Annotated in this window: 51 protein-coding genes (1 of these 51 cut by a window edge); 24 read left to right on the forward strand and 27 right to left on the reverse strand. The window is 61.0% G+C overall.

Annotated features, from left to right (window positions below):
* Positions 1–205 precede the first annotated feature (205 nt).
* Positions 206–1288, reverse strand: a complete 1083-nt coding sequence (locus tag M2401_RS33190) for a GlxA family transcriptional regulator (protein WP_259111123.1) — start codon at positions 1286–1288, stop codon at positions 206–208.
* A 98-nt stretch (positions 1289–1386) separates the two neighbouring features.
* Between M2401_RS33190 and M2401_RS33195 the strand changes: the two genes are divergently transcribed.
* The 8 genes from M2401_RS33195 to M2401_RS33230 all read left to right on the forward strand — a co-directional run bounded on the left by M2401_RS33195 (position 1387) and on the right by M2401_RS33230 (position 8224).
* Complete coding sequence (locus tag M2401_RS33195) at positions 1387–2256, forward strand: ABC transporter substrate-binding protein (protein ID WP_259111125.1); 870 nt, start codon at positions 1387–1389, stop codon at positions 2254–2256.
* Positions 2257–2412: 156 nt separating this feature from the next.
* Positions 2413–3201, forward strand: coding sequence for an amino acid ABC transporter ATP-binding protein (locus tag M2401_RS33200; RefSeq protein ID WP_259111127.1), 789 nt, complete (start codon positions 2413–2415; stop codon positions 3199–3201).
* The gene (locus M2401_RS33205) at positions 3201–3857 is read left to right on the forward strand and encodes an amino acid ABC transporter permease (protein ID WP_259111129.1); all 657 of its coding nucleotides are present in this window, start codon (positions 3201–3203) and stop codon (positions 3855–3857) included. The genes M2401_RS33200 and M2401_RS33205 overlap by 1 nt, the downstream gene beginning before the upstream one ends.
* Complete coding sequence (locus M2401_RS33210) at positions 3854–4543, forward strand: amino acid ABC transporter permease (protein ID WP_259111131.1); 690 nt, start codon at positions 3854–3856, stop codon at positions 4541–4543. Before M2401_RS33205 ends, M2401_RS33210 begins: the two co-directional genes overlap by 4 nt.
* Positions 4540–5967 carry an amidase gene (locus M2401_RS33215; protein WP_259111133.1) on the forward strand — a complete coding sequence of 476 codons (1428 nt, stop codon included), beginning with the start codon at positions 4540–4542 and terminating at the stop codon, positions 5965–5967. The genes M2401_RS33210 and M2401_RS33215 overlap by 4 nt, the downstream gene beginning before the upstream one ends.
* The gene (locus M2401_RS33220; RefSeq protein WP_259111135.1) at positions 5967–7199 is read left to right on the forward strand and encodes a D-amino acid dehydrogenase; all 1233 of its coding nucleotides are present in this window, start codon (positions 5967–5969) and stop codon (positions 7197–7199) included. The genes M2401_RS33215 and M2401_RS33220 overlap by 1 nt, the downstream gene beginning before the upstream one ends.
* A gap of 5 nt (positions 7200–7204) precedes the next feature.
* Positions 7205–7561, forward strand: coding sequence for a RidA family protein (locus M2401_RS33225; protein ID WP_259111137.1), 357 nt, complete (start codon positions 7205–7207; stop codon positions 7559–7561).
* Positions 7562–7882: 321 nt separating this feature from the next.
* Positions 7883–8224: a carboxymuconolactone decarboxylase family protein gene (locus M2401_RS33230; RefSeq protein ID WP_259111139.1), complete on the forward strand. Its 342-nt coding sequence runs from the start codon at positions 7883–7885 to the stop codon at positions 8222–8224.
* Positions 8225–8242: 18 nt separating this feature from the next.
* Here the strand turns inward: M2401_RS33230 and M2401_RS33235 are convergent, their stop codons facing one another.
* From M2401_RS33235 to M2401_RS33245, 3 genes are all read right to left on the reverse strand, one after another.
* Positions 8243–8908 (reverse strand): NAD-dependent epimerase/dehydratase family protein, encoded by a 666-nt coding sequence (locus M2401_RS33235; RefSeq protein ID WP_259111141.1) that lies wholly within the window; start codon positions 8906–8908, stop codon positions 8243–8245.
* A 222-nt stretch (positions 8909–9130) separates the two neighbouring features.
* Positions 9131–9994: an oxidoreductase gene (locus tag M2401_RS33240; protein ID WP_259111143.1), complete on the reverse strand. Its 864-nt coding sequence runs from the start codon at positions 9992–9994 to the stop codon at positions 9131–9133.
* A 79-nt stretch (positions 9995–10073) separates the two neighbouring features.
* Positions 10074–10646: a TetR/AcrR family transcriptional regulator gene (locus M2401_RS33245; RefSeq protein WP_259111145.1), complete on the reverse strand. Its 573-nt coding sequence runs from the start codon at positions 10644–10646 to the stop codon at positions 10074–10076.
* Positions 10647–10963: 317 nt separating this feature from the next.
* Here M2401_RS33245 and M2401_RS33250 point away from each other — a divergent pair, with 317 nt between their 5' ends.
* Entirely contained in the window at positions 10964–12358 is a 1395-nt protein-coding gene (locus M2401_RS33250) for an MFS transporter (RefSeq protein WP_259111147.1), read from the forward strand.
* On the opposite strand, the gene M2401_RS33255 is transcribed toward M2401_RS33250, so the two are convergent.
* A complete protein-coding gene (locus tag M2401_RS33255) occupies positions 12352–12885 on the reverse strand; it encodes a phospholipase D family protein (protein ID WP_259111149.1) in 534 nt (177 codons plus the stop codon). The genes M2401_RS33250 and M2401_RS33255 overlap by 7 nt on opposite strands.
* A 249-nt stretch (positions 12886–13134) precedes the next feature.
* Between M2401_RS33255 and M2401_RS33260 the strand changes: the two genes are divergently transcribed.
* Positions 13135–17217, forward strand: coding sequence for a deaminase domain-containing protein (locus M2401_RS33260; protein WP_259111151.1), 4083 nt, complete (start codon positions 13135–13137; stop codon positions 17215–17217).
* 39 nt (positions 17218–17256) lie between these two features.
* Here M2401_RS33260 and M2401_RS33265 read toward each other — a convergent pair whose 3' ends face one another.
* The 5 genes from M2401_RS33265 to M2401_RS33285 form a co-directional block, all read right to left on the reverse strand.
* A complete protein-coding gene (locus M2401_RS33265) occupies positions 17257–18336 on the reverse strand; it encodes a nucleoside hydrolase (protein ID WP_259111153.1) in 1080 nt (359 codons plus the stop codon).
* Between the two features lie 85 nt (positions 18337–18421).
* A complete protein-coding gene (locus tag M2401_RS33270) occupies positions 18422–19732 on the reverse strand; it encodes an MFS transporter (RefSeq protein ID WP_259111155.1) in 1311 nt (436 codons plus the stop codon).
* A gap of 311 nt (positions 19733–20043) precedes the next feature.
* Positions 20044–20676: an N-carbamoylsarcosine amidohydrolase gene (locus tag M2401_RS33275; protein WP_259111157.1), complete on the reverse strand. Its 633-nt coding sequence runs from the start codon at positions 20674–20676 to the stop codon at positions 20044–20046.
* 144 nt (positions 20677–20820) lie between these two features.
* On the reverse strand, positions 20821–21639 hold the full coding sequence (locus tag M2401_RS33280) for an alpha/beta fold hydrolase (RefSeq protein ID WP_259111159.1): 819 nt from the start codon (positions 21637–21639) through the stop codon (positions 20821–20823).
* The gene (locus M2401_RS33285; protein WP_259111161.1) at positions 21636–22784 is read right to left on the reverse strand and encodes an FAD-dependent monooxygenase; all 1149 of its coding nucleotides are present in this window, start codon (positions 22782–22784) and stop codon (positions 21636–21638) included. The genes M2401_RS33280 and M2401_RS33285 overlap by 4 nt, the downstream gene beginning before the upstream one ends.
* 349 nt (positions 22785–23133) lie before the next feature.
* On the opposite strand from M2401_RS33285, the gene M2401_RS33290 reads away from it, so the two are divergent.
* The 4 genes from M2401_RS33290 (at position 23134) to M2401_RS33305 (ending at position 29019) form a co-directional block, all read left to right on the forward strand.
* The gene (locus tag M2401_RS33290; protein WP_259111163.1) at positions 23134–24168 is read left to right on the forward strand and encodes a 2,5-dihydroxypyridine 5,6-dioxygenase; all 1035 of its coding nucleotides are present in this window, start codon (positions 23134–23136) and stop codon (positions 24166–24168) included.
* Positions 24169–24295: 127 nt separating this feature from the next.
* On the forward strand, positions 24296–24754 hold the full coding sequence (locus M2401_RS33295) for a MarR family winged helix-turn-helix transcriptional regulator (protein WP_259111165.1): 459 nt from the start codon (positions 24296–24298) through the stop codon (positions 24752–24754).
* 204 nt (positions 24755–24958) lie between these two features.
* Positions 24959–25465 (forward strand): (2Fe-2S)-binding protein, encoded by a 507-nt coding sequence (locus M2401_RS33300; RefSeq protein WP_259111168.1) that lies wholly within the window; start codon positions 24959–24961, stop codon positions 25463–25465.
* Complete coding sequence (locus M2401_RS33305) at positions 25462–29019, forward strand: molybdopterin-dependent oxidoreductase (RefSeq protein ID WP_259111170.1); 3558 nt, start codon at positions 25462–25464, stop codon at positions 29017–29019. Before M2401_RS33300 ends, M2401_RS33305 begins: the two co-directional genes overlap by 4 nt.
* 79 nt (positions 29020–29098) lie before the next feature.
* Here the strand turns inward: M2401_RS33305 and M2401_RS33310 are convergent, their stop codons facing one another.
* From M2401_RS33310 to M2401_RS33320, 3 genes are all read right to left on the reverse strand, one after another.
* On the reverse strand, positions 29099–29740 hold the full coding sequence (locus tag M2401_RS33310) for a TetR/AcrR family transcriptional regulator (protein ID WP_259111172.1): 642 nt from the start codon (positions 29738–29740) through the stop codon (positions 29099–29101).
* On the reverse strand, positions 29740–31083 hold the full coding sequence (gene pssA / locus M2401_RS33315) for a CDP-diacylglycerol--serine O-phosphatidyltransferase (RefSeq protein ID WP_259111173.1): 1344 nt from the start codon (positions 31081–31083) through the stop codon (positions 29740–29742). The genes M2401_RS33310 and pssA overlap by 1 nt, the downstream gene beginning before the upstream one ends.
* 276 nt (positions 31084–31359) lie before the next feature.
* Positions 31360–32517, reverse strand: a complete 1158-nt coding sequence (locus tag M2401_RS33320) for a glycerophosphodiester phosphodiesterase (RefSeq protein ID WP_409034023.1) — start codon at positions 32515–32517, stop codon at positions 31360–31362.
* A gap of 241 nt (positions 32518–32758) precedes the next feature.
* Between M2401_RS33320 and M2401_RS33325 the strand changes: the two genes are divergently transcribed.
* From M2401_RS33325 to M2401_RS33340, 4 genes are all read left to right on the forward strand, one after another.
* Positions 32759–34102 (forward strand): diguanylate cyclase domain-containing protein, encoded by a 1344-nt coding sequence (locus M2401_RS33325; protein ID WP_259111176.1) that lies wholly within the window; start codon positions 32759–32761, stop codon positions 34100–34102.
* A gap of 65 nt (positions 34103–34167) precedes the next feature.
* Positions 34168–35103: a 2-hydroxyacid dehydrogenase gene (locus M2401_RS33330; protein ID WP_259111178.1), complete on the forward strand. Its 936-nt coding sequence runs from the start codon at positions 34168–34170 to the stop codon at positions 35101–35103.
* Positions 35104–35304: 201 nt separating this feature from the next.
* Entirely contained in the window at positions 35305–36000 is a 696-nt protein-coding gene (locus M2401_RS33335) for a fumarylacetoacetate hydrolase family protein (RefSeq protein WP_259111180.1), read from the forward strand.
* A gap of 173 nt (positions 36001–36173) precedes the next feature.
* Complete coding sequence (locus M2401_RS33340; protein ID WP_259111182.1) at positions 36174–37088, forward strand: AraC family transcriptional regulator; 915 nt, start codon at positions 36174–36176, stop codon at positions 37086–37088.
* On the opposite strand, the gene M2401_RS33345 is transcribed toward M2401_RS33340, so the two are convergent.
* Entirely contained in the window at positions 37066–37935 is an 870-nt protein-coding gene (locus tag M2401_RS33345) for a LysR substrate-binding domain-containing protein (protein WP_259111184.1), read from the reverse strand. The genes M2401_RS33340 and M2401_RS33345 overlap by 23 nt on opposite strands.
* Before the next feature lie 98 nt (positions 37936–38033).
* Between M2401_RS33345 and M2401_RS33350 the strand changes: the two genes are divergently transcribed.
* Positions 38034–38753 (forward strand): CTP synthase, encoded by a 720-nt coding sequence (locus M2401_RS33350; RefSeq protein ID WP_259111185.1) that lies wholly within the window; start codon positions 38034–38036, stop codon positions 38751–38753.
* Complete coding sequence (locus tag M2401_RS33355; RefSeq protein WP_259111186.1) at positions 38747–39073, forward strand: antibiotic biosynthesis monooxygenase; 327 nt, start codon at positions 38747–38749, stop codon at positions 39071–39073. Before M2401_RS33350 ends, M2401_RS33355 begins: the two co-directional genes overlap by 7 nt.
* 332 nt (positions 39074–39405) lie before the next feature.
* Here M2401_RS33355 and M2401_RS33360 read toward each other — a convergent pair whose 3' ends face one another.
* The 3 genes from M2401_RS33360 to M2401_RS33370 form a co-directional block, all read right to left on the reverse strand.
* Positions 39406–40824, reverse strand: coding sequence for a short-chain fatty acid transporter (locus M2401_RS33360; protein ID WP_259111188.1), 1419 nt, complete (start codon positions 40822–40824; stop codon positions 39406–39408).
* Between the two features lie 146 nt (positions 40825–40970).
* Complete coding sequence (locus tag M2401_RS33365) at positions 40971–41627, reverse strand: CoA transferase subunit B (RefSeq protein WP_259111190.1); 657 nt, start codon at positions 41625–41627, stop codon at positions 40971–40973.
* Between the two features lie 33 nt (positions 41628–41660).
* On the reverse strand, positions 41661–42362 hold the full coding sequence (locus tag M2401_RS33370) for a CoA transferase subunit A (RefSeq protein ID WP_259111192.1): 702 nt from the start codon (positions 42360–42362) through the stop codon (positions 41661–41663).
* Positions 42363–42489: 127 nt separating this feature from the next.
* On the opposite strand from M2401_RS33370, the gene M2401_RS33375 reads away from it, so the two are divergent.
* The 4 genes from M2401_RS33375 to M2401_RS33390 all read left to right on the forward strand — a co-directional run bounded on the left by M2401_RS33375 (position 42490) and on the right by M2401_RS33390 (position 46177).
* On the forward strand, positions 42490–43389 hold the full coding sequence (locus M2401_RS33375) for a LysR family transcriptional regulator (RefSeq protein WP_259111194.1): 900 nt from the start codon (positions 42490–42492) through the stop codon (positions 43387–43389).
* A 132-nt stretch (positions 43390–43521) separates the two neighbouring features.
* Positions 43522–44892: a GntP family permease gene (locus M2401_RS33380; protein WP_259111195.1), complete on the forward strand. Its 1371-nt coding sequence runs from the start codon at positions 43522–43524 to the stop codon at positions 44890–44892.
* A 274-nt stretch (positions 44893–45166) separates the two neighbouring features.
* Complete coding sequence (locus tag M2401_RS33385) at positions 45167–45442, forward strand: hypothetical protein (RefSeq protein ID WP_259111197.1); 276 nt, start codon at positions 45167–45169, stop codon at positions 45440–45442.
* 126 nt (positions 45443–45568) lie between these two features.
* Positions 45569–46177 carry a LysE family translocator gene (locus M2401_RS33390; RefSeq protein WP_259111198.1) on the forward strand — a complete coding sequence of 203 codons (609 nt, stop codon included), beginning with the start codon at positions 45569–45571 and terminating at the stop codon, positions 46175–46177.
* A 6-nt stretch (positions 46178–46183) separates the two neighbouring features.
* Here M2401_RS33390 and ssuE read toward each other — a convergent pair whose 3' ends face one another.
* The 10 genes from ssuE to rfaH all read right to left on the reverse strand — a co-directional run.
* Positions 46184–46765, reverse strand: coding sequence for an NADPH-dependent FMN reductase (gene ssuE, locus M2401_RS33395; protein WP_259111200.1), 582 nt, complete (start codon positions 46763–46765; stop codon positions 46184–46186).
* Positions 46766–47017: 252 nt separating this feature from the next.
* The gene (locus M2401_RS33400) at positions 47018–48103 is read right to left on the reverse strand and encodes a polysaccharide biosynthesis/export family protein (RefSeq protein ID WP_259111202.1); all 1086 of its coding nucleotides are present in this window, start codon (positions 48101–48103) and stop codon (positions 47018–47020) included.
* A 145-nt stretch (positions 48104–48248) separates the two neighbouring features.
* A complete protein-coding gene (locus M2401_RS33405; protein WP_259111204.1) occupies positions 48249–49661 on the reverse strand; it encodes an undecaprenyl-phosphate glucose phosphotransferase in 1413 nt (470 codons plus the stop codon).
* Between the two features lie 13 nt (positions 49662–49674).
* Positions 49675–50892 carry a glycosyltransferase family 4 protein gene (locus M2401_RS33410; protein WP_259111206.1) on the reverse strand — a complete coding sequence of 406 codons (1218 nt, stop codon included), beginning with the start codon at positions 50890–50892 and terminating at the stop codon, positions 49675–49677.
* A gap of 30 nt (positions 50893–50922) precedes the next feature.
* The gene (locus M2401_RS33415) at positions 50923–51954 is read right to left on the reverse strand and encodes an acyltransferase (protein ID WP_259111209.1); all 1032 of its coding nucleotides are present in this window, start codon (positions 51952–51954) and stop codon (positions 50923–50925) included.
* Positions 51951–53054 carry a glycosyltransferase family 1 protein gene (locus M2401_RS33420; RefSeq protein WP_259111211.1) on the reverse strand — a complete coding sequence of 368 codons (1104 nt, stop codon included), beginning with the start codon at positions 53052–53054 and terminating at the stop codon, positions 51951–51953. Before M2401_RS33420 ends, M2401_RS33415 begins: the two co-directional genes overlap by 4 nt.
* Positions 53055–53261: 207 nt before the next feature.
* Positions 53262–54551 (reverse strand): hypothetical protein, encoded by a 1290-nt coding sequence (locus tag M2401_RS33425; protein WP_259111212.1) that lies wholly within the window; start codon positions 54549–54551, stop codon positions 53262–53264.
* Between the two features lie 8 nt (positions 54552–54559).
* On the reverse strand, positions 54560–55786 hold the full coding sequence (locus M2401_RS33430) for a glycosyltransferase family 4 protein (RefSeq protein WP_259111213.1): 1227 nt from the start codon (positions 55784–55786) through the stop codon (positions 54560–54562).
* On the reverse strand, positions 55783–56784 hold the full coding sequence (locus M2401_RS33435; protein WP_259111214.1) for a glycosyltransferase: 1002 nt from the start codon (positions 56782–56784) through the stop codon (positions 55783–55785). Before M2401_RS33435 ends, M2401_RS33430 begins: the two co-directional genes overlap by 4 nt.
* Positions 56785–56928: 144 nt before the next feature.
* On the reverse strand, positions 56929–57295 hold the 3' portion of the coding sequence (gene rfaH, locus M2401_RS33440) for a transcription/translation regulatory transformer protein RfaH (protein WP_259111216.1). It continues 140 nt past the right edge of the window; the window shows 367 of its 507 coding nt (coding positions 141–507); the start codon falls outside the window, past its right edge — the gene reads right to left on this strand; the stop codon is at positions 56929–56931.

A 57295-nucleotide genomic window follows, 5' to 3' on the forward strand; every position in this document is an offset into this window, starting at 1 on the left:
CGCCGGATAGATTGCAGCAAGCCATTACACGCATCAAAAACAGTATTGCAGAAAAAGGGGGAACCATAGATGTGGGAGCGAATTCATTCGCGAAGGGGCCAGTACATTCGACGCGTTTGTCTGGTCTTCACTATCGTTTTCGCGAATGAATTCGCTCCCACAACAGCCACCCAGCCGATCATTTCCATCCTGCACCAAGTTTGGCTCATAAAAGATCGGCCAACTCATCCTTCTCCAGCGCCCGGCGCAATTTGCCCGGCGACAAGCCAAAGGCACTCTGGAACTGGCGAATGAAATGCGGCGCATCGGCGAAGCCGCATTCGAAGGCAATCTCGCCAATCTGTCGGTCCGAGCTGACCAGCAGCCAACGGCCGAAGCGCAGGCGTACCTGGCGGTAGAACTGCGCCGGGGTGTTGCGGGTTTCGACCACGAAGATCCGTTCCAGTTGGCGCTTGCTGGTGCCGACCAGTTGCGCGATGGCTTCGATTTCCAGAGGCTCGGCCATGTGTTTTTCCATGAGCATCACTGCTTCATGCAGGCGGCGGTTGGACGAGCTGGCGTAGCCCAGGGCCTTGCGTCGGTCGACGAAGCTGCTTGAGGTGTTCTTGGCCACGGTCATCTGGTGCACCACCTTGCCCGCCCGGTCCGGCCCACAGTGCAGACCGATCAGGTGGATGGCCAGTTCCAGCACGGAAATGCCCCCGGCGCAGGTGATGCGGTCCTTGTCGATCAGGAAGTCGCTGTTGGTGACGAAACGCAGATTGGGGAAGCGCTGTTTCCAGTCATCGCCGTGATAGGCATGCACACAGGCCGTGCGTCCCTCCATCAGGCCATTGCGCGCCAGCACGAAACTGCCGGTGCACAGGCCGATCAGCGGCACCTTGGCGGCGGCCGCCTGATGCAGGAAGGCGGTGTAGCTTTTCGGCACCTGGTCCAGGGTATCCATCAGGCCACCAATTACCGCGATGTAGTCGAAGCGCTCGGGGTGGCTCAGGTCGCTGTCCACCGGCACGTCGAGGCCGCTGCTGGACAGCACGCGCTGACCCGGCGTGCCCAACACCTTCCATTGGCAGCGGATCGGCCGACTCTGGTCGCCGATATCGGCGGCGTGGCGCAGGGCGTCGGTCAGGCCGGACAACGACAGCAGGGGAAAGCGCGGCCACAGCAGGATGCCGATGGACAGTTCGCTGCCGCCCTTGCGCTGGCTGCCGCTGCCAGGGCGGTCCTGATCCAGTTGCGCGACGAGCTTTTCCGGTGCGCCTTGCGGATGTCGCAAATGTTCAATCATTCGTGCAAACCGTCCAACCGTTAATGCCTGCGATCCTACTACGATGGGGCCACTGCCAAACATCCTGTTGTCCATAAGAGTTGATCGAGGAGCGGTTCATGAAAAAGTCCCCTGTACTACGTTTCAGTGGTTTATGCGCCGGTTTACTGGTGTCTGTACTGGCTTCGCTCCCTGCACTGGCAGTGGAAACCGTGGAACCGGGCAGCCTGACCATCGCCTTTAGTGGCGATATGCCAGGCACCGGTTATCAAGATAGCAAGATGGTTGGCTATGATGGCGAGATCCTTCAACAAATTTCCGAGAAACTGGGGCTCAAGGTCAAACCGGCATTGATGGAGTGGTCCGGGACCATCGCCTCAGTGCAGGCCAAGCGCGTCGATGTCATGGCCGGGACCATGGGCTGGACCGAGCAGCGCTCGAAAATCATGGCCCTGAGCGACCCGATCCACTACTTCAAGAACGGCATCACACAGACCGACAAGACCGACTGGCACAGCCTCAAGGATCTGGAAGGCAAGAAGGTGGGGACCATCACCGGTTTCTCCTTCATTCCTGAAATGCGCAAGATCCAGGGGCTGACGGTGTCCCTCTATGACACCTCGGACGCCGCTGTACGCGACCTGCTGTCCGGGCGTATCGACGCGGTGATCGGTGATCCTCCGGTCATGCAGTACGCCATTTCCCGCAACGAACAATGGCACCTGCGCTTCAACGCCTTTACTGACAACAACCCGGACTTCCCGCTGCTGACCGGTCTGGGCCAGGTGGTGTTCGGCTTCAACAAGGCCAACCCGGCCCTGGTAGCGGCGGTCAACGAGCAGATCCAGGCCATGTGGAAAGCCTGCGAGATGCGCAAGATCGGCGCCCGCTACGGCCTGACTCAGGACGTCTGGTATGTGCCTGAAGGCAAGGACCTGCGCCTGGGCGTCGACCGTCCTGCGGACTGGACATTGCCAGGTTGCAAGTAAATACCATCGGGATGTCTGACTGACTTTGTGGGAGCCGGCTTGCTGGCGATGGCGGCGGATCAGTCACAGAAGCTATTGCGAGCGCTTCGCACTCGATCGCCACCAAGGCGGCTCCCACAAGTTACCGCAAATTCCAAATAAAAGAGGTGAGCCAAGATGTCGATCCCACCCGAACCTTCCTTGCTGCGCGTGCACGAACTGCACAAAAACTATGGCGACCTGGAGGTCCTCAAGGGTATCAGTCTGGACTTGAAACCCGGTGAAACCCTGTCCCTGATCGGCCCCAGCGGCTCGGGCAAATCCACCTGCCTGCGCTGCATCAACTACCTGGAAAAGCCCACGGCCGGGGAGATCTGGCTCGGTGACGAGCTGATCGGCCAGGTCAGGAACGGTCAGCGCAGCCGCCTGCTGAGTGATCGCGAGATGGCTCCGCAGCGTCGGGAAATCGCCATGGTCTTCCAGCTGTTCTACCTGTGGCCGCACCTGAACGTGCGGGACAACGTCGCCCTCGGCCCGATCAAGGCCCAGGGCATGCCGCGCAAGCAGGCGTACGAGCTGGCCGAAGCAATGCTGGAAAAGGTCCACCTGCGGCACAAGGCCGATGCCTTTCCCGAGCAACTGTCCGGTGGCCAGCAACAGCGTGTGGCGATTGCCCGGGCGTTGGCGCAACAACCGAAAGTCATTCTGTTCGACGAGCCGACCTCGGCCCTCGATCCGGAGCTGGTCGGTGAAGTATTGGCAGTGATTCGCGAGCTGGCCGAGGAGGGCCGCAGCATGATCATGGTCACCCACGAAGTGCGCTTTGCCCGTGATGTGGCCGACCGGGTGATCTTCATGGACGGCGGCCATATCGTCGAGCAGGGCCCGTCGGCGCAGGTGATCGACCATCCCCAGCATGAACGCACCCGCAGTTTTCTCGGGCGCGTGGCCCTGGAGAGTGCTTGATGGCCAACCTGCAAATCTTTCTCGGCCTGCTGCCGCTGCTGCTCAAGGGCGCACTGACGGCACTGGAAATCGCTTTGTGTACGCTGGTGCTGGCCAGTGTCGGCGGTTTGCTGCTGGCCATCAGCATGACCTTCAGCCGCTCGCGCATCGTCCACGGACTGATCGCCTGCTTTATCGAATGGATGCGCAACGTCCCGGCCCTGGCCCATCTGTTCCTGATCTATTTCGGCCTGTCGTACCTGGGCATCAACCTGCCGGCCTGGCTGGCGGCGATTGTCGGCCTGAGTCTGGTGGGCAGTGCGGTACTGGCCGATATCTTTCGCGCCGGGCTGCAATCGCTGCATGTCGGCCAGCATGAGGCCGGGCTGGCTGTTGGGCTTGGTCACGGCCAGATCCTGCGCTACGTGCTGCTGCCCCAGGCCTTGCGCGCAGCACTGCCGGCCTTCGCCAACTACGTCACGCAACTGATCAAGGACACCTCCATCGCCTCGGCCATTGCCGTGCCGGAGATCATGTTCCTGGCCCGTAATCTGGTGACCTCGACCTTCCAGACCTCGCTGATCTACCTGGCAGTGATGTGTATCTACGCCGCGATGATTGTGCCCATCGGCCTGGCTTTTATCCGCCTTGAACGTCACTGGGGGGCGCCGCGATGATCAGTTTTTTCATGCAGTACCCGGAGTACTGGAGCGACTGGAGCATTCGCCTGTGGCAGGGCGCGCAAGTCAGCGCCGAGCTGTCTCTGACCGGTTTTGCCCTGGCGGCGCTGCTCGGTTCGTTGCTGGCCTGGGCCATGAAAAGTACCAGTGCCTTGCTCAAGCGCTGCGCGGTGTTTTTCATCCAGGCCATGCGCGCCGTGCCGTTGCTGGCCTTGCTGCTGGCGCTGTATTTCGCCTTGCCGAGCCTGGGCCTGACCTTGTCTGGCTATTGGGCCGGTGCCCTGGGCCTGGGCCTGCAAGGAGCGGCCTATATCGCCGAGATTCTGCGCGGCGGCCTCGATGCCTTGCACCGTGGCCAGCGCGAAGCGGCCATCGCCACCGGCCTGACGCCCTTGCAGGCGTTCACCGCGGTGATTCTGCCCCAGGCGATTCGCGGCATGTTGCCGCCGCTGCTCAATGCCTATGTATCGATCCTCAAGGACAGCTCCTTGTGCGCCCTGATCGCCACCGATGAGCTGATGCTGGCGGCCAAGGCCATTGCCTCGGAAAGCTTCCTGCCCATGCACATCTTCCTGTTGGTCGGGCTGTTCTATTTCGTTATCGCTTTCCCTCTGTCCTTGCTGTCCCGCGCTTTGGAAAAGCGTTTCTCACGGGGCCGCAAAACCCTTCGAGGTCAATCATGAGCCACCTGGATCACATCACCTCCTACAGCATTGGCCAGTTGCAACAGGCCCTGGCCAGCGGCGCCCTGAGCAGTGAAGCGCTGGTGCGGGCGCAACTGGCACGTATCGAGCGCTTCGACGGCCAGCTCAATGCCTATGTCGAAACCTACGCTGCGCGTGCCCTGGACGCCGCCATCGCCGCTGACCGCCAGCGCGCCGCCGGGATCCGCCTGGGGCCGCTGCATGGGGTACCGGTGGCGATCAAGGACCTGTTCGAAATTGACGGCCAGGCCATTACCGGTGGCTCTTTGGCCGAGGCGCCGCGTATTTCCAGCCTGACCGCCACTGCGGTGCGCCGTCTGGAACAGGCCGGGGCGATTGTGTTGGGCAAGACCCACACCGTGGAATTTGCCTTTGGCGGCTGGGGCACCAATGCGGTGATGGGGACGCCGTGGAACCCTTGGGACCGTAATGTCCATCGCGCGCCGGGCGGCTCCAGCAGCGGTTCAGCGGTGGCGGTGGCCAGCGGTCTGGCAAGTGCCGCGCTGGGCACTGATACCGGTGGCTCGGTGCGGATTCCGGCGGGCATGTGCGGATTGGTCGGGCTGAAAACCACTCGTGGTCTGATCAGCCGCCATGGCCTGATCGAACTCTGCCCGTCACTGGATACCGTAGGCCCGATCACCCATACCGTGGAAGACGCCGCCTGGATGCTCGATGCGTTGTCGGGGCCGGACCCGCTGGACGCGGTATCGGCAAGGGCTCCAGTGGTCAGCGCCAGTGCCGGGCTGAACCGGCCGGTGGCCGGACTGCGGCTCTGGGTGCTGCCCGAAGCCGAGCGCGCCCAGATCGCTCCCGGCGTACTGGCGGCCTACGATAAAGGCCTTAAGCAATTGGCGACGTTGGGCATGCAACTGGTGGAGCAGCCGTTGCCGTCGTCTCTGGATTACTGCATGGGTGTGGCGGGCGGGCTGATGAGCGCCGAGGGCTATGCCAACCTGGGCGGGCTGTTCGAGCGCGAGGGCCTGCGTTTCGACCCTCATGTGCAACGTCGGGTACTGAGCGGCAAGGCCATTGACGCCGCCGCTTATATCAAGCTGCACAACCAGCGCCGCGCCGCCCGTCAGGCGATGGAAGAGGCCATGCTCAACGTTGACGCCTGCGTGTTCCCGACCAACGCCATCGGCAGCGTGCCTTTGGAGCAGGTCGACGAGTACGGCACGCCCCTGGCTCTGCTCGGGCGTTTCGCCAATCTGTTGAACCTGTGCTCGGTGGCGTTGCCCATTGGTTTCGATGAGCAACACATGCCGGTGTCGATGCAGATCGTCGGTCGCGCCTTTGCCGAACCGCTGATCCTGCGTATCGGCCATGCCTATCAGCAGATCAGCGACTGGCATCGGCAACGGCCTGCGGGCTGGGACCTGGTGGATAAGGACGTAGCGTAATGAATATCTGTGTGGTGGGTGCGGGCATCGTCGGGCTGAGCAGCGCCTGGTTCCTGCACAAGGCCGGGCACCGGGTCACGGTGATCGATCAGGCGGCGGGGCCGGGCATGGGCGCCAGCGCGGGTAACGGTGCGCAACTGAGCTATAGCTACGTGCAACCGTTGGCCGACCCGTCGTTGCTGCCGGGCATTCCGGGGCTGTTGCTGGACCGCAGCGGGCCGTTGAAATTCGCCCCGCAGTGGAGCGTCGAGCAATGGCGCTGGTGCATGGAATTTCTTGCCGCCTGTCGTACCTCGACCTCGCGTGAGACGACGGTGGAGCTGCTGCAACTGGCGCAGGAAAGCCGCCGGGCGGTCGATGCCTTTATGGCCGAGGAGCAGGTCGATTGCGACTTTGCCCGCACCGGCAAACTGGTGCTGTACCCCGATGCGGAAGGCTTGCGCAAGGCTGGCGAACAGGTGAAGTTCCAGGCCGCCCACGGTGCCCTGCAACATATCCTCAGCCCGGCCGAGACCCTGGCCGTGGAACCGGCCCTGGCGGGTTATGCCAGTCAGTTTCATGGCGCGATTCATACGCCCGGCGAGTGTTCGGTGGACAGCCGCAAACTGTGTCAGGAACTGGCGCGCTTGCTGGCGGGGCAGGGCGTGCCCCTGTATTTCGACACCAGGGTGCAGGCTATTGTCCGTGACGGCCGACGCGTTCGGGCCTTGGCGGTAGAGCATCTCAGCGAAGGACCGCGACAGATCGAAGCCGATGCCTTCGTGCTGGCGGCCGGCGCTTTGAGCACGGGACTGTTGGCACAGGTCGGCACGCGTATTCCGGTTTACCCGCTCAAGGGCTACAGCATTACCCTGCCGATTGATGCGCAAGTGACGGCACCGATGGTCAGTGTCACCGATATGCGCCGCAAAACCGTGTTCGCCCGCATCGGCTCGCGACTGCGTGTAGCGGGCATGGTCGAGCTGACCGGGCTGGATGCGACGATCCCGAAAGAGCGTATCGAGCAACTGCAGGCTTCCACTCGGGCGCTGTTCGGTGCAGGCTGGCGCGTCGAAGATTGCCAACCCTGGACCGGCTGGCGTCCGGCGACCCCGACGGGTCGCCCGGTGGTGTCGGTCAGTGGTTGCGACAATCTCTACATCAACAGCGGCCAGGGCGCCCTGGGCCTGACCCTGGCCTTTGGCAGCGCACAGCGCCTGGTGCGGCTGATCGATCCTCATTTCAAGGAGTAGTACTCATGTCCAAGATTCAACGTCTGCAGAGCAATGCCCGCATGTCCGGCGCCGTGATCCATGGCGGCGTGGTGTACCTGGCGGGCCAGGTCCCGAATGACCTGAGCCTGCCGATCAAGGAACAGACTCAACAGGTACTGGCCAAGATCGACGGACTGCTGGCCGAAGCAGGGAGTAACAAGGGGCAACTGCTCAGCGCACAGATCTGGCTGAAAGACATCGACCGTGACTTCGCCTCGATGAACGAAATCTGGGACGCCTGGCTCCCTGAAGGCGGCGCGCCGGCCCGCGCCACCGTCCAGGCCGACCTGGCCAAGCCGGAAGTGTTGGTGGAAATCATGGTGGTGGCGGCGCTGGGCTGATTGCCTGGGACTGAGGCGGGTGAGATTCAGTAGGCGCGAGTAGAGGACGTGCAGTTTGTGGGAGCGAATTCATTCGCGAATAGGGCGGTAAAATCGGCATGTCTCTGCCGTCTGAAATACTGCTTTCGCGAATGAATTCGCTCCCACAAAAACAACAGTCAGTTCCTGCTAAAGCCGTGTCGACTAGAGTGAATAAGACGTCGACACCCTGCATTTGCGAGTTTCGGACAAGAAGTTGAGCGTATTGCGAAAGTTCGACAAGCGCCGTCGACGGACACTGTGTGTGTTGTCGATGCCGTCTAATTTTCTGGAGATACCCTCATGTTCAGCAACTGGTCCGATCTCGTTCTTACCGTGAAAAAATCCTTTGGCTCCCTGGCCAAGAGCAATCCGAAAATGGTCGCCGCCTATGGTGCCCTGGGTGATGCCGCCGCCGAAAACAATGTGCTGGATGCCAAGACCCGGGAGCTGATTTCCCTGGCCGTGGCCATCACCACTCGCTGCGACGGTTGTATCGGTGCCCATGCCGAAGCCGCGATCAAGGCCGGTGCCACCCGTGAAGAAGTGGCAGCGGCCCTGGCCACGGCAATCTCCCTGAATGCCGGTGCTGCCTATATCTATTCCCTGCATGCTTTGGAAGCCTACGACGCGCTGAAAAAGTGACTGTCCCCGACAGGGATATCACTGCGCAGCAGCGTTGATATCCCTGGCATACATCACCTGCTGCGGTGCGCCACGTCGCGCCACATTAAGCATGGCCTGGCCGATCACCCCGGTGCTCAGCACAGTGTTCGGCAGCAGCCAGTGCAACAGCGAAAACAACGGTCCAAAGACACTGATGATCAAGCGATACATCGGGGTCTTGGACTTTTGTCCGTGCAGCGGCTTTATGGCGCCGGGACGGAACAGGTACACCGCCTTGAATGGCAGGCGCAGCAGGGCGTTCTCCGCCTTGCCCTTGACCCGTGCCCACATGCTGCGGCCCTGTTCACTGCTGTCGGTGCCCGCGCCCGAAACGAACACGAAGGTCATTCGGGGATTGAGCCGGGACAGGGTTTGCGCCGCTGCCACGGTAATGTCATAGGTCACGCGGCTGTAGTCGCTTTCGTTCATGCCCAGAGAACTGACTCCCAGGCAGAAGAAGCAGGCATCGATACCGCGCAGACGGTCTTCCAGGTTGCTGTAGTCGTATAGATCGGCCTGCACGATGTCTTCCAGTTTGAGATGGGACTGGCCGACCCCAGTGCGACCGACCGTGATGACCCGCTCGACATCCCTGGCCGCCAGGCATTCGTGCAAGACACCCTGGCCCACCATGCCGGTGGCGCCGAATAAGAGGATTTTCATGGGCTTACTCCGATACAGCATGTTTGTGGGAGGAGCTCTAAGAGCGAATATTGTTGGCGCGAATCTGCGGGAGCGAATTCATTCGCGAAGAGGCTGGTACATCCGATAGATATTCGTCGTCTGCAATGCCGCTTTCGCGAATGAATTCGCCCCCACAACGCCCATCTCACAGGACACGCTCCTACAGAATTGTGCTTTCACCTTTTTGGTCACACAGTTTTGTTATTCCACTGGCAACTCAGGCACCGGCGCCGTAGAACTGAGATCGGTGAAGGCAGTGACCGCCTTCCAGCGTTCAGCCGCCGCCGAGCGTGCTTCTTCCACTGGGGTCAGGTACTGCAATGCATCGCTGCCCAGCAGCAGGCGCAGGGGCGGTTGCGCGTGATCGGCGATCTTCAGGACGACCTGGGCCACGCGATCCGGATCGCTGTTTTCCTGGCCGGCGATATTGCGCAACAGCTCCTGCAAGGCGCCGACGCTTGGCTGATAGTCGGCCATTACCGGCTCATCATGACCACGGGCACGCACCGCCCAGTTGGTACGCATGCCGCCCGGTTCCAGGGTGGTGACCTGCACGCCCAGGGGCTTGAGCTCGGCCGCCAGTACATCGGAAAAACCACCCACGGCGAACTTGGCCGACTGATAGGCGCTCAAGCCTGGCATGCCCATGCGGCCACCCACCGAGGAAATCTGAATGATGTGCCCGGCGCGCTGCTGGCGCATGACCGGAACAGCGGCGCGGCTGAGATTGACCACGCCGAAGAAGTTGGTCTCGAACTCGAGGCGGAAGGCTGCTTCGTCGGTTTGTTCGAAGGCCTGCATATGCCCATAACCGGCGTTATTGACCAGCACATCCAGGCGGCCGAAGGCGTCGACGGCCGCTTGCACGGCGGCCTTGGCGGCTTGCGGATCGGTGACGTCCAGCTCAAAAGTGCGGATCTGTTCGCCGTAACGCTGAACCAGATCGTCAAGACGTTGCGGATCACGTGCCGTGGCCAGCAGGCAGTCACCGGCGGCAAGTACCGCTTCGGCAATATTGCGGCCCAGGCCACTGGCACTGCCGCTGATCAACCAGACTTTAGACATGAAGGTATCTCCTGTTGAATTGCAGTATATGAGTAAGTAAGCACTCATTTATTGGGTAAATAAAAACGGGGTGAAACGCTCAGTCCCTGGCAATTGCATTCCAGTACGCGACGAAACCGGCTTCGCGGTAGCGCTCCGCCTGTTCCGGTGCAAGGCTCATGAAGTCCATGGTGGTCTCGGCCAGGCTGCGCATGATGGCCGCAGTGAAATCCACCGGTTGATCGCGCAACACGCCGCAGTCGACGCTCATCTGCAGGGCCTCGCCCAGTTCCCGGAAACCTTCCTGCCCGGCTTCACGGCTCTGCGGCGTGAGACGGTCTGACATCATCAGCAGGGCCATGACCTTGCGCTTCTGCGGCTGGGCCACGCCCCAGTCCACGTAGATGCACCAGGTGTGATGCAGGCGTGCCTTGATGCTCTGGTCCCGGGGGAAGCCCGGCAGCATGATGTCGCGCAGCTCGACCTTGAGCTCCAGATACAACTGGTTGAGCAACTCGTCCTTGGTCTCGAAATAGTTGAACAGCGTACCCTCGGCCACGCCCGCGCCCTTGGCGATCTTCGCTGTCGGCGCACCCAAGCCCAGCTCGGCAAAGATATGCAGGGCGGAGTCGAGGATGGCGTTGCGCTTGTCTTCGCTTTTCGGACGGGCCATGGACGAGCAGGGCTTTTAATAAGTGAGTAAGCGCTCATTTATACGCCCGCCGATCAATAACTGCAAACTTAATTCGTTGGAGCGAGGCTCGCCCGCGAAGAGGCCAGTACACTCAGTACATCTGCTGAGCCTTGCAGATCGCTTTCGCGGGCAAGCCTCGCTCCTACGGGATTGTGCGTACCTTGTGGGAGCCGGGCTTGCCCGCGAATGGATTTTCAGCCGTAAAGAATATGTTGGATGTGCCGACCTCTTCACGGGCAAGCCTCTCTCCAACGGAATAGAATCCCCGGTGTATATCTGCCCCGGAGCCCTCTGCAATGCCCATTTCCCGCTCGACCGCCATCGCCTCTCTGGTGGCCGTGACCTTCTTCATGGAAAACCTCGACGCCACGGTGATCGCCACCGCGTTGCCGGAAATGGCCCGCACCTTTGGTGTTGGGGCGGTAGACCTGAATATCGGCATGAGCGCCTATATGCTCGCTATCGCCATCTTTATCCCGATCAGTGGCTGGCTCGCTGACCGCTTTGGGTCGCGGCTGATCTTCGGGTCAGCCATCGTGCTGTTCACCCTTTCGTCGCTGCTGTGCGGCTTGAGCACGGGGTTGGAGAGCTTTGTGGGCGCACGGATATTGCAGGGCATCAGCGGGGCAATGATGGTGCCGGTGGGGCGGCTGGCGGTGCTGCGTGGCACCGAGAAGAAGGACCTGGTGCGGGCCATTTCGGTGATCACCTGGCCCGGTCTGGTGGCGCCGATCCTCGGCCCGCCCTTGGGGGGCTTTATTGTCACCCACAGCAGCTGGCCGTGGATTTTCTACCTTAATCTGCCATTGGGCCTCGTCGCCCTGATCGCTACAGTGATCCTGATCCCCAAACATAACGAGACGACAAGGCGCAGTTTCGACTTGATGGGTTTCGTCCTGACCAGCAGCGCCGGCGGGGCTTTTCTCTATGGGGTGGAAATGCTCGGCCAGCGTCAGCACAGCCTGTGGACCGGCTTGGCCGTGACCGCCCTGGGCCTGTTGCTGGCGGCCGTTGCCTGGCGCCATATGCGACGCCGCGACGAGCCGTTGCTCAACCTCGATGTGGTGGCGGTGCAGACCTTCCGGGTCAGCCTGTTCGGCGGTTCGCTGTTTCGTATCGCCATCAGCACCTTGCCGTTCCTGCTGCCGCTGATGTTCCAGCTGGGCTTTGGCTTGTCGGCGTTCGATGCGGGTTTGCTGGTGCTGGCGGTATTTGCCGGCAACCTGGCGATGAAGCCGTTCACCACCGCGATCATGCAGCGCTGGGGCTTCCGCCCGGTATTGTTGGTCAATGGCGTGCTTGGCGTCCTGGCGATTGCCGCCTGCGCCTGGTTCGACGAAGCCGTGGGCTGGCCGCTGATCCTGTTCATTCTGTTTGTCGGCGGGCTGTCGCGCTCGATGCAGTTCACCGCCTACAACACCCTCGGTTTTGCCGATATCAGCAAACCACGGATGAGTGATGCCTCGACCCTGTTCAGCATGTTCTTCCAGCTCAGCATGGGCCTCGGGGTGGCTATCGGTGCCTTGCTGCTGCGCGGCGCCATGCTGGTTCATGGCAATGGCGGGGCGGTCGCCACCGCCGATTTCCAACTGGTATTTCTCGGTGTGGCGCTGATTGCCGTGCTGGCGATGCTCGATAACCTGCGCTTGCCCAAAGACGCAGCGCAGGCGGTGCTACAGAAAAATCAGTAAGCCGGCGCCAGGGTCTCGCCTTCGCTCCACAGCTTCTCGAAGTCTTGGGTGTAGCTGGCGGCCAGATCAGGCACGCCGCGCAGCAACAGGGCGTTCTCGGCGTTTTTGGTGGCGGCGGCCTGGGTGTAGTTGAACGAACCGGTCTCGACATCGGTGCCGTCGATGACCATGAACTTGTTGTGCATGATCGCGTACTTGCCGTTCAGGCGTACCGGCACGTTCTTGTTGGCGACAAAGGTCGTGGCGGAGTACTTGCCGCTGTTGCCACGCTTGTCGGCAACCAGGCGTACATCCACACCGCGCCCCTTGGCGTCAACCAGTGCAGTCGCAATGGGCTTGCTGGTGAAGGAATAAGCGGCCATGACAATGCTGTGTTTGGCGTGGGAGATAGCATCGATGACCACGTCCTGGGCCGACTGTGCGCCGATTTTCGGCGAGAAACCGACCACCGCATCCGAGGCGGCGAACGCAGCAGGAATCAGAGAAAACGACAGGGCAGCGGTGAACAGGACAGCAGAAAGGCGCATGGGGCAATCTCATGATCGAGTGACTGAAGGGCGTGGATCAATGCGTATGTAATATTTGCTTACATCCGCATCGACGCCGCGCAGGGTAGCACTTCCCGGCCGGATATCCAGAGCTTCAGAACGTCCTGAGTCGCAGAAAAAACCTACTTACCGCGTCGACTTTGCTGATTGAAAAAGACTCGTTGGTTCGATTCCGTTTTTCCAGTGTCAGCCACTTTTTTGCTCACTCGGACTACTGGAATCTTGAACATGGCCAATGACCCTTCTGCGGATTCACCGCACATTTTCGAACCTCTGCCAGGCATCGCCTGGCTGACTGACGCCGTACCGTATATGGCGAGCTGGAGTAGCGTCGATAACGCTGAATCGCTGTTTCAGGTAGTGGGCCTTGATAACGCGGCACTCGCCGTGAGTCAGAGCGCTCACGACAGGTGGATTGCCCTGATGCAAACGCAGCCATTCCAACGTTTTTGCCAACCCCTGTTAAAACGCATGGACTGGTACAGCGGTGAGCAGGCTTCGCCACGGATCAGCCAGGCCTTGCTTGGCCGGGCGATCATCGAGCGGTTTTGTATCGGCGCGGCGAGCGATGGCTTTCTTGAACAACTGTTCCCGAACAGGGATATCACTCAATACAACCACGTGAGGTTGCTCGAAGAGGTCGCGGACCATCTCGCTAAATGCAACGCCGGGGCGAGTGCGCCGACCCTGGCAATGCTCAAGTATCTGCTGCTGCGGGAGCTGGCACCGGAGTTGCTGGTCCGGGAGGTTGCCGATCACTTCTGCTATGGCCGTTCGTTGCAGAGTGTGGCGCTTGTCCAATGCGCCAGGTTTCTGCAGGGGGTCGCGCCAGAGACGTTGCCGCGCCTTAAGTATGAGGAGCTACTTGATGTGGGGCAGTCTCTGTCGCAGTCGAGCGATCCTGTCGTACAGAGGGCCTGGGCCAGGGCCGCGATTGTTCCTGCCCTGCGTTATGCCCAGGCCCATGGCGCTGTCACGCTGGATCGGGGCATTGCCCAAGCAGACCTGGCCCAGACCCTTCAGGCGCTGGAGTACCTGAAGAAACAACAGGACTTGCATGCCCAGGCGCTACATAGCCTGTTGGCCATCAAGCCACCGGATCGAAAAAAACTCGCCCACACGCTGCTGCACGCCGCTGCCGTGCCTTCATGGCTATGGCCGCAAGGGGTAAAGGTCGATCATTGGCCGGTGCTGCAGGCGCATGGCTTGAGTCTTGCCGGGTCATACGAATGGGATCACTGGATCACCGAACTGGCAGGCAAGCGTTTGGCCACGGTGGAAGAACTGGTGATGATGGGCGAGGTTTGCAAGGCGGGTAAGCCGGCCGTCCCGCAGCGCTATGAGCAGGCGTTCGCGACCTTCAAGGAATCCCTGATCGCTGCGAAGGCCAAGGTCATCGAGCGCCTGCTGGCAGAGATGCCCGATGCCGACCAGACGTTGCTTGCCCACTATACCTGTGAGGTCAGCCGGGTCATTTTCGACAAGGAGCAAGCGCTTCAAGGGCTGTTCATCCGGTGTCAGCCGGGCGATCGGCGCGTCGACTTTCATGACCACTCTCATGCAGTTGAAGTCTTTTTTGAAATTATCCCCGCAGCTGGCGTCGCTCGACGCATCGCCAATCGATTCGAGTATCGTGTGGAGGATAGCGAGTCAACGGGCATTCTCAGTCCCATTCAGGCAATACATCATCATGAAGAGCACGCACTGCATGTGGTCCAGGCTGAGGTGACACCCTTGGTGGCGCTGGACAGCGATGCCTACCTGCATGGCACGGTGTCCCGTTCCTCGAAGTCGCCGCGCCATCCGCTCAAAGGAACGCTACAGCCTGCGGCGCAGCTGGTCTTTGTCGAAGATGGCAATGTGCAGAGCATGCGCCAGCAACTGGCCAAGACTGCTGCCGCACATCTGCTGGCACCGACCCTTGAGCAACTGCAGAGCCAACATCTGCATCAGACCGACTGGGAGCAACTGTGGGCCCATGAGCGGCAGGTCGCCGATCAACTTGCCCGCCTGTTCGTTCCCTTCTATGGCTGCATTGCCGACCTGCGCAAAGGCGATCACTCGGCGGGGGTGATCTTCAACTGCGCGCTGGACGCAGTGGTGACCCTGGTGCCCATGGGCCAGTTTCTGCGCTCCACGGCGATTCTTGTATTGCGGGCGGGGGAGTTGAGCGTGCTGTCCGCTGCCCGCTCGCTCGGCACGGTGCTGGGCCGGCTAGGTATTGATATTGCCCGGCAGACCACGGCCCTGGGCTTCGTCGATCTGCTCAAGCCCGGCGTGCGCCTGTCGCGGTCGCTGTGGGAGGGGCTGTTCGTCACAGTACCGACGCTGCGCCAAGCCATCAGGCACCCTGAATGGCTGCTCGATGGTGTGGCATTGAGCAAAGGTGAACGCGCCACCCTGGATGGGTTGCCCGGCATCGCTGCACGCAATATTGGCAGTGCCGAAACGGCCGATTACCGCGTGCTGGACCCTTACACCGATCAGGTCTACGGCAAACGCCTTGCGCTTATCGCTGACAGGTCTGGCATCGAATTGTCATCGGCCGAAAGCATTACGCCCGGCCATTACCCGCCTGTGATACCCGCACGGCTGACGGAAGAGGGAGGCCATGAAATGTGGATCGACCGGGGCTGCCAGACTCGGGTGATCGAACGGCGCGAGAGGGTGTTCGATATTCTGGTGGGTGACAGGGTTTATCGTCTTGATAGCGGTGCTGAGCATGTGGCCTTGCGCAGGTTGGATGTGGCGCCTTCGTCTATGAGCGAATCCGGGTTTGAGGAGGCCGAAGTCCTCTGTCGTCCGAAGCGGGATCTTGAAGAAACGGCCTGCACAAGCGGGATCAAACTGGTCAGTAAAGTTCCGCAATTGCTCGATACCGTGCGTGATCATCTGGGCAGCAATATCAGTTGGGCGTTCGAGGGGCGCGAGCATCGTCTGTTCAGGCTGGTGGCCTGGGAGAATCCCGCACAGACAATCGATGTAATGATCAATGACGGCAAGGTCTGCAAATGGGTACCGCCCGTTCGCCGCGTGCCGGGGACTCTGGCTGCCCTGACGGAAGAAGAGCGTGAGACGTTTCTGGTGCCTGATACGGTGGTATATCGCGACACCTTCGCAGGGCGGTTATCGATGCAGTTGCGCTTGGGGTTTCGGCCTGACTTTCAGTTTGACGAGGCGGTCCTCAATCATGATGTACCCGTGATTGAACTGTTCAGTATCGCCAATGGCATTGGTGATGCCCGGACATTGAGAGGCATCAGGCTAAGCCTCACCACTCATGAGGTGATAGTCGTCGAGCCGGATACCGGAGTGTTCTATTGGGCGATGGAGCAACAGACCTCAGACGAAGCTGGATTGAGTTTTAATCGGTTGAAGTTGCAGAGCGAGACCGACCGGGAGCTGATTGATGAGTATCTGACCGTGCGCGACCAATACCGCCTGGCCCGCAAGGAGCCTCAAGCTATCCAGTACCGCGAGAATCTTGCACGCTTGCTTTTCGACATGTTGGGGCCTGAAGAAAGAGCTGTGATGCCCTTCCTGCAGTTATACCGGCTGGATACTTATGAGCAGTACGTCCTGTGGTGCAAATTCGAGCACAAAGAGAACGAACTTCTCAGCTACGCCTCTCGGATTCTCACTGGAGACATGGAGCAGAAAAACTTCGTTGCCATGACGAAAGCGTTCATTGGTGATTTCAAACCGCTTATCGAGCGATCAGAAGAAGAGCAGCGAGCGATTGTTGATGTGCTCAATAATCTATTGCCTGTGCAGAATCCGAAGAAGCTCTGGATTGAGTTGGACCTGCACAATATTGCAGCTCAAGAAACAAAGGATTTGATCAGAGGGCAGACCGGAGGCAGTAACGTGGCCTTTGTTTCTATCACCACGCAAAACGGCGACAGGGCAGTGTATTACGCTCTGGCAGCAGGCAAAAAAGCCAAACGTCTAAAACTGCAGGTGGAATCCGACGGCCCTGAAACACTGATTGACGGTGTTGCGTATCGCGATGCCCGAGCGATCACCCGCGATAGAGGTCCTGATCCGGATTTCGTCAGCTTGCCGGTGACGCGAAGTGCCGAGTCGCTGGTGGTTGATGATTTTCCACGTCACTTGGACGCCGAGCGCCTGCTGGCAACGGTTGTTCGAGCCGATATGGAGGGTATAGCGTTGCGCAGTATCAACGTCTTTACCTTCCTGGACACCTGTCCGTCCTGCGGTGGTTTTGTCCTGCCGCGACTGAAGCTGGATTTTCCTGGCGTACCCTTTTCGGTCACCTACCTGTCCGAGTACGTACCGCGCAGGGCCTGACTCATGTGCCCCGGCTGTTTTTGCCGGGGCATTTCATCCTCAAGGCTTCTTCACCGGCGCAGGCAAGGTTACCAGCGACACATACTCATCCCAGAACTGCTTCTGATTGATACCGAACACCACTTTGGCTTTCTGCGTACCGACCGGCGCGCCTTTCTTGTAGCCCATGGAGCGGCCGTAGTCCGGGCCGAAATGGGCGTCGACATCGACCCACAGATCCTTCGATTCGGTAACCAGTTCCGGGTGGACCAGGAACAGCGCGGGCAGGCTGTCCCAGGTGAAGCTGTGATAGGTCTGGTCCTTGGCGAAGGTCGGGCCGAACACGCTTTTGTACAGGTCCGGGATCACGCCTTTGCTGGCGACGATGCGCTGATACACCGAGGCGTCGAAGATCACCTTCTCGCACACGTCGTTGGGGAAGATCACGTGTTCGATGGGCTGACGCAGGACGATATGCGCGGCCTCCGGGTCGAACCACCAATTGAATTCCGCCGCAGGCGTGGTGTTGCCGGGTATCTCGATGGCACCGCCCATGTACACGATGCGCTTGATCAGCGGCACGATTTCCGGCGCGGTGCGGATGGCCAGGGCCAGGTTGGTCAGAGGGCCGACCGCCAGCAGGGTGACTTCGTGGGGGTTGCGCTTGACGCTGTCGATGATGAATTGCGCTGCGGACTCACTGCGCAGCTTGGTGTGGGTCGCCATACAGTCCGGCGGTGCGACCAACTGGCTGGCGGAGGTCGGTCGCGGGTTTTTGAAGGCCCCCGGCCAGCCCGAGCCAAACAGGGCCTTTTCCTGTTCATAGGTGGCGTAGTCATGCAGCAGCGGATAGGCGGCACCGGAGTAGACGCCCACTTCCTTTTCCAGGCCCATGCGCTCCACGGCCTTGAGGGCGTCTACCTGTTCCTGATCGACCCAGGCATTGCCGCTGACCAGGGTCATGCCCAGCAGCTCGATGCGTTTCTGTGCGTGCAACTGGGCCAGCATGATAAAGGCCTGGCCATCGTCGTTGAGCACGTTGAAATCGGTGTCGAAGATGACTTTCTCTGTTGCTTGCGCTGCGCTGGCGGCCAGCCCGACGGCGAGGGCCAGGGCACAGCTCTTCAGAAAACCCTGCATGATTTTTCCTTTTTATAAATGCGATATACGGCTACACGGCAAATCCCACAGAACCGCGGTTATTTAGCTGCCGATGATTTTTTAATCAGCGGTTAACCAACTTGGCAGGCAGTGCGACCACCAACAGACTGCTGAGAATCAGGCACCCGGCAAAGAACCACAATGCCCCGGCGCTGCTGCCGGTGACGTCGATGGCGATGCCCATCATCGAGTTGCTGACCAACCCGGCAATGTTCGCCAGCGAGCAGGCGAGGGCGAAGCCGGTAGCCGCAGCGGTGCCTTTGAGGAAGGTCGCCGGCAGGCTGAAGAACACCGGTACTGCGCCAATGATCGCCGCCGAGGCAATGGCGAACAGGGCCACGGTCGCCGCGACGTTATGGGTGAAGAAGGTGCTGGTCGCCATCGCCACGGAACCGATCAGGAACGGCACGATGATGTGCCAGCGGCGTTCGCGATGACGGTCCGAGCTGGCACCAATGAACAGCATGCCGAGCAGCGCGGCGACGCTGGGCAGGGCGGTCAGCACGCCAATATGAAACGGGTCGATGACCCCGGCGTTGCGGATGAAGGTCGGCATCCAGAAGCCCATGGCGTAGGCACTGAGCAGGATCGAGAAGTCGATGCCGCCAAGCATCCACACCTTGAGGTTGAAAAAGCCGTCCTTGAAGCTGGTTTTGCTGTCCTTGCTATCGGCATCGTCCAGGCGCAGCTCGCCTTCGAGCAGGACTTTCTCTTCACTGCTCAGCCATTTGGCCTGGGCCGGGCCGTTGGGCAGCGCCCAGAACGTACCGATGCCGAGCAGTACGCTGGGCACTGCCTCGACCAGAAACAGCCATTGCCAGCCGCGCAGCCCTGCGGCCTGGTCGAAGTGGCCCATGATCCAGCCCGACAGCGGCCCACCGATCACGCTCGACAGCGGCAGACCGATCATGAACAGGGCGATGATCCGACCCCGGCGATGGGTCGGGAACCAGGTGGTCAGGTAGAACAGCACCCCCGGCAGGAAGCCGGCTTCAGCCGCGCCCAGCAGGAAGCGCAGCACATAGAACTGAGTCGGCGTGGTGACCAGCATGGTGCAGGCCGACAGCAGGCCCCAGGTGATCATGATCCGTGCGATCCAGATCTTCGCCCCGACCTTTTCCAGCACCAGGTTGCTGGGCACTTCGAACAGGATATAACCGACGAAAAACAGTCCGGCGCCCAGGCCGAACGCGGTTTCGCTGAATTGCAGTTGGGAGAGCATTTGCAGCTTGGCGAAACCGATATTGATCCGGTCCAGATAAGCCGCCAGATAACAGAAGCACAGGAACGGAATCAGCTTCCAGGTGATCTTGTGGTACATCGCTTTGATCGGGTCCGTGACCGAGGTCACGGTTGAGCTGTTCGCAGAGGGCATTATTTGTCTCCTGGCGGTGACTTATGGTTTTTGTATAGCCGCATATCAGGTGCTTTGGCAGCACCGAAATGGCGACTTCCAAAGGCAGTGTCAGAAGACTGCCAAGCAGCTGTTCAGCGCGCTTGGGCAGTGGTGACCAGTGCTCTAAATGGCCTGGTTCCGGTGTTTCTTTTGTCACTCGGGATCAATTCATGTGGGAGCGAATTCATTCGCGAATAGGCCATTACATACGACGCATTTGTATCGTCTGAAGTACCGCATTCGCGAATGAATTCGCTCCCACAACTCGCTACCCCAATGTCAGCACGTCATTAAATGTGAAACTGCTCCATCGCCTCGCCCTTGCTGATGACATCGCCATATTTGCTGTCGATATCGAACAGGTTCGCTTCATGGGGCGCCGGGTGGCGGTCGCCGACGCATTCGCGCACGACGATGGTCCGAAAGCCGTGCTGCACCGCATCCACGGCGGTGGCGCGAATGCAGCCGCTGGTGGAGCAACCGGCCAGTACCACGGTGTCGATGCCCTGGGCGTGCAGCATCGACGCCAGGCTGGTGCCGAAAAACGAGCTAGCGTATTGCTTGCTGATCACCACTTCGTTGTCCTGCGGCAGCACTTCTTCACAGAACGCCGCCAGGGGATTGCCTTCAACCATGTCCTTCATGACCGGGGCTTTCTTTACCCAGATACCGCCGTCGGCAAAGTGGCCGGGGTGGTAACGGATATTGGTATGCACCACCACAATGCCTTGTTGTCGGGCACAGGCGAGCAATTCAACACTTTCCTTCACCGCACTGACTACCCCCGGCGCGTATAAAGGTGCACCGCTGGTGGTGTAGCCCTGCATGAAATCGATCATCAGCAGCGCCGGTTTCTTGCCGAAACCGATGCGCTGGCCCCACACGCCCTGGTAGTTGGCGTCCGCGCTTTGCTCTTGACTCATGGCGTGCTCCTTTACGGATAACGGTTTTACGTTGGAATACGATCCTGTGGGAGCCGGCTTGCTGGCGATGGGGCAGCCCTGTCGCCGACATTATTGCGAGTGCTGCGCACTCGATCGCCACCAAGGCGGCTCCCACACCCAGCGTTAATTCAACGGCTGCCCGAGGAAATTCCCAAAGGCGGCAAAGAAGCCCTCCAGGTTATCCCAAGGAATCATGTGCCCGGCATCCGCCACATGGACGATCTCGATAGCCGGTTGTAGATCAACAATCTCTGCTTCGTCTTCGGCCAGAATCACGCCGCCGCGTTCAGCCACCATCAGCAGGGCGGGCACTGGCAGGTGTGGCAGGTCGTGGTGGAAGTCCACCTCATGGAAATCATTGAAGGCCCGCACGATGGCCGGCTCATAGCAGGTGTGCAGCCATTCGGCGCGCAGCTGCAACTGTTCCTCGGTCCAGGTGGCACAGAAGGCGCGCATGGCCTCGGCGTCCATGCCCTGTTGTGCCTGGCGGATCGAGTCGACATACCACGGCAGCTTGCTCGGGTACTCGCGTCGGCCAGGCCCGGATACCGGCGGGTCGATCAGCACCAAACGTTGCAGGCCACGGGACTGGCGAACCGCACTGCGTACGGCAAAGCGCGCCCCCATGGAGTGACCGACCAGGTGGTACTGCTCGATGCCCATGGCTGCGACAAAGACATTGATATCGTCGGCACAGGTATCCACGCTGTAATCCAGCTCCGGCCCGGTGGACGACAGGCCGCGACCACGAGCGTCCAGTACGTAAGTGTCAAAGTGCTGGCCCAGGCGTTCGGCGACAAAGCCCCAGGTGATGGCAGGGCTGGTGATGCCGGGAATCAGAATCAGCGCCGGGCGCCCCGCATGACGCGCGCCGCCGTAGCGCAGGTAGTGCTGACGGATGCCATTGGCCTGGACGTTGCCGCCGTGGATGAATGTGCTCACGCGGCCACCCCGGATTTCAGTTCCTGACCGTACAGGTCATAACCGTAGACCCAGGCCGGATCTTCCTGGGTGCGCAGCCAGGTATTGGCGTTGGATACGGCCTGGACTCGGGATGCGCGCTCCTTGCGGTTGGCTTCGTAGAGCGCGAAGGCGGTGCGGTAGTCACCCAGACCGGTTTCCTGCAGGCAGCGGGTGAGCATGGCGGCGTCTTCGATGGCCATGCCCGCGCCCTGGGCCATGTGCGGCTTCATCGGGTGGCAGGCATCGCCCAGCAGGACCAGGCGACCACGGCTCCACAGGGGCAACGGGTTGCGGTTGAGCAGTGGCCACTTGGTCACGCTGTCGGTGGATTCGATCAGAGCCTGGACGGTGGGATGATAACCGGCGAAGGCCTCATACATTTCCTCCTGGCTGCTGTCCACCCAGTTGCCCTGGAAGTCCCAGGCTGCGTGGGGCACGCCGGTGACGTAGTAGTACTCATCGCGCTTGCCGGTGGTGTGATAGACCATCATGTGGCGGTCTTCGCTCCACCACTTCACGCAGTTCTCGAAGTCCAGGTTGTACTTGCGCAGCACGTCGCTGGAAATCAGTGCGCGGTGGGCGACCCAGCCGCTGTACAGCGGTTTCTCGGCGCCGAGCAGTTCTTCGCGAATCTTCGAGTTGATGCCGTCGGCGCCGATGACGATATCGGCCTGGGCGGTAGTGCCGTCGGTAAAGCTCAGGCGCACGCCGGTGTCGGTTTCTTCCAGGCGCTCCAGGCACTTGCTGAAATGCACGGTGCCGGGGGCGATGGTGGACATCTGCAGGGCATGCAGGTCGCCACGGTGCACGGTGATATAGGCCGCGCCGTATTCCTTGACGGCGAACTCGCCCAAGGCAATGCGTGACAGATAGTCGCCGCTGGCGCCGTCACGGCTGAACCAGTAGTCCGGATGCGAACCCATGCCGCTGAGCGCCTGCTCGATCCCCATACGGCGGAAGATTTTCATGATGTTGGGACCCATGTGAATCCCGGCGCCGATGCGCGAGAACTCCGGCGCCTGCTCGTAGATATCGACCGTGAAACCGGCCTGCTGCAACAGCGTGGCGGCTGCGGCGCCACCCAGTCCGGCGCCGACGATTGCGATTCTTGGTGTGCTGGGCATGGGCATTTCCTTCATCTGTTCGTGTGGCTGTTCATGTTCGAAGGCGAGGTCGTCTCGCTGCGTTTTTAAAGTGTATACGCTGTTTTTTTGAAATGGGAATAGCCTGTTCTAAAAATAATAAATCCCTTGTCAATGACCCTTGTCACGCAAAGTAACCTTATTTTATTGAGTTTGTGTTGGGTGGTAACGAAGTGGTCTAGCTCTTGCAGACGGCGTTGATTTGATGTCTGATCATTTATAAATGGTGTATACGCTATAAAAATGCACCGACGTGATGCGCCCATGCCTTGCTTTGGTGCGAATGTTCGCCGCGCCGGGCCACTGTTCAGTCGAAGAGGGAGACAAAAAGATGCCAGTCAGCGATTGCCAACTGACCCAGATGTTCGAGCACGTTTTGACGCTGTCGAAAGTGGATGCGACCCAAAGCGTCGCGGTTCTGAAAAGCCACTATTCCGATGCCCGCACCGTACGTTCAGCCATGGAGGCGGCGCAGCGCCTGGGCGCCAAGGTCTACGCGGTGGAACTGCCATCGTTCAACCACCCCAGGGCCATGGGTAACGACATGACCGCCTACTGCGGCGACACCGCCCTGACCGGCAATATCGCTGCGCAACGGGCCCTGGAGGCGGCGGATCTGGTGATCGACACCATGATGTTGCTGCACTCCCCTGAGCAGGAACAGATCCTCAAGACCGGCACGCGCATCCTCCTGGCCGTGGAGCCCCCGGAAGTCCTGGCGCGCATGCTGCCGACCCTGGCCGACAAGGAGCGTGTGCTGGCGGCCGAAAAACGCTTGAAGCTGGCGCGCTCGATTCAGGTGAAATCAAAGGCGGGCAGTGATTTTCGTGCTGCGTTGGGCCAATACCCATCGGTGACTGAATACGGTTTTGCCGACGAGCCGGGGCGTTGGGACCACTGGCCCAGCGGCTTTCTGTTCTCCTGGCCGAACGAAGAAACCGCCGAGGGCGTGCTGGTGGTAGACGTCGGCGATATCCTCCTGCCGTTCAAGAACTACTGCCGGGAAAAGATCACACTGGAGATCGAAAAGGGCTTTATCACTAAGATCCACGGCGGCTTCGAGGCCGAGTACCTGCGCGATTACATGAAGTACTTCAACGACCCGGAGGTCTACGGCATTTCTCATATCGGCTGGGGCCTGCAACCCCGTGCGCAATGGACCGCCATGGGCCTGCACGACAAAAACGACGGCATGTGCATGGATGCCCGGGCGTTCGAGGGCAACTTCCTGTTCTCTACCGGGCCGAATACCGAGGTCGGAGGCACACGCAAGACGCCATGCCATATGGATATTCCGCTGCGCCATTGCGATGTTTATCTGGATGACACGGCGGTGGTGTTGGGGGGAGAGGTGGTGGAGGGCTGAGGCTGACGCGATCATTTGTAGGAGTGGCTTTAGCCGCGAGGGTGCCCTCCCGGCTAAAGCCGGTCCTACGGGCGTCGTGTTCTAGGTTAAGGTATGCACCTTCTTCAATAGGCTGACTGAGCTAATCGTGTCCCCCAATAACAACGACTCCAACGCAGACGCTTACGCTTTTTCCGAACAGGTCGGCCATTTGCTGCGCAAGGTGTATCAGCGGCATATGGCGATCTTCCAGCAGAATGTCGGCGACTCTCAGTTGACCGCCGTGCAATTCGTCACGCTGTGCGCCGTGCGTGATCGCGGTCCCAGCTCCCTGACCGAACTGGTCAAGGCCACGGCCGTGGACCAGGCCACCATTCGCGGTATCGTCGAGCGGCTCAAGGCCCGCGACCTGATCACCCTGGAGCCGGATCCCGAAGACCGACGCAAAGTCATCGTCGGCCTCTCCGACAGCGGTCGTCGGCTGGTCGAAGAAACCGTGCCCCACGCTGCCCATATCAGCGAGCTGACCCTGAGCAATCTCAACCCCGGCGAACGTGTGGCGTTGCTCTATCTGTTGCGCAAGATGCTCGACGACAAAGACGAGTAAACCGCTGCTCACAAGGCGTCTGTTGCCTCTCGATCACGTGCCATTTTGCAGATGGCACGCTTCCTGCTCCTGTTTCATGAAGTAACTACTACACAACATAGGCGAATCACGGCGCGGCCCTGATGACGTCTGTTTTATGAAGTGCTTACTTCATCAAATCATCTGCACCGCCATGGTGCGGGCGGTAACACTGGGGAGTGGGGCATGAGTGAACATCGGCTGGCGCCGGAGAAAACCCTGGCGTTGCGGGTCAATGGCCAGGTCAGCACGGTGACGGCCATGGCCGATACGCCGCTGTTGTTGGTACTGCGCAATGACTTGCAGCTCAACGGGCCGAAGTACGGCTGCGGCCTGGGTGAGTGTGGTGCCTGCACGGTGCTGATCGATGGCATCGCCGCAAGGTCTTGCGTATTTCCCTTGAGTGGCGCAGAGGGCCGCGAGATCACCACCCTGGAAGGCATCGGCAGTCGTGAGCATCCGCATCCAGTGCAACAGGCTTTTATCGATGAGCAGGCCGCGCAATGCGGCTACTGCATGAACGGCATGATCATGACTGCCAAGGCCCTGCTTGATCGCAACCCCCATCCCAGTGAAGCCGAAATCCGCAATGAGCTGTCAGCCAACCTCTGTCGTTGCGGCACCCATATCGAAATTCTCCGGGCCGTGCTGCGCGCCGCCCGCCAACCGTCTTGCCCGGATCCACGCCCATGACTGAAGCGATGCCTACCCGTGATCAACTGCTGGCGCGCGACGGCGTGCTGCTGATTGTCGATCAGATCCAGCCGCCGTCCGGCCCGGTAGCCAAAGGTGCGACCGCCCAGCTCAAACCCAGGGAGCTGGGGTTGTTCATTGCCGTCTGTGACGACGGCCGGGTCTATGGTTTCAATGGCCATGTCGACTTGGGTACGGGGATTCGTACGTCGCTTGGGCAAATTGTTGCCGAGGAACTGGATCTGCGCATGGATCAGTTGACCATGGTTCTGGGCGATACCGGCAGCGTGCCCAACCAGGGTGCAACCATTGCCAGTGCCACCCTGCAAATCTCCGCGATCCCGCTGCGCAATGCTGCCGCCGAAGCCCGGCGCTACCTGTTGCAACAGGCGGCAGAGCGTCTGGCGGTGGATATTGCCCAACTGCGCATCGACGCCGGCATCGTCCATTGCGCAGACGGTCGGCAACTGAGTTTTGCCGAGCTGGTGGCGGGGCAGCATGTCGAACTGACGATTTCCACGACTGCGCCACTCAAGGCCCTGGAAGATTACCGCCTGGTCGGCAAGGGCGCGGCGCGGGTGGATATTCCCGGCAAGGCCACCGGCGAGCTGACCTACGTTCACGATATGCGCCTGCCGGACATGCTCCACGGCCGGGTGGTGCGCCCGCCTTATGCCGGGCTTGATAGCGGCGAGTTCGTCGGCACCAGTCTGCTGGCGGTGGATGAGTCGTCCATCAGCCATATTCCCGGCATCGTCCGGGTCGTGGTAATCGGCGACTTTATCGGTATCGTCGCCCTGCGCGAAGAGCAGGCTGCCAAGGCGGCCCAAGCTCTGCAGGTCAGCTGGAAGGACTGGAACCACAAGCTCCCGGACATGAGCGACGTGGCCCAGGCGATTCGCGATAATCCGAGAGTCGAGCGGGTGGTGCTGGACAAGGGCGATATCGGTACGGCCCTGGAAAACGCCAGTGAACGCATGACCCGCAGCTATCTATGGCCTTATCAGATCCACGGCTCCATCGGCCCGTCCTGCGCCCTGGCCGACTATCACGAGGATGGCATTCGCGTGTGGTCCGGCTCGCAGAACCCGCACTTGCTGCGCGCTGACCTGGCCTGGCTGCTGGAGTGCCCGGAAGAACGCATCGAGATCATCCGCATGGAGGCGGCGGGTTGCTACGGGCGCAACTGCGCCGACGATGTCTGCGCCGACGCGGTGCTGCTGTCGCGCGCGGTAGGTTTGCCGGTGCGGGTGCAACTGACCCGGGAACAGGAGCACCTGTGGGAGCCCAAGGGCACGGCACAACTGATGGAAGTCGATGGCGGCATCAACGCTGATGGCGGCGTGGCCGGTTATGACTTCCAGACCAGCTACCCGTCCAACGGCGCGCCGACCCTAGCGCTGCTGCTGACCGGGCGGGTCGATCCGGTAGCGACAATGTTCGAGATGGGCGATCGCACGTCGATCCCGCCTTATGACTTCGAGCATATGCGCGTCACCATCAACGATATGTCGCCCATCGTCCGCGCCTCTTGGATGCGTGGCGTTTCAGCGCTGCCCAATACCTTTGCCCATGAGTCCTATATCGACGAACTGGCCTTCGCCGCCGGGGTCGATCCCATCGAGTACCGCCTGCGCTACCTGAACGACGAGCGTGCGGCCGAACTGGTCCGCTCCACGGCGGCCCGTGCCGACTGGTCGCCGCGCACTGCGCCGATGCAGACTCCGGCCGAGGACAATATCCTGCGCGGTCGCGGCTTTGCCTACGCACGTTATATCCACAGCAAGTTTCCCGGTTTCGGCGCGGCCTGGGCGGCATGGGTCGCCGACGTCGCGGTGGACAAGACCAGCGGCGAGGTCTCGGTGACGCGGGTGGTGATCGGCCATGATGCCGGCATGATGGTCAACCCGGACGGCGTACGCCATCAGATCCATGGCAACGTCATTCAGTCCACCAGCCGGGTGCTCAAGGAGCGGGTGACCTTCGAGGAATCCACCGTGGCGAGCAAGGAGTGGGGCGGCTACCCGATCCTGACCTTCCCTCAGGTGCCGCAGATCGACGTCATGATGATGCCGCGCCAGAGCGAACCGCCCCTTGGGGCGGGTGAATCGGCGGCGGTGCCCAGTGCAGCGGCGATTGCCAACGCCATCTATGACGCTACCGGGATTCGTTTTCGCGAGTTGCCGATCACCGCCGAGCGGGTGTTGGCGGCTTTGAAAGGCTCGGCGGATATGGCTAATAGCAGTGCGCCCCAATCCGCCAAGAGCAAGCGCTCGAAATGGTTGTTCGGCTCCCTGTTCGCCGCCTTTGGCGCGATCCTCGGCATGGCGGCAACCGCCTTGCCCTGGCGTGCCGAAATCGCCCCGATCAGCCGCCCGGCCAGCGATACCTGGTCGACGGCGACCCTGGAGCGGGGGCGACTGCTGGCCGCCGTGGGGGATTGCGCGGTGTGCCATACCGCACCGGACGGCGCGGTGAACGCCGGTGGCCTGGCGATGGAAACGCCCTTTGGCACCCTCTATAGCAGCAATATCACCCCTGACGAAAAGACCGGCATTGGCAACTGGTCCTATCCTGCTTTCGAACGGGCGATGCGTGACGGTATTGGTCGCGATGGCCGACATCTGTATCCGGCGTTTCCCTATACGGCGTTTCGCAATATCAACGACGGCGATATGCAGGCGCTGTATGCCTACCTGATGACCCAAGAGCCAGTGAGTCAACCGGCCAAGGCCAACGACATGCGCTTCCCGTTCAATTACCGGCCATTGATGGCGGGATGGAATGCGCTGTTTTTGCGTCAGGGCGAGATTGAGGTGCAACCCGAGCGCAGCGCGCAATGGAATCGCGGCGCCTACCTGGTCAATGGCCTGGGCCATTGCGCGGCCTGTCATTCGCCGCGCAACCTGCTGGGGGCGCAGAAGGGCGGCGCGGCGTTTCTTGCCGGCGGCATGGTCGATGGTTGGGAAGCCCCGGCCCTCAACGGTTTGTCAAAGGCGCCGACACCCTGGACCGAAGATCAGTTGTTCAATTACCTGAGCAGCGGTTATTCCGCCGAGCATGGTGTTGCCGCAGGGCCCATGGGGCCGGTGGTCAGTGAGCTGGCGAAACTGCCCAAGACGGATGTACGGGCCATGGCGGTGTACCTGGCATCCCTCAATGACTCGGCCCAGGCGCAACCGCTTGCCGAAGTTGCACCTCAGGTGCAGCCGGTATCCCTGGAGAACGGCCGCCGGGTGTTCGAAGGTTCCTGTCAGGGCTGTCATGCCGATGGCATGGGGCCAACGCTGTTTGGCGTCAGCCCGTCCCTGGGTAGCAACAGCAATGTGCACAGTGCGCTGCCGGACAACCTGATCAAGGTCATCCTGCAAGGCATAAGCACCCCGGCGACCCCCGACCTGGGCTATATGCCGGGGTTCAAGGACAGCCTGTCCGACACCCAGATTGCCGAGTTGACGGCCTATCTGCGCAGCCGCTTCGCCCCGGCGCAACCGGCGTGGGAAGGCTTGCAAGGCAAGGTTGCCCATCTGCGGGCGAATCCGGGGACGCATTGATAGTGCGGTCGTACGGCAAACACAGATCTAATGTGGGAGCGAGGCTTGCCCGCTCCCACAGGGAGGGTGATTTGTTCTTTCAGCCGATCTTCATCACCCCACGCACCACCAGGTCGCTGATAAACGTCAGCCAGTCCTGTTGCGGTTCGTGGGCGTTGAGTTTTTCGTCGAGAAACGAGCTGAGGGTATGGACGTTGGAGTTATAGAAGTAGCAGAGCGAGGCAATCATCAGATAGACGTGCTTGAGGTCGATATCCTCGCGAAACAGCCCCTGGGCCTGGCCCGCCTCGATGATCGGCCGCAGCACGCCTACGGCTTCCCCGGACAGCCGTCGCAGCTCGCCGGACTGGCGCGCGTGCTTGCCCTTGTGCAGGTTCTCAATGCTGAGGATGGCGACGAATTCCGGGTGCTCGACGTAGTAACGCCAGATGAAGGCCACCAGGGTTTGCAGTGCCTGCACCGGTGCCGAAAGGTCCAGGCGCAGTTGGCTTTCGGCCTTGTTGAATTCTTCGTAGGTGTGTTCCAGCACCTTGATGAACAGCTTCTCTTTACTGGCGAAGTAGTAATAGATCATCCGGTCGTTGGACTGGGCTTCGCTGGAAATCTGCTCGATACGCCCCCCCGAGTAGCCATCGCGGGTAAATACCTTGATGGCTGCCTTGAGGATGCGGGCGCGGGTTTCTTGCGCCTGTTGTGCGCGGATGCCGGTTTTTTTGGCCACTACAGAATCCGGTAGAGCAGGCGTTCGATACGTACGCGGCTGACCCGGCGCAGGAAGGTACTGACCGCCGTCGGGTATTCCTTGAGGGTATCCAGTTCGTCGTACTTTTCGACGCGCCGGGTGTTGTGCATCAGACGCTCCAGCTCTGCCGCGCGAGGTTCAGCCCATTGCGCCTTGGGGTCGTCGATCAACAGGGCGTTTTCCAGATCCAGGTTGAAGGCTCGCGGGTTGAGGTTATTGCCGGTCAGCAGGGTATAGCGCTGGTCGCACCACATGCCCTTGAGGTGGAAGGTGTTGTCGCCGTCCTTCCAGAGGTGCAGGTTGAGCTGGTTGCGCTTGATCGCCTTCTGATGCTTCTGGGCGAAATGGCGCAGGCTGATTTCGTACAGGTAGGGCAGGGCCGAGATTACCTTGAACGGTTGGTCCGGCGGAATGAAGAAGTCGTTGGCGGTCTTGTCGCCAATGATGATGTCGACCTTGACCCCACGCTTGAGCGCCCGGTTGATCTCGCGCTTCACCGCCAGGGGCATGTTGAAGTAGGGGGTGCAGATGGTCAGTTGCGTCTCGCTGGCCGCGATCAGGTCGCAGATGGCCCGGTTCAGCGGGTTGCGCGGGCCGACGCCGAGCAGCGGGATCACGCGCATTTCGCCGTTTTCCAGCTCGCCGTGGCGGGTGTCGTAGCTGCTGCGCTTGAGGTGGCCGCGAAAGATCTTGATCTCGCCACGCAGGCTGCGTGAGGTCGGTGGCGACGGCAGGTCCAGGCGGTGTACGGCTCGGGACGGCAGGATATCGCGCTGCACCATCTGCTCGAAGGCATCGGCCAGGGCCGGGCTTTGTAGCAGCTGGTAGCGATCCAGACGGTATTTGTCGAGTTTATGCAGATAGACGTTGTTGATGCTGGCGCCGGTGTAGATCACGCAGTCATCGATCACGCTGCCCTTGAGGTGCAGGACGCCGAACAGCTCACGGGTCTGCACCGGCACGCCATAGACCGGTACTTCCTGGTCGTATTCCAGGTTCTGTGCTTGATACCAGGTCGAGTTGCCCGGCTGGCGACCGGCGCCGATCAGGCCGCGCTGGGCGCGAAACCAGTCGACCAGCACCACCACGTCAAGCTCCGGTTTCGCGGTCTTGGCGGCATACAGGGCATCGAGGATTTCCTGGCCGGCTTCGTCCTGTTGCAGGTACAGGGCGATGATATAGATGCGCCGGGTAGCGCTGGCGATCTTCTCCAGCAGGCAGCGGCGGTAGTCGGCTGCGGTAGGCAGGATCGAGATTGCATCGTGGCTCAGGGCGAAGCCGCGCAGCGCTGCAAGGGTAGAGCGTCGGAAGTTGGACCGCATAAGCCTCTCGAAGGGGTCAATCAGCAGCGCACGAGCTTACACCAGAGTCTGACACTGTAGGAGCGAACTTATTCGCGAGGCGGCGTTTCCTGGCTGGCGAGTGCAGCAAGGCCCTGTGGGATATTTGAATATGTGGGAGCGAACTCGGTGGGGGCGAATTCAGTAGGAGCGAATTCATTCGCGAAGACGGCATTGAAAGCGCCGAAAATCCATCGCCTGTCCCGGCCCCTTCGCGGATGAATCCGCTCCCACATTTCCCTCAGCTCTTGCTCAGATTCAATAGCCATTGCGCTTGAGGATGGTATCGATACTGTCCTTGCTCGGCCGACCATAGAACTTCAGCAGCACCGAGGCGCGGTTGGTGAAGAAACCATCGGCGCCCTGAGCCTTGAGGGCCTTGAAGTCGACCGGGTCGTCCACGGTGTAAGGGTGGATCACCAGGCCTTTGTCGTGGGCCATTTTGGTCATCCACGGCTTCATCATGTCCATGTAGCTCTGGTCGCCGCCATGGGTGAGTTTCGACGCCGGGCCGATGCCGTTGGCGCCGTGGGTCTTGGCCCAGTCCAGCCAGGCTTCGAATTCGGCCGGGGATTTGACCTCCTGAGCCGCGTAGAAACTGGCGTAGTCCTTGTAGCCGGAATCCTTGTAGGCCACGTTGGACTTGGCTTCCATGTAGCCATCACCGATCCACAGCAAGAGGATTTTCGGCACATTGGGCATTTCTTTCTGCAGCAGTTCCAGGCTCGGTTTCTCGAAGGTCTGCAGGATCACCCGGCCCGGCGTGCTGGCGACGCTGACATGGCCCTTGGCCGCTGCCGGACGCTGGCTCAGCCAGCCGCCTTTCTCCAGGACCTTGCGTACATCGGCTTCGATGCCGGGAAACTGCGCCGGCACTTTGGTTTCCACGTACAGCCCCGGCTTGTTGGCACCACCGTCGGCGATCGCCATCACTTCTTCCAGGGTCAGGATTTTCAGGCCGACATAACCGGGCCGGGCGCGATCCGGATAGGCCTTATTGAACCAGGAACCGGCGTCCAGTTGCTTGAGTTCGGCCAGGGTAAAGGTGCTGACCGGGTCCTTGGCGCGCTCCGGGAACACCTCGGCGATGTTGGTGGTGCGGCCGAGCTTGTCATCGTGCAGGGCGATCAGAACGCCGTCCTTGGTGCGCTGGATGTCCATTTCCAGGTAGTCGGCGCCCAGATCACGGGCCAGAGTGTAGGAGGCGATGGTTTCTTCCGGGGCATCAAACGACGCGCCGCGGTGGCCAATCACGGCGGGCCAGGGCAGGCCCAGCTTGCTGCTGATGACTTTGCCGGGGGCTTCGGCGGCCATGACCGGGGCTGCCGACAACAGTGCTGCGGCCAGGGCCAGGCTGGCGAAGGCTTTGGCCAGAGGTGTCTTGTGCAAGGCGGTGAAGGTCGTTCCATTCAACATGAGGGCAATATTCCTTGATTGGCGTTCAAAAGCGCTGCGGCGAACAGCATTAGCAGCATCGATACGGGCCAGCAAGCCGCCTGTCGCTCAGTGATCGGTTGTGTCGCGGACGAAGGTATTGTTCAGCAAGGATGATGGCTGAAAGCCACGCAAACGGGCACTATGCCGGTCAATTCCCGGTAGTTTGCTCAACCAATGCGACGGGCGCGTGAACGCTTCAATTTTCCAGGCAGTCCCGATTATGCAAACAGACACAAGCGCGGCCCTGTTGGGCTTCGTCGACATGCTGATGGACGCCATCTGCGTGGTCGACACAGAAGGGCGCTATGTCTATGTCAGCGCGGCGGCCGAACGTATTTTCGGCTACACCCCTGACGAACTGATCGGTCGACAAATGCTCGACCTCGTTCATCCTGACGACCGCGAGCGCACCCTGACGGCTGCGGCGGACATCATGTCCGGCAACCCCAAGCTGCATTTCGAGAACCGTTACCTGCGCAAGGATGGCAGCATCGTCCATATCATGTGGTCGGCGCGCTGGTCGGCGGTGGATCGCCTGCGCATTGCCGTGGCCCGGGATATCACTGAGCGCAAGCGCGCCGACCTGATGCAGGTGGCGCTGTTCGGCATTTCCGAGGCGGCCAATAGTGCCGAGGACCTGCTGGGCCTGTATCGGCATTTGCACGAAATAATCGCCCAACTGCTGCCGGCCCGCAGTTTTTCCGTGGCGCTCTACGACACCCTGCACGAACAGTTGCTGTTCCCCTATCACGTCGACGAGCAGGACCCGGACCGTCGGGATCCGACCGCCGAAGCCCTGGCCAGCGAAATCGCCGCGACCGGCCAGGCAATGCTGCTGTGCCCATGGCATCGCGAGGGCCTGCCGCAGCACCTGAACAGCCTGGTCAACGCCGATTCCCTGTGCTGGCTTGGCGTGCCGCTCAACACCCAGCACGGCACCATCGGTGCGCTGATGATCAAGAGCCATTCCGGCGGCGCGCCTTATACCGACAAGGATAAGGAGTTATTGCAGTTTGTCTCCACTCAGGCGGCCGCAGCCATCGAACGCAAGCAGATGCATGAGCGCTTGCAGCACATGGCGCAATACGACCAGTTGACCCGCTTGCCCAACCGCATGCTGCTGCATGAGCACCTGCTCAGTGCTCTGAGCCGGGCCCAGGCCAGTCAAGGCTTGCTGGCGATGCTGTATCTGGATCTGGACAAATTCAAACTGGTCAATGACACCTTCGGTCACGCCGCCGGGGATCTGCTCCTACAGGAAGTCGCCTCGCGTCTGAGCCAGTGCGTACGCGAATCCGATACTGTGGCGCGAATCGGTGGCGACGAATTCGTGGTGCTGCTGGAGCGCATCAGCAAGGTTGAGGACGCGGCACTGGTGGCGGAGAAAATCCTCGAAAAAATGAACGTGCCCATGCTGTTCGGCGACAGCGAATGGCCGATCCGCCCCAGCATCGGTATCGCCCATTTTCCAGGCAATGCCGCTGACCTGACCCAGCTGTTCAAATACGCCGATGAGGCCATGTATCAGGCCAAGAAAGCCGGGGGAAACAGGTTTCAGGATTGAGCAACAGCTCTAAGTCGCGCTACTGTCACATTTTGTGACCTCTTTAGCCCTGCCTGGAGCAATGCATGACAACCTCGGTGCTGGTGTTGGTGGAAAACCTCAATGCGTATTTGCCGATCCTCGAACAGAGCGGTTTCCAGCTGATTCTGGCCCAGACCCCGGCCGCCCGCGCCGAAGCCCTGGCGACCCGACGCGAAGATATCGCTGCCGTGGTCACGCGCGGGCCATTGGGTTTTTATGCCGCAGAAATGGACGCCTTGCCCAACCTGCGGATCATCTGCGTCAGTGGCGCCGGATACGAGAACGTCGAGCTGCCCGCTGCCGAAGCCCGAGGCATTACCGTGACCAATGGTGCCGGAGTCAACGCCTCCACCGTGGCCGATCACACCCTGTCGCTGTTGTTGGCTCTGGTGCGGGACATCGCTCAGGCCGATGCCTCGGTGCGTCGTGGCGAATGGCGCAAGCTGATCCGCCCGTCCTTCGAAGGCAAGCGCATCGGTATTCTTGGCCTTGGCGCGGTAGGTATGGCGATTGCCCGACGGGCACTGGGTTTTGGCATGTCGGTCAACTACCACAGCCGTTCGCCGCGTCAAGACCTCGACTTTCACTATTGCCCGTCACCTTTGGCCCTGGCACTGGAGTCAGACTTTCTGATTCTCGCGACTCCGGGCGGCGCCGGTACGCGACATATGGTCAATGACCAGGTGCTTGAAGCCCTCGGCCCGGAAGGCTTTCTGGTCAATATCGCCAGGGGCAGCGTGATCGATACCGCCGCCCTGATCGCCGCCCTGCAACAGCGGCGTATTGCCGGGGCAGCCCTGGATGTGTTCGATGACGAGCCTCGGGTCGATGAGGCCTTGAAGACGCTGGACAACGTGCTGCTGTCGCCCCACGTAGGAGGTTTCTCGCCGGAAGCGTCAGAAGACAGCGTGCGCTTGGTGGGCAAGAACCTCGCGGCTTACTTTGCCGGTGAGCCGGTGCTGACGCCGATCCATAGCTGAGTTGTTTCGTCCAAAAGTGTGGTGGTTACGTACAAGCCTGATTTGCTCCAAGTGAGCACACTCATACGCAGCGAAGAACGTAACCCGTTGGAGCGAGGCTTGCCCGCGAATGGATCCGTACATCCGATGCAGATTTTGCGTCCTTGCGATTGCCTTCGCGGGCAAGCCTCGCTCACACGCCCTTAAAGATAGGAGCCAATCATGACTGAATTTGTAATTGCCCCCGTTGCCACCCCATCCCTGGCGGTAGACGGCACTGCCGAGCGTTTCCCCATTCGCCGGGTGTTCTGTGTCGGCCGTAACTACTCCGAACACGCCCGTGAAATGGGCCACGATCCGGATCGCGAGCCGCCTTTCTTCTTCATGAAACCTGCTGATGCCGTGGTCCCGGCTGAAGGTCGTATTGCCTATCCGCCGCTGACCCAGGACCTGCACCACGAAGTCGAGTTGATCGTGGCCATTGGCAAGGACGGCATCGATATCGACCCTGAAAATGCCCTTGAGCATGTCTGGGGTTACGGCGTCGGCCTGGACCTGACCCGTCGGGACTTGCAGGCCCAGGCTAAAAAAATGGGCAGGCCATGGGAGTTCGCCAAGGCCTTTGACCAGTCCGGCCCGGCGACGCCGCTGTTGCCGGCCAGCCGTATCGGTCACCCGGACAAAGGCCTGGTCTGGCTCGACGTCAACGGCGAGCAGCGCCAGCGCGGTGACCTGGCCGATCAGATCTGGTCGGTCAAGGATGTGATCGCCTACCTGTCGCAATCGGTGGGCCTCAAGGCCGGCGACCTGATTTACACCGGTACGCCGGCGGGCGTGGGTGCCTTGCAGCAAGGTGATGTAGTGACGGGCGGGGTAGAGGGCGTCAGCCAGTTTTCCCTGACTATCGGTACTCGCTGATCTCATTCGGTCGTTGGAGCGAGGCTTGCCCGCGAAGGTTTCACCGAGGTTTAGCTGATGTACTGCGGTGCCTGATTCGCGAGCAAGCTTCGCTTCAACGGTGCTGATCCGGGTTGGTCTGTCCATCGCTCATGCCCTACCATGCACCGGTCAGGGCCCAGTGAGCTTCAAAGATGGTTGATTTATCCCGCGTCCCCACCTACGACATGCAGCAACGCAGCGATCGTCCGGATTTCTATATCCGTGACAAGTCAGCGCGCCCGGCCCTGACGTCGCCCCATCGACACGAGTACTTCCAGATCCAGATCAATCTGGGTGGCGACACCGTGCAGCATATCGGCGGTGCGGTGCGGGCGTTTCCGCGCAATACCCTGGCCTTTATCCTGCCCCATCGCCTGCATGTGATTCCGCATCCGGAAGACGGCAATTTCGTCCTGATCAACTTCTCCCAGGAATTTTTCCTGCAACAGATGCGGTGCGATCCGTTGGATCTTGAGGACGTTTCCATCAACGATGCGCCGGAGCTGGCGCCATTCCGTTTTCAGGAACACCTGGACTTCATCCTCGACGACCAGGCTTTCGCGGCGATCTTGCAGTTGCTGGAAGCCATGCGCGAGATCGACCGTGAACGTCACCTGGGTTCGGGGCTGATTCTGCGCGGTCTGTTGCTGCAACTGATCGGCCAGGTCTGCAACCTGTTTCATGAGCCGCTATGGGCGCTGTCGGCGAGCAAGGCGCACAAACGCGGGCGGCGGGATGCGCTGGGGCGAGTGATGGACTATATCCGCGAGCATATTGCCGACCCGGGTATGACCCTCAAGGATGCTGCGGCGGCTGCGTTCCTCTCACCCAACTACCTGACCCACCTGCTGCGCAAGGAAACCGGCCACACCTTTTCCGAACTGGTGCTGGAACGGCGCATGCGTCTGGCCCGCACTCACCTGATGAACAGCACCCAGCCCATCAGCCACATCGCCCAGGCCTGCGGCTTTGCCGACGAAGCTTACTTCTCCCGGCGCTTTCGCCAGGCCAACGGCATGCCGCCGGGGCAGTTCCGGCGCAGTCTCAGTGCGGCGCCGACAACCTGATATTACGGGTCAGCTCGCTGAACAGCGTCGCCACTGAGCGCAGGGCGCGGCAGTCGGGGCGGGTCAGCAGCCACAGCGCCGTGTCGTAACCTTGCAGCGGTTCGCTCAGGCACTCCAGGTCACTGAGTAGAAAGTCCGGCAGGGCCGCCACGCCCATTCCGGCGCGGACCATTTCCGTCACCGTGATCATCGAGTTGCAGCGATAGCTCGGTACCACACCCGGTAGCGCCTGCCGACGCCAGGCCACGGTCTCGTGGTCGGGCAGGAAGTCGTCAGGGGCGATCCAGTCCATGGCAGCCAGGTCGCGGTGGCCGCAGCGTTGCAGATAGGCAGCGCTGGCGCAGACCACAAAACTCACGCTGCCAAGACGATTACCCACCAGATGCTCGGGCGGCGTGCTGGTCAGGCGCATGGCGATGTCGGCGTCGCGGCGGCTGAGATTGGCGAAAGCGCTGGACGTGGTCAGCTCCAGGCGCAGGGCCGGGTAGCGCGGCATGAAGCGGCTCAGGGCGGGCAGCAACAGGCTTTGCAACATGGTTCCGGCACAGGTCAGACGTACCGTGCCGCTGACGGTTTCCCGGCCCTGTTCAAGGCTGATCTGCGCCAGCTCCAGGGCCTGCTCGGCACTTTCCGCCTGTTGCGCCAGAGCCAGCGCGGCCTGGGTCGGTTGATAACCGCTGCGGTTCTTCTCGAACAGCGAGGTGCCCAGCGCCGCTTCCAGCTTGCGTGCCGAGCGAAAGACCGTAGAAACGTCGACCTTGAGCAGTTCGGCCGCCCGGGCCAGGGTTTTACCCTGCACCAGGGCGAGGATCAGGCAAAGGTCAGAGTGATTGATTCGATAGTGCATGGCTGCATAGATCGCTTGTCTGAATGCCAATTTTTAATGCGCAGGCGCAATCATATAGTTCTGCCCGATAGACAGCCAATACAACATCGGGGTAGGACATGAGCGGCATCGGACGGGAAGTGCGGGTGGCATTGGTTGGCGAGCAGAACAGCGGCGTGGCGGCGCATCGGGCGATTCCCCTGGCGCTGGAAGGGGCGGCCAAACTCGGCGGGATCAAGTTGTCGGCGCAGTGGCTGGACACCGAGAGCATTGGTGATGCGCGGGTTCTGGAGGGGTTCGACGGTATCTGGTGCGTGCCCGCCAGCCCCTATCGGAACATGGGCGGTGCGCTGACGGCGATTCGTTATGCCCGCGAGCAGCAAGTGGCCTTTCTGGGTACTTGCGGTGGTTTTCAGCATGCGTTGATCGAATACGCCCGTAACGTGCTGGGTTGGGCCGATGCCGAGCATGCCGAGACCAGCCCGGACGCCGGGCAGGCGATCATCACCCCCCTGGCCTGTGCCCTGGTCGAGGCCTCGGCGGCGATTCGTTGCACGCCTGATTCACGCCTGGGCAGAGCCTATGGCGCGAAAGAGATCGTCGAGCGCTATCGTTGCAGCTATGGCCTCAAGCCAGGGATCGAAGCCGCGCTGATCGAGTCCGGCATGCTGATCAGCGGCCGCGACCCGGTGGGCAGCGTGCGAGCAGTGGAGTTGCCGGGGCCGGGGTTCTTCGTCGCCACCCTGTTCCAACCGGAGCAGGCCGCACTTCAAGGCCAGGTGCCGCCGCTGGTTTCAGCGTTTGTCGCGGCGTGCGCAGGGGAGGGCTCGTCATGCTGACCGCAACCTTTGCCACGCCTTACTACGCGGTGATCTTTACCTCGCTGCGCGTCGATGACGACGGCCAGGCTTACGAACAGGCGGCGCAGCGCATGGTCGAGCTGGCTCGCGAGCAACCGGGTTTTCTCGGGGTGGACTCGGCCCGCGGCAGCGATGGTCTGGGGATTACTGTGTCCTACTGGAGCAGCGAAGCGGCCATTGCCGCGTGGAAAAACCACGCGGAGCACAGCGAGGTTCGGCAGCAGGGGCGGGCGAGTTGGTATCGCGCGTTCACGACCAGAGTCTGCAAGGTGGAGCGTAACTATGCTCAAAATCCCTGACTCGGAATAACGTTTCGGGCAGATATGTGGGAGCGAATTTATTCGCGAAGGCGGTGTTCCAGGCGATGAAGGTGCGTCGAATGTAACGGCCTCTTCGCGAATGAATTCGCTCCCACAAGATTTGCTCCCTGCTGCGGTTAGTGTTTGCTGCGTGACAGCGCGGCGTCGTAGACGGGGCGGGATCTCCCACATAGGTGCCACTATTTTTGCCGGTTATGCTGTGCTCCACATTACAAAGACAGCCGTACAAATAAAAACGCCGAGGGTCGTGGCCTCGGCGTTTTTGTTTCAGCAGCACGTGCTCCCGGCTGAAGCCGGTCCTACGGCTGTATCTAAGGCATTACCGGCGGTATATAGGCCAGGGTAGTACCGAGGAACCACAGCAGGAACAACACCAGCGGTGTATGCACCAGCAATTGCACGAAGGAGAAACCGATCAGGTCGCGTGCCTTGAGGCCCAACACGCCCAGCAGCGGCAGCATATAGAACGGGTTGATCAGGTTCGGCAGCGCTTCGGCAGCGTTGTAGATCTGCACCGCCCAGCCCAGGTGGAATTTCAGGTCGTTGGCCACTTGCATCACATACGGCGCTTCGATGATCCACTTGCCTCCACCGGACGGAATGAAAAAGCCGAGGATCGCCGAGTACACGCCCATCAGCAGCGCATAGGTGTCATGGGAGGCGATGCTGGTGAAGAAGGTGGAGATATGGTGCGCCAGGGTCTGTGCATCACCGCCTTTGACCGTGGTCATCAGCGCGGCAATGGAGCCATACAGCGGGAACTGGATCAGTACGCCGGTAGTGGTCGGCACGGCGCGGGCCACGGCATCGAGGAAGCTGCGCGGGCGCCAGTGCAGCAGGGCACCGGCCATGATGAACAGGAAGTTATAGGTGTTCAGGCCGGAAATCGCGGTGATCGCTGATTTGGTCGAGAACTCGTTGAACAACCAGCCAGCGGCCAGCAGCACCATCAGGATGATCAGCAGCGGGCTGTATTCCAGCCATTCGCCCGGACGCGAGCGCGGCGCCAGTGGTGGCAGGTTGAAGCTTGGGTCGACGCCGCAGGCCTTGGCATCACGGGCGCTGTTCGGCCCGGGTGCGGTGGCGTAGGCGACGATGATCGAGATCACCACCAGAGCGGCCAGCATGACGCCGGACTGCCAGAGGAAGATGGTTTGGGTGAATGGAATCACCCCGGTGATCGCCAGAATCGATGGCGGCAGGCTGGCCGGATTGGCCTGCAACTGCGCAGCCGACGACGACAGGCCCAATGCCCACACGGCGCCAAGGCCCAGATAGGCCGCGGCACCGGCGGCGCGGTAGTCCATCTTCAAGTCGGTGCGGCGGGCGAGGGCGCGAACCAGCAGGCCGCCGAAGACCAGCGACAGGCCCCAGTTCAGCAGCGACGCGACCATGGAAATCAGCGCAACCCAGGCCACGGCCGAGCGGCCGTTTTTCGGGATTCGCGCCAGGCGGTCGATCAGCTTGACTGCCGGTGGCGAGCTGGCGACTACATAGCCGCCGATGACCACGAAGGCCATTTGCATGGTGAAGGGAATCAGGCTCCAGAAACCGTCGCCAAAGGCTTTGGCGGCATCTGCGGGCTTGGCGCCCATGGCCAGGGTGCCAACGGTGACGATGACGACTGCCAGGGCGGCGAACACCCAGGAGTCAGGGAACCAGCGTTCGGCCCACTTGGCGCAGCGCAGGGCAAATCGGGCATAGCGGCTTTCTTCAATATCAGCGGCCACGTGTATTACCTCTTTGGAATTATTCTTGAAGGGTTTCTAGTTATTGGCAGTGCGACGCAAAAACGCTTGTAGCTAAAACGTAGGCTGCCCCTTCGTATCCGAAGAGGCAGCCAGATGCAGCATGAATACCCAGTGTTACAGCGGTATCAGAAGCTCATTTCGACGACATCGTCCGGCACGATCAGCTTGCCGGCGGTCTTGGCGATGATCTCTTCGACGCTGACCCCTGGCGCTCGCTCGCGCAGGATGAAAGCACCGTTTTCGATTTCCAGGTAGGCCAGGTCGGTCAGCACCTTGCGGATGCAACCGGCACCGGTCAGGGGCAGGCTGCAGCGCGACAGCAGCTTGGATTCGCCGTCCTTGGAAGCATGGGTCATGGTGACGATGATGTTGTCGGCACCGGCCACCAGGTCCATCGCGCCACCCATGCCCTTGACCAGCTTGCCAGGGATCATCCACGAGGCGATGTTGCCCTCGACGTCGACTTCGAAGGCACCGAGCACGGTCAGGTCGACATGGCCGCCACGGATCATGGCGAAGGATTCGGCGGAGGAGAAGATCGACGCGCCTTTGCGGGCGGTCACGGTTTGTTTGCCGGCGTTGATCATGTCGGCATCGACGGTTTCTTCGGTGGGAAATTCGCCCATGCCGAGCAGGCCGTTTTCCGATTGCAGCATCACGTCGATGTCATCGGGTACATAGTTGGCCACCAGGGTCGGGATGCCGATACCGAGGTTGACGTAGTAGCCGTCCTTCAGTTCGCGGGCGACGCGCTGGGCCATTTGTTCGCGGGAAAGTGCCATGGTCTGAAATCTCTTTGTTGTTATGGACAGTGATCAGGCTTTCTTCAGGGTGCGCTGTTCGATGCGCTTCTCGAAGGTGCCCAGGATCACGCGGTCGACATAGATGCCAGGGGTATGGATTTCAGTCGGCAGGAGCACGCCAGGTTCGACGATTTCTTCCACTTCGACCACGGTGATGCGGCCGGCGGTGGCCACGACCGGGTTGAAGTTCTGCGCGGTGTGGCGGTAGACCACGTTGCCGAAGTGGTCGGCTTTCCAGCCCTTGACGATGGCGAAGTCACCGGTGATGGCTTCTTCCAGGATCACGTTGCGGCCGTTGAACTGGCGGGTTTCCTTGCCGTCGGCAACGGGGGTGCCGTAACCGGTGGCGGTGTAGAAAGCGGGGATGCCGGCACCGCCTGCGCGCAGTTTTTCCGCGAGGGTGCCTTGGGGCGTGAGCTCGACTTCCAGCTCGCCGTCGAGCAGTTGGCGCTCGAACAGGGCGTTTTCGCCGACGTAGGAGGAGATCATCTTACGGATCTGCCGGTCTTCCAGCAGGATGCCGAGGCCGAAACCGTCGACGCCGCAGTTGTTGGAGACAACAGTCAGGCCCTTGACGCCCATGCGCTTGATCTGGGCAATCAGGTTTTCCGGGATGCCGCACAGGCCAAAGCCACCTGCCAGTACGGTCATGTTATCGGTCAGCCCGGCGAGGGCCTCTTCGTAGGTTGCAACTCGTTTGTCGAGTCCGGCCATGATGATCTGCCTTTTTTATTGATTAGTGACCGACGAGTCTGTCGGTGGGGCGTTGGTTGCATCTTCTCTCGCAGGCAATGATTTGTTAATTTTGTTTTTATGATTAATTGATAAGAAAACTAAATATATGAACGTCAAGCAACTGCGTGCATTTCTGGCCGTGGCCCAGAGCCTGAGCTTTGCCCAGGCCGGGGAGCGCCTGCATCTGTCGCAACCGGCCCTGAGCCTGACGATCAAGGCCCTGGAAGAAGACCTGGGCGGCCAACTGCTCAGCCGCACCACCCGCAGCGTCAGCCTGACCCCGGAAGGTGAAACCCTGCTGCCTCTGGCCCGGCAACTGCTGGCCGACTGGGACAACACCGAGGAATTGCTGCGTCAGCGGTTCACCCTGCAACTGGGGCGGGTCTCGGTGTCGGCCATGCCATCGTTTGCCGGGACCTTGCTGCCTGCGGCGCTCAAGGTCTTTCGCGGGCGTTTCCCGCGGGTCAATGTGGCGGTGCATGACGTGATCAACGAGCAGGTACTGGAAATGGTCCGCCATCGCCGGGTCGAACTGGGCATCGGTTTCGAACCGGAGTCTAGCAACGAGCTGCTGTTCACGCCGTTCTACATGGACCGCTTTGTTGCGGTGGTGCCCAGGGAGTCGCCATTGGCCTTGCGCAAGGAGCTGACCTGGAGTGATCTGCTCAAGGAGGATTTCATTGCCCTGCAGCGTCCGTCCGCGGTGCGTCTGCTGCTTGAGGACCATGTTCAGGCGCAGCACGGCAAGCTCTCTGTGGCCTTTGAGAGTCATCAACTTTCTACGGTCGGGCGCATGGTCGCCAATGGCCTGGGGGTCAGCGCGGTGCCATCACTGTGCATCCAGCAGATGCAGGAGCTGGGTGCCCATTGCGTGGCGCTGTCCGAGCCGCGTATCGAACGACGTATCGGTTTGATGATGCTGGCCGATCATCAGCTCTCGGCGGCCGCCCAGGCCCTGCGCGAGGTCTTGATCGAATGTGCGCATAATCCAGGAGAAACCCTTTAGATAGAGGGGTTAAAGCCAATTTTTATGTAAAGAATTTCCTGTAATCGTTAGGTGATAAGGTATCGTTTCGAAAAAAACTATAACCAAATGTTTCCATCGAAACGCACACACACAACGATAAGGAGTCATCCCTTGGATGTATCGTCTGCTGCCTGGTTGGTGCATGACACCCGTCTGATCATCTGCTGCCTGGTGGCCATTGCCACCATCATCGTATTGATCAGCCTGACCAAGCTTCCCCCCTTTCTCTCGATCCTGATTGGTACTTTCATTGCCGGCATCGGCGCTGGCTTGCCCGCTGAAGCGGTGGCCAAGGCGTTCAGTAAAGGCGCGGGCGGCATTCTCGGCGAGGCCGGGATCATCATTGCCCTGGGCGCCATGCTCGGTGCGCTGATGGCCGAGTCCGGTGCTGCCGACCGCATTGCCAGTACCCTGCTGGGGCTGGGCAAGGGGCGCATGCTGCCCTGGGTCATGGCGCTGGTGGCCATGGTCATCGGCTTGCCACTGTTCTTCGAAGTCGGTCTGGTGATGATGGTGCCGATCATCTTCGTCATGGCCCGTCGCTCTGACCAGCCGCTGCTGAAAATCGCCATCCCGGCCCTGGCGGGGATGACCACCTTGCATGCCTTGATGCCCCCTCATCCGGGGCCATTGATTGCGGTGAGCGCGCTGCATGCCGACCTGGGCCTGACCATGCTCCTGGGCATCTGCATCGCGGTTCCGGCGGTGATTCTGGCCGGTCCTCTGTATGGCAACTGGTTGTCCAAGCGTCTGCATATCGAAGCGCCTGCCGAGTTGGGCGAACTGTTTTCGGCCAAGCCTGAGGCCAAGCGCCAGCCGAGCTTCGGCGTGTCGCTGCTGATCATCCTGCTGCCGGTCATCCTGATGCTCGGCAGTACCCTGGCCAAAGTGGCCATGGCGCCGGAAAGCAACGTTGCCTTGACTCTGAAATTCCTCGGCGAGCCGCTGGTAGCTCTGGGTCTGGCGGTGATTGCCGCAGTGATCTGCCTGGGTTGGGCCAATGGCATCTCCCGGGAACAGGTGGGCGGTACGCTGCGTAAGAGCCTGGCGCCGATAGCCGTGCTGTTGCTGACCATTGGTGCCGGTGGCGGCCTCAAGCAGACCCTGCTCGATGCCGGTGTCAGCCAGACCATCAGCAAGGTCGCTGAAGGCGCCCATATGCCGTACCTGCTGCTGGCCTGGCTGATCGCCGTGGCGCTGCGTCAGGCAACTGGCTCGGCGACGGTCGCAACCACCACCACGGCGGGTATCCTCGCGCCGATGATGGCAGGCCTGGCCGCCACGCAAAGCTCCCTGGTGGCCCTGGCCATCGGTGCCGGTTCGGTGTTCTTCTGCCACGTCAACGACGCAGGCTTCTGGATGGTCCGCGAATACTTCGGCCTGCAACTGAAACAGACCATCCTGGTCTGGTCGGTGCTGCAGACCATCGTTTCGGTGGTGGGGCTGGTCGGGACCTTGCTGTTGTGGCATTGGTTGACGTGAGTTAAGGCGGGCAGATTCTCTGCGGGACCGGCTTTCCGGGTCGATGCAGGTTTGTGGGAGCGAATTCATTCGCGAAACGGTACTTCAGACCATATAGATGCGTCGGATGTACCGGCCTCTTCGCGAATGAATTCGCTCCCACAGAGTTCGCTTCCACAAAATCTCTTTCCTCCCTTTCCCAATATCGACTATCGAGCGCAGTGATTTTTGCCAGAACGGCCTCGGGCGTAGCCTAGGTTCATTCCCGAAATGAACCTGATTCAGAGGCTGCACAATGAACCGTCTTCTCACTCTCGCCATGTTGCTCAGCGTTGCCATCGTCACGGGTTGCTCCACCCACAACCCGGTGGAACTGCGCCCTTACACTGCCGAAGAAACCCATCAGTTGGCCCTCGAAGACCTGAATCGTCGCGGTCTGTCGTTCGATGAGTATCAGGCTCAGAAAGCCCGCCTGATGGCCCGGCCACAGATGCAGGCTGTCCACGAGTTCGATAATCGTGGCGAAGTCAGCGTCGATAGCGGCGTCATCAAGGCCGATCGCCAGGGCTGAAACAGTCCTCCTGAAGTTTGATTTTATAGAAACTGTACTGGTTAAAGTTCGCTGAACTGTCCATGTGTTTTCAGGAAGCGCTTCGCTACGGTGATCGGCCTGATTGATTGAACCCTGGACCTGTAGATGCCGCTCTCCCTTGATCTGCTTCTGGCATTCGCCCTGTTTGCCTTTGTCACCTCAGCCACACCCGGCCCCAACAACACCATGTTGCTGGCTTCGGGGGTGAACTTCGGATTCAGCCGTACCATTCCCCATATGCTGGGCATCAGCATCGGCTTCTTCGTTCTGGTGTTGGCGGTGGGCTTCGGTCTGGGCACGGTGTTCCAGACCTGGCCGGTGCTCTACACAGTGCTGCGTTATATCGGCGCGGCCTATCTGCTGTATCTGTCGTGGAAAATCGCCACCTCCGGCCCGGCTTCGGAATCCTCCGACAGCACCGGCAAACCCTTGACCTTTATCGGCGCCGCGCTGTTCCAGTGGGTCAATCCCAAGGCCTGGATCATGGCCATTGGCGCCATCAGCACCTACACGCCCATGCAGGGTTACTTCACCAATGTCGTGGTGATTTCGGCGGTATTCGCCCTGATCAACCTGCCCAGCGTCGGCATGTGGGCCGGCTTCGGCAGCCTGTTGCGCAATGTACTGCGCAACCCGCGGGGGCTGCGCCTGTTCAATTGGGGGATGGCGACGTTGTTGGTGCTGTCGCTGGTGCCGTTGTTGCTGGAGCACTGAAGGGCGCTACAACGCCAACCGCAAATGCCCACCCGCCTGGATCTGCCGGGCCTGATGGCGTCGTTGCAAGCCATGCTGGAAATGTTCCAGCCCTTCATGCAGGCGCTGGGTCAGGATTTCGTCGAGGGTGCCGCCCTGTGGATTGTCGCCGTAAGTGATCTGGGTATCGATGGCGAAGATCCCGTGCAGCACCTCCTGGCACTTGAGTGCTGACAGCACCGGCTTGAGCGCGTAATCCACTGCCAGCATATGGGCCATGCTGCCGCCCGTGGCCAGTGGCAGGACTACCTTGCCCAGCAACGAGCGTTCGGGCAGCAGGTCGAGCAGGGTTTTCAGGGCGCCGGAGAACGAGGCCTTGTACACCGGCGTGGCGATCAGCAGACCGTCGGCCTGGCTTACCGCTTCGATAAAGGCCTTGACCTGGGGGCTGTCGAAACGGGCGAAGAGCAGATCTTCGGCATTGAAATCACGAATACGCAGGGTACTGACCTCGACGCCCTGGCTTTCCAGCCAGCGCGCGGCATGGGCCAGGACCACGCCGGAGCGGGATTTTTCGGTGGGGCTGCCTGAGAGTGAAACGACCAGCATGGGCTTTTGTCCTTGGGAAGAGCGTGTAATGCCGTAGCAGCATGCATGCCAGCTCTTTGAGGTTGTCTAATTGATTGAAATAAAAGGGATTTAATAACTTTCGGCGATGGGCTTCGTCAGCCAGAACTGTCGCCGCAATGAGCAAGTGTCGATCCACTGTTGCTGAGGCAACACTTGGGGAGCAAATGCCGGGCAAAAAAATCCCCGCAGTCGATGCGGGGAGGCGGTTGGGGCTTGAAGGGGAGGCTGCCGTCAGTTTCTGAAGGCGGCGCCGGTCTGGATGACGCTGGCCGAGCCCAGCAGCTGGCTGATGAAGCGGCTCCAACGGGTGATATTGGCCGGGCCGACGAACACCACGTCTTGTGCTTGCAGCTCGAACTGCTTAGCCAGCACGTAGGCAGTGGGTTTTTCTGCGTTCAGATGAAAGACCGTCGCGCTGCCGATATTGTTTTGCGCACCGCGAATCACATAGACCGCATCACCATCAGCGCTTTCCGGACTCAGGCCGCCGGAGTTACCGAGGGCTTCGAGCAGGGTCACGCTGGTGGTGCCGAAAGTGATTACCTGGGGACGCTGCACCTCGCCGAGTACATAGATCTTGTTCTTCGAGTTGCTGTTCAGGTGCAGGTAATCGCCGTCCTTGAGGTAGATCTTGTTCAGTTGCGAGTTCGGTCGGTTGAGGGTGTCGACGTCGATGGGATAGTCCTTGCCGCCACGTCTGAGGGTCAGGCCGGCCAGGTTGGCGTCGCCCAGGTCGAGCCCGGCGACGCTGATCGCCTGCACCAGACTCAGGGGAATATTGTTGATCGGTTGCGGGCCGGGCGCTTTGAACGACCCGGAGAGCAATATCCGTTGGCTGTTGTAGCGCACTACTTTGACGTCGACCTTGACCTCGGTGTATTGCGGCGACAGGCCCATGCGCAACTGGTCGCGGATTTCCCGCACCGTCTTGCCGCCTGCCTGGATCCGGCCGACGTAGGGGAAGAACAGCGTGCCGTCGCTGAGCACTTCCCGGGTATTGGCATCGAGTTGATCGTTGGAGCCCGGCGCGGTTAGTTCCGGGTGTTCGAAGACCACCACCAGCAGGGCGTCACCGGGGCCGACCACGTACTCAGGCGGTACGTAGTTGAGCAGTTCCGGCGGCAGCGGCCGGGCTACGGCGGTGGCCTGCTGCTGTTGTTGCTTGAGGGTTTGCGGGGTGATCTGGACAAGGTGTGCGTCGGGCTCGTCTGGTGTCCTGGCTTCGACGTCACCAGGGGTCATGTGCTGTCCGGGGGCAAAAGCGCAGCCTTGCAGAATAAGGCTGGAGAGCAGCACAACAGCTAGCGTTTGCTTCATAGAGGTGTTCCTTCCTAATAAGGTGCTCAAGGCACCACAGTGATTTCATTGCTTCCTTTACCAACACCGAACAGGGTTATCAGACGTGCAGGCACCTCCCTCCGGCTGGCAGGCCGGGACGGGTAGTCATTGAGGGGAAGGGGACTTAAAACGCGTTCTTGTTGAGAAAGCCTTTGAACAGCGTCAACAGGATGATTTTCAGATCGAGCCACAGCGACCATTGCTCGATGTATTGCAGGTCGAATTCGATGCGCTTGCGCATCTTGTCCAGGGTGTCGGTTTCGCCGCGCCAGCCATTGATCTGGGCCCAGCCGGTGATCCCCGGCTTGACTTTGTGTCGCAGCATGTAGCCGCTGACCTGACGGCGGTATTGCTCGTTGTGTGCCACAGCGTGGGGCCGCGGGCCGACGATGGACATGTCGCCACGCAGCACGTTGAAGAACTGCGGCAGCTCATCCAGGGAGGTGCGCCGCAAGAACGCACCCAAGGGGGTGATCCGCGCATCGTTGCGGGTCGCCTGGCGGATCACATCGCCGTTTTCCTGCACGGTCATGCTGCGGAATTTCCAGACCATGATCGCCCGCCCGTCCAGGCCGTAGCGGCGCTGGCGAAACAGCACAGGTCCCCTGGAGGTGAGCTTGATCGCCAGGGCAATCAGCAGCATGGGCGCGGCGATCAGCAGCAGGATCAGGCTTGCCAGCAAGATGTCTTCCAGGCGCTTGACGATGCTCCAGGCGCCGTCCATGGGCGAGTCAAAAATGCTGATGCTGGTCAGGCCATTGATGCTCTCGCTGCGTGCATGCAACAGCTCGAACATGAACACATCCGGGATCAGGTACACCGAGGCGGTGGTGTCGCTCAGTCCCTCGATCAGCTCTGGCAACTGTGGATGGCCGCTAAGGCCCAGGGTGATGTAGATCTTGTCGATCTTGCCGGCGCGGGCGTCTTCGACCAGTTGCTGCAGATCGCCCAGTACCGGGATGCGTCGGCCGCTGTCGGTGAGGTCCATCTGCTGCGGCTCTGCGTCATAGAAGCCGAGTAGGTTCAGGCCCATCCACGGTGCGCTGGAGATGGACAGCGCCAGGCGGGCGCCGACCTGACCGGTTCCGACAATGGCGATGCGCCGGGTGTTGAAGCCGCGCCTGCGCATGCCGTGCAGCACGCTGCGAATCAGCAGGCGGTAGCCGCAGAGCACCGCCAGCACACTGGCGAACCAGGTCATCTGATCGTCGCTGGGCAGGTCGCCACGGCGCAACAGCAGGTAATCCACCGTGAGCAGGATGACGAAGGTCAGTCCCCAGTAATTGGACACCTTGACCAGCTCGCGCAGGATGCGCTCGCCGCGCCATGAGCCATACAGCTGATGCAGCTCACTGAGCCAGTGGAAGACCAGCACGGCCAGAAGGATCTGCATCCAGGCTTCACTGTCGCCGGCGGTCACGCCGTGACAATTGAACCAGTAACCGACCGAGACGATGACGGTCAGGTCGAGCAGGCGGTGGGCGATCGACAAGGCCGATTGATGGGCATGCAGAATGCCGCGAACAGGGGTACGCATGGACATTGCTCGCTCAGACGGGCTTGATCGGGACGACGCGCGCAGGCAGGTCGCTGCCGATGACGATGGGCGTCGCCTGGGGCATGCGGTAATGCGCCGGGCTACGGGCCAGACGTGCTGCGGCCAGGCGGCTTTCGACGAAATTCTTCATCTGCTCCTCGAAGCGCTCGGCAGAAAAACGCTCGGCGTTACTGCGACAGGCCTGGCTGTTGATGCGGCCTTGAGCGCTTTCGAATTCGCTGACGGCAGCGATCAGCGCCGCTGCGTTCTGTTGCTGGTAGAACACCCCGGTAGGCTGCGGATGATCGAGGCCGCAGACGGTTTCCAGCACGCCGCCCTTGCCGAAAGCTATCACTGGCGTGCCGCAGGCCTGGGCTTCCACCGGGCTGATGCCGAAGTCTTCCTCGGCGGCAAAGACAAAGGCCTTGGCATTGCGCATGTGTTCGACCAGTACGGCAAAGGGTTGATAGCCCATCAGCGTCACATTGGTCGGGCACAGCGCCTGGATCCTGGGCATTTCCGGGCCGTCGCCGATCACGATCAGACGCTTGTCCGGCATGGCGGCAAAGGCTTCGACGATCATCGGCATGCGCTTGTAGGGGACCATGCGCGAGGCGGTGAAGTAGTAGTCCTGCTTGTGTTCTTGCAGGCTGAAGCCACGGGTGTCGACCGGGGGGTAGATCACCGTCGATTCGCGCCGGTAGGCCTTGGCCACCCGTGCGCCGATAAAGCGTGAGTTGACCACAAAGTCATCGACCCCGGCCGAGGTGCGCTGATCCCACAGACGCATGTAGTGCAGGATCATCCGCGCCAGGCTGCCTTTCAGACCTCGGTTCAGGCCGGCTTCGTTGAGGTATTGGTGCTGCAGGTCCCAGGCATAGCGGATGGGCGAATGCACGTAGCTGATATGCAGTTGGTCAGGACCGCTGAGCACCCCCTTGGCCACGGCATGGCTGCTGCTGATGATCAGGTCATAGGCGGACAGGTCCAGCTGTTCGATGGCCAGAGGCATCAGCGGCAGGTAGCGCTGGTAATGCGTCCTGGCCTTGGGCAGGCGCTGGATAAAGGTGGTTTTGGCGATCTTGCCGCCCAGGTGGGCGCGGTCCTGCTCGCTGAGGAAGTCGATGACGCTGAACAGGTCGGCTTGCGGCCAGATAGTGAGCAGGCTGGCAAGCACGCGCTCGGCGCCGGCATAGGTCACCAGCCAGTCGTGGACGATGGCAATTTTCATGGGCGTTCTCTGGGTTGGCCCGGCTCTACTTCAGGCGCGTGCGGCGTGCGTCTTGGCGTGGCGTTGGTTAAGGCGTTGGCCGAGTTGGATGAACGGCGTTTCCAGGTAGCGAAAGCACAGATGGGCGGCGCCGAGGCTGAGTATCAGGGTCGACAACGCGGCCAACGTACCCGGTCCGAACAGGTATTGGCTGAGCAACAGCAGGCTGGGATGCAGCAGGTACAGGGAGTAACTGATGCCGCCGAGCCAGACCAGCAAGGGATGATTCAGGCGCCATTTCTGGGTCAGCAGGATGAAACTGGACAGGGCCAGGACGTAGGTGAACAGGTAGCGCCCCCAACTTTCGCCGGTGCCCATGTCGGCGCTGTAGCCGAGGATCAAAGTCGGTGGCAGCAGCAGGGCGTAACCGAGCAACAGGCGACGAAGGCTGCTTGCCAGTTCTGCGCTGTGTTCGGCCAACAGCCACTGGCGCCAGATCGAGCCGCTGAACATCAGCGACAAGGCCAGGGGCAAGGCCACCGGCAGCTTGCTGTCGCTGATGGCCCGGGCTGCGGCCATGATCAGTGCCACGGCCAGTGCCGCGAGGGCGCAGCGGCGACGTACCTGCAGTTGGTACAGGCGACCACTGAGAAACAGCAGCAGGCACAGGGCGTAGAACACCAGTTCGATGAACAGCGTCCAGTACAGGCCGATCACATCCTCGAAGCCCAGGGCTGCCTGGACCATGCTCAGGTTGGCGACGATCTGCGGCCATGGCGGCAGCGCACTGCCGGTCAGGCTCAGCATCGCCAGCCAGGCCAGTAACGACAGCCAGTACGCCGGGTAGAGGCGCATGAAGCGCGACACCACAAAGTGCCGGGCGCCATCGGGGCCTGGGCGCAGGCTATAGGGGATGACCACGCCGCTAATCATGAAGAACCACAGCACACCCAGTTTGCCCGGATCGAACAGCACGTCGAACAGCCAGATATGCCCCGGATACATCAACGGCAGGCTATGGGTGAACACCACCAGCAAAGCGGCTATGCCACGCAGGGCGTCGAGATAGGCAAGACGTTTCATGGCCGCGCCTCGGGGCTGGCGGAAGGCGGCTCTGCTGCTGTGTGCCCGGCGAGCAGGGTATCGATACGCAGGGAGACGCGCCGCGCCGACTCATCCCAGGAATACCGCGAGACATTATTGAAGCCGCGCCGCCGCAGGGCCTGACGCAGCGGCAAGTCTTCAAGGATGCGTTGCATGGCCATGGCCATATGGCCGATATCCAGGGGGTCGAAATACAGGGCACTGGCTTGCAGCACCTCAGGTATAGACGCCGCATTGGCCGCCAGCACCGGGCAGCCGCAGGCCTGGGCTTCCAGTGGCGGAATGCCGAAGCCTTCATACAGCGACGGAAAGACGAATGCCGCAGCGCTCTGGTATTGCTGAATCAACTCGGCATCGTTCAGCCGTCCGAGAAAACGGATGCGCGGGTCGCGACAGGCCAGGCGCTGCAGTTCCGGGTCGGAATGGATTTCGCTGGCGGCGCCGACGATATGCAATTGCAGGTCGGGATAGCCGCGCAGGCTGAGAAAGGCCTGGATCATGCGATTGAAGTTCTTGTGCGCACTGGGTGACGACACGGCCAGCAGGAAGTGTTGCCGGTTACTGAGTGGCGGGCCGGGCTGAAACGCCGCGCTGACGGCATTGGGCACGACAAAGATGCGCTGCTCGGGAAAGCCGTAATGCCCGGCGATTTCGCCACGGGAGAAGCTGCTGACGGTGAGCAACGCGCGCAGGCGTGACAAGAGGATGGGCATCATCAGCCGGTAGATCGTACGAAATCCCCGGGAGTAACTCTGCGGATGGCGCACGTAATTGATGTCATGGTGGGTCGCCAACTGGTTGCGGTAGAACATCGGCGCACTGCTGCCCAGGGACACCAACAAGGGGCTGGCGTGGCGTAGCAGATACAGCGGCAGGTCCAGTTGTTCCCACAGATGGCCGCGGTTATGGCCGATGCACTGCACGTCCAGCAGGCGCGCACTGTCGTGCATTTTGATGTCATGGGGCGCGACGAAGACCAGATCGTCGCGCACCGCCTTGAGCGCCAGGCAGATCTGTTCGGCGAAACGCTGCACTCCCCGCAGTTCCTGAGTGAGAAAACGGGCATTGATAACGATCATCGGGTGCGTCCTGCAAGGTGATGGATTCGGTGCTTGGAGAAGGACTTGTTTGGCCGCGATTGTGTGGGAGCGAATTCATTCGCGAAGAGGCCGGGACATCCGACGCATATGCAGCGTCTGAAACATCGCGTTCGCGAATGAATTCGCTCCCACAGCTCTCATGGATCCCTTCAAGTGATTGATTACAAAACCCAGGCGAAAAGCTTGTCACTGGGCAAACAACGGCGGTTTGTTGCCCAGGCTGATGATCTTGGGAAAATCATCCAGGCCGATCTGTGCGGTGCAGCGACCGTCGTTGCATTGCCAGGCGATGCCGCTGTCGAATTGGCCTTTGAGCGGCTGGCTGCTGTCGATCAGTTGCACGTTGCCGCGCTGCATGCTGCTGGCGTCGACCCGGACGGTGTTGCTGGCAGCGCTGGTCCAGGCCACCAGTACCTGATCGGTGCCCCTGGCAAAACGCAGCAGGTAGTTGCCGTCCAGCTCGCGGCTTTTTTCCGGGTCGTAGCGGTAGTCGTGCAGCGTCGGGCTGATTGCCTTGAGGGTCAGGTAGGCCGGCTTGGGTGTCAGGTCTTCCCTGAACAGACCGAAATTCTGTTGCGGGTCACGACGGTCGCTGCCATCGAACAGGCCGGCCCACCACAGACCCTTGATATCCGGCAGGGTCTGGGCGAGAAAAAAACTGCGCGCCAGGTAAGCCGCCTGGGTCTGTTCGCTCAGTCCGCATTTGCCGTTGTTGCTCGGCCAGCCCATCCGGCTCAGGTACAACGGCACCGGACGCGCCGCCAGGGTGCGCAGATCGCTGTCGATCCAGCGCAGCCAGGCCATCCAGCGCTCCGGGGTGCGACGCTCGTCGTGGCGGCAATACACAAAGGGGTGCAGGGACAGGCCATCGGCATGTTGCAGCACCCCGGACTCGATCAGGCGGTCGGCGAAACCCAGGTCCAGGCCTTGGCTGGTCACGGCACCGGCGAGGATGGTCTGCGGCTTTTTCTGTTGGCGAATGCGCCGGGCGCTGTCTTCGACCAGTTGGCTGTAGTCCAGGCTGAACTCTTCGGCGGCCGGATTCTCCTTGTCCCACTCGTTCCAGATTTCATAGAAATCGACATTGGCGCTCAGCTCGCGGCTGACGAAACTCACGTAATTGCCAAAGGCGTCCCGGACTTGCGGTTGCCGGGGCTTGGCATAGTTGTCGTAGAACGGGCTGCCATAGCCCAGCACCAGCAAGGGTCGCAGGCGATGTTCCCGCGCCTTGCTGACATACGTCTGCCAGGCCGGGTCGATACGCAGTGCGCCGCGCTGCGGTTCGGCGACGGGCCACCAGGCGTCGTCACGGACCGAGTCGACGCCGGCATCTTCAAGCAATTGCAGGGTCCTGGCCGGTGACGCGGCTTTATTCATCAGGTCGGTGGCGACACCGATAATGAAAGGTTCTTCGGCCGGAGCGCAGGCGGTGTAGAACAGGCTGGCGAGCAGCAGCATCAACAGGGGCCTGGGCATGATGTTTCTCAAGCAAGCGTCATGGGCTGGGGTAATCGGTCGCGGTCCAGGGTCTGGCGGAAAATGCGCTGGTAGCTGTCGAGCATGCGTTCCAGATCCAGCAGGGCCAGGACGCTGCCACGGGCCTGGCGGGCGAGCCTGGCCAGCAGCTCCGGTTGCTGATGCAGCTTGAGCATGGCCACGCCCAGGGAGTCGCGGTCGTCGGGGCTGCACAGCAGGCCGTTGTGCTGGTCCTGGATGATTTCCGGCAGGCCGCCCATACGGCTGGCGATCACCGGTACGCCGTGGGCGCAGGCTTCCACGGCGACCATGCCGAAGGGTTCGTTCCACAGTGATGGCACGATGGCGACATCAATCTGGCCGTAGAACGCCTGAGGCGTCTGATAGCCGACGAACTGGATGCGTGGCGAAGTGACCATGGCCTTGAAGCGCAGCTCATCTTCGCTTTGCCCGCGTCCGGCAATCTGCAGGGTGGCATCGAACGGCAGCTGTTGGAATTGTTCTATCAGCCAGGCGAGGCCTTTAGCGCCTGACAGCGTGCCCATGTAGCCAAAGCGCAGCGGCGCCTTTGACGAGGGCGGCGGCAGAGCCTTGAGCGGTGCCGGAGTGAAGGGGCTGGCGTTGTACACCACTTCACTATGGACACCCTGGAAATACCCCCGGGCCTGTAGGGTCTCGAGCACAAAGCGGCTGACCCCGACCACGGTCGCAACCTGGGCCGAGCGCTGCCCGTGACCCTGGCGCAGTCGCCCGCAGAGCCCGCACGGGTTCTGGCAGGCCTGGCCCTTCTTGAACATCGTGCTGGAGGGGCAGAGCAGGTAGTAATCATGCAGGACCTGGACGATAGGCAGGCCGCTGGCGCGGATTTCATCCCAGGCCGAGACCGACCAGCCGGTGAGGTTATGGCACACCACAAGGTCCGGTTTGACCCGTTCGATGACTTCGCGGATAGGCCCGCGCATGCCCTGGTTGTCACGGTCGCGCAGGTGCCAGCCCAGACGCAGCAGGCGGCCGGGGCGTCGGTCGGTATAGTGCCAGTAGAAGTTGCGCAGCCCGGCGCGGTAGACCCGCACCCGGTTCAGCGACTCTTCACTCAGCCCGGCGTCGGGCCCGGTGACCAGCACGCTGACCCGGCAATCGCGCCTGGCCAGACCTTCCACTGTGCGTTGCAGGATGACTTCCGCGCCGCCGCCGACATGGGGCGTGTACAGACTGCTGAGGAACAGAATGTTCATAGTGGATACGCCCTGTTCAGGCCGAGGCGGCCGGACTCACCGTCGTCTATGGCTTTTTCGATCAGACTCAGGCGCTGTTCGGCTCCGCGGCGCCGGGCGATCAGACGCAGCAGGCGAAAGAACACCCAGCGATTGAGGCGGTAGAGCAGCTCGGAACGGGCCCAGATGTTCTTGTCGAACCAGGCCTGATTACGGGCACCGTAGTAAGCGCGCAGGTCGGAACTGCCGAGCAGGTAGGTCTCATAGATGTTGGCGGTGCGGGCCTTGATGTTCCAGGAGTCTTCCAGATCGTCGAGCAGGGCTTCGAGAACCAGGAAAATCCGCCCGCCGCCGGCAGTGATGCGCCAGGTGTATTCGCTGTCGTCGGCGTACAGCATCAGCGCGTCCAGGGGCAGGCCGATCTGATGGAACAGGCTGCGGTGGGCGAGCAGGCCGCCGTAGGTGGCGAAAGGCAGCTGCACCAGCGGCGCCGGTGTGTGCCTGCCCTGGGGTTTGCCCCAGGGCAGGCGCCGCCAGATCTTGTAGGGCAACTGGGCGATATGAAAGCCGAAGTAGCTGGAGCGTCGCTGAATGGCAAAGCGCTCTGGCACACCGGCGGCGATGTCGGCCTGGTGGGTCGGCCGAAAGCCCAGTACGGCGGCCTTGTCCAGGCCATCGATGCGCTGGCGCTCGTGCAGATGTTGATGCAGGATCGAAATGGCGTGGATGGTCGGCGCGTTATCGTCGTCCATCAGCCAGATATGTTCGGCACCGGCGTCCAGCGCCGCCTGAATACCCACCGAATAGCCCTTGGCCGAACCGCTGTTGTGTTGCAGGTAAATGATCTCGATTCGCCCGGGCCAGGCGCGACCCAATGACTCCAGTGGCGCGACCGAGGCATTGCTGACGATGATCACCCGCTCGATCAAAGGGCTTTCCAGCGAGCGGCTGATCAGCGTGTGCAGGTAGTTGAAACGGTCACCATAGGTGAGCGTCACCAGAGTTGTCAGGTTGGGCATGCTGAGGTTCCGCAGAGTGAATAGACGGGACAATGGCGGCCCGTGGGAGCGAGGCTTGCCCGCGAAGGCGGTGTTCCGGATGAGGAGGATGTATCGGGTGTACTGGCCTCTTCGCGGGCAAGCCATGCTCCCAAGGCTTTTTGTTTAAACTCTGGCTTCCATCCGCGACAGGCTGCTTATGGGCAGGATCACTTTCTGTTCGCGTTGCAGCAGGTTGAGCAGGATCACTGCGCGTTCATCGCCATCACGGGTCAGGAAAATGGCTTCGATGTCGCACATTTCCCCGGCCTTGATCAGTACCGCCTCGCCCTGGCGGAACTCATGGCGCGGCGCGGGCGTTGCCAGGCGTACGCGGATCTGTTCGATCAGTTCGTCCTGCACCGGCACCGGATGGCCGCCGAAGGTGACGATGCGTGAGACGCCACGGGTAGAGCGGATCGGGTACCAGTTGTCGTGCACCTGATCCATGCGAATGAACAGGTAGCCGGGGAACAGCGCCTCTTCGCTGGGC

The organism is Pseudomonas sp. JUb42, assembly GCF_024807945.1.
Taxonomy (GTDB): Bacteria; Pseudomonadota; Gammaproteobacteria; order Pseudomonadales; family Pseudomonadaceae; genus Aquipseudomonas.

Coding starts and splice junctions, on each gene's coding strand:
- M2401_RS33300 (WP_259111168.1), top strand. CDS start 24,959: ATGAGTGAACATCGGCTGGCGCCGGAGAAAACCCTGGCGTTGCGGGTC.
- M2401_RS33375 (WP_259111194.1), top strand. CDS start 42,490: ATGAACGTCAAGCAACTGCGTGCATTTCTGGCCGTGGCCCAGAGCCTG.
- M2401_RS33370 (WP_259111192.1), bottom strand. CDS start 42,362: ATGGCCGGACTCGACAAACGAGTTGCAACCTACGAAGAGGCCCTCGCC.
- M2401_RS33325 (WP_259111176.1), top strand. CDS start 32,759: ATGCAAACAGACACAAGCGCGGCCCTGTTGGGCTTCGTCGACATGCTG.
- M2401_RS33225 (WP_259111137.1), top strand. CDS start 7,205: ATGTCCAAGATTCAACGTCTGCAGAGCAATGCCCGCATGTCCGGCGCC.
- M2401_RS33255 (WP_259111149.1), bottom strand. CDS start 12,885: ATGCGCCTTTCTGCTGTCCTGTTCACCGCTGCCCTGTCGTTTTCTCTG.
- M2401_RS33355 (WP_259111186.1), top strand. CDS start 38,747: ATGCTGACCGCAACCTTTGCCACGCCTTACTACGCGGTGATCTTTACC.
- M2401_RS33415 (WP_259111209.1), bottom strand. CDS start 51,954: ATGAAACGTCTTGCCTATCTCGACGCCCTGCGTGGCATAGCCGCTTTG.
- M2401_RS33385 (WP_259111197.1), top strand. CDS start 45,167: ATGAACCGTCTTCTCACTCTCGCCATGTTGCTCAGCGTTGCCATCGTC.
- M2401_RS33350 (WP_259111185.1), top strand. CDS start 38,034: ATGAGCGGCATCGGACGGGAAGTGCGGGTGGCATTGGTTGGCGAGCAG.
- M2401_RS33240 (WP_259111143.1), bottom strand. CDS start 9,994: ATGTCTAAAGTCTGGTTGATCAGCGGCAGTGCCAGTGGCCTGGGCCGC.
- M2401_RS33420 (WP_259111211.1), bottom strand. CDS start 53,054: ATGATCGTTATCAATGCCCGTTTTCTCACTCAGGAACTGCGGGGAGTG.
- M2401_RS33340 (WP_259111182.1), top strand. CDS start 36,174: ATGGTTGATTTATCCCGCGTCCCCACCTACGACATGCAGCAACGCAGC.
- M2401_RS33390 (WP_259111198.1), top strand. CDS start 45,569: ATGCCGCTCTCCCTTGATCTGCTTCTGGCATTCGCCCTGTTTGCCTTT.
- M2401_RS33305 (WP_259111170.1), top strand. CDS start 25,462: ATGACTGAAGCGATGCCTACCCGTGATCAACTGCTGGCGCGCGACGGC.
- M2401_RS33265 (WP_259111153.1), bottom strand. CDS start 18,336: ATGCAGGGTTTTCTGAAGAGCTGTGCCCTGGCCCTCGCCGTCGGGCTG.
- M2401_RS33210 (WP_259111131.1), top strand. CDS start 3,854: ATGATCAGTTTTTTCATGCAGTACCCGGAGTACTGGAGCGACTGGAGC.
- M2401_RS33270 (WP_259111155.1), bottom strand. CDS start 19,732: ATGCCCTCTGCGAACAGCTCAACCGTGACCTCGGTCACGGACCCGATC.
- M2401_RS33230 (WP_259111139.1), top strand. CDS start 7,883: ATGTTCAGCAACTGGTCCGATCTCGTTCTTACCGTGAAAAAATCCTTT.
- M2401_RS33365 (WP_259111190.1), bottom strand. CDS start 41,627: ATGGCACTTTCCCGCGAACAAATGGCCCAGCGCGTCGCCCGCGAACTG.
- M2401_RS33275 (WP_259111157.1), bottom strand. CDS start 20,676: ATGAGTCAAGAGCAAAGCGCGGACGCCAACTACCAGGGCGTGTGGGGC.
- M2401_RS33190 (WP_259111123.1), bottom strand. CDS start 1,288: ATGATTGAACATTTGCGACATCCGCAAGGCGCACCGGAAAAGCTCGTC.
- M2401_RS33260 (WP_259111151.1), top strand. CDS start 13,135: ATGGCCAATGACCCTTCTGCGGATTCACCGCACATTTTCGAACCTCTG.
- M2401_RS33320 (WP_409034023.1), bottom strand. CDS start 32,517: ATGTTGAATGGAACGACCTTCACCGCCTTGCACAAGACACCTCTGGCC.
- M2401_RS33410 (WP_259111206.1), bottom strand. CDS start 50,892: ATGAAAATTGCCATCGTCCACGACTGGCTGGTGACCTATGCCGGCGCC.
- M2401_RS33435 (WP_259111214.1), bottom strand. CDS start 56,784: ATGCCCAACCTGACAACTCTGGTGACGCTCACCTATGGTGACCGTTTC.
- M2401_RS33430 (WP_259111213.1), bottom strand. CDS start 55,786: ATGAACATTCTGTTCCTCAGCAGTCTGTACACGCCCCATGTCGGCGGC.
- M2401_RS33245 (WP_259111145.1), bottom strand. CDS start 10,646: ATGGCCCGTCCGAAAAGCGAAGACAAGCGCAACGCCATCCTCGACTCC.
- M2401_RS33235 (WP_259111141.1), bottom strand. CDS start 8,908: ATGAAAATCCTCTTATTCGGCGCCACCGGCATGGTGGGCCAGGGTGTC.
- M2401_RS33400 (WP_259111202.1), bottom strand. CDS start 48,103: ATGAAGCAAACGCTAGCTGTTGTGCTGCTCTCCAGCCTTATTCTGCAA.
- M2401_RS33285 (WP_259111161.1), bottom strand. CDS start 22,784: ATGCCCAGCACACCAAGAATCGCAATCGTCGGCGCCGGACTGGGTGGC.
- M2401_RS33425 (WP_259111212.1), bottom strand. CDS start 54,551: ATGCCCAGGCCCCTGTTGATGCTGCTGCTCGCCAGCCTGTTCTACACC.
- M2401_RS33290 (WP_259111163.1), top strand. CDS start 23,134: ATGCCAGTCAGCGATTGCCAACTGACCCAGATGTTCGAGCACGTTTTG.
- M2401_RS33205 (WP_259111129.1), top strand. CDS start 3,201: ATGGCCAACCTGCAAATCTTTCTCGGCCTGCTGCCGCTGCTGCTCAAG.
- pssA (WP_259111173.1), bottom strand. CDS start 31,083: ATGCGGTCCAACTTCCGACGCTCTACCCTTGCAGCGCTGCGCGGCTTC.
- M2401_RS33335 (WP_259111180.1), top strand. CDS start 35,305: ATGACTGAATTTGTAATTGCCCCCGTTGCCACCCCATCCCTGGCGGTA.
- M2401_RS33330 (WP_259111178.1), top strand. CDS start 34,168: ATGACAACCTCGGTGCTGGTGTTGGTGGAAAACCTCAATGCGTATTTG.
- M2401_RS33195 (WP_259111125.1), top strand. CDS start 1,387: ATGAAAAAGTCCCCTGTACTACGTTTCAGTGGTTTATGCGCCGGTTTA.
- ssuE (WP_259111200.1), bottom strand. CDS start 46,765: ATGCTGGTCGTTTCACTCTCAGGCAGCCCCACCGAAAAATCCCGCTCC.
- M2401_RS33345 (WP_259111184.1), bottom strand. CDS start 37,935: ATGCACTATCGAATCAATCACTCTGACCTTTGCCTGATCCTCGCCCTG.
- M2401_RS33220 (WP_259111135.1), top strand. CDS start 5,967: ATGAATATCTGTGTGGTGGGTGCGGGCATCGTCGGGCTGAGCAGCGCC.
- M2401_RS33200 (WP_259111127.1), top strand. CDS start 2,413: ATGTCGATCCCACCCGAACCTTCCTTGCTGCGCGTGCACGAACTGCAC.
- M2401_RS33250 (WP_259111147.1), top strand. CDS start 10,964: ATGCCCATTTCCCGCTCGACCGCCATCGCCTCTCTGGTGGCCGTGACC.
- M2401_RS33215 (WP_259111133.1), top strand. CDS start 4,540: ATGAGCCACCTGGATCACATCACCTCCTACAGCATTGGCCAGTTGCAA.
- M2401_RS33405 (WP_259111204.1), bottom strand. CDS start 49,661: ATGCGTACCCCTGTTCGCGGCATTCTGCATGCCCATCAATCGGCCTTG.